The sequence below is a fragment of the Siphonobacter curvatus genome (assembly GCF_002943425.1).
Lineage (GTDB): Bacteria > Bacteroidota > Bacteroidia > Cytophagales > Spirosomataceae > Siphonobacter > Siphonobacter curvatus.
The window spans coordinates 3,517,962-3,575,632 of the sequence record NZ_PTRA01000001.1; the positions used below are offsets into that span (position 1 = coordinate 3,517,962).

At 49.5% G+C, this 57,671-nt stretch carries 44 protein-coding genes (2 of these 44 cut by a window edge); 22 read left to right on the forward strand and 22 right to left on the reverse strand.

Features of this window, described 5'->3' with window-relative positions:
- Positions 1-348, forward strand: partial view of a PorP/SprF family type IX secretion system membrane protein gene (locus C5O19_RS14560; RefSeq protein WP_104713423.1) — the final stretch only. Its footprint begins 771 nt before the window's first position; only the last 348 of its 1,119 coding nucleotides appear in the window; the start codon falls outside the window, past its left edge; the stop codon is at positions 346-348.
- Between the two features lie 60 nt (positions 349-408).
- Here the strand turns inward: C5O19_RS14560 and recR are convergent, their stop codons facing one another.
- Complete coding sequence (gene recR, locus C5O19_RS14565) at positions 409-1,017, reverse strand: recombination mediator RecR (RefSeq protein ID WP_104713425.1); 609 nt, start codon at positions 1,015-1,017, stop codon at positions 409-411.
- A gap of 81 nt (positions 1,018-1,098) precedes the next feature.
- Positions 1,099-1,386: an ATP-dependent Clp protease adaptor ClpS gene (locus C5O19_RS14570; RefSeq protein ID WP_104713427.1), complete on the reverse strand. Its 288-nt coding sequence runs from the start codon at positions 1,384-1,386 to the stop codon at positions 1,099-1,101.
- A 219-nt stretch (positions 1,387-1,605) separates the two neighbouring features.
- Here C5O19_RS14570 and C5O19_RS14575 point away from each other — a divergent pair, with 219 nt between their 5' ends.
- The 8 genes from C5O19_RS14575 (at position 1,606) to C5O19_RS14605 (ending at position 15,077) form a co-directional block, all read left to right on the forward strand.
- The gene (locus C5O19_RS14575; RefSeq protein ID WP_104713429.1) at positions 1,606-3,066 is read left to right on the forward strand and encodes a sodium:solute symporter; all 1,461 of its coding nucleotides are present in this window, start codon (positions 1,606-1,608) and stop codon (positions 3,064-3,066) included.
- 244 nt (positions 3,067-3,310) lie between these two features.
- Complete coding sequence (locus C5O19_RS14580) at positions 3,311-4,261, forward strand: hypothetical protein (RefSeq protein ID WP_104713431.1); 951 nt, start codon at positions 3,311-3,313, stop codon at positions 4,259-4,261.
- A 13-nt stretch (positions 4,262-4,274) separates the two neighbouring features.
- Positions 4,275-5,810, forward strand: coding sequence for a phosphatase PAP2 family protein (locus tag C5O19_RS14585; RefSeq protein WP_104713433.1), 1,536 nt, complete (start codon positions 4,275-4,277; stop codon positions 5,808-5,810).
- A gap of 59 nt (positions 5,811-5,869) precedes the next feature.
- Positions 5,870-7,009 (forward strand): DUF3179 domain-containing (seleno)protein, encoded by a 1,140-nt coding sequence (locus C5O19_RS14590; protein ID WP_104713435.1) that lies wholly within the window; start codon positions 5,870-5,872, stop codon positions 7,007-7,009.
- Between the two features lie 35 nt (positions 7,010-7,044).
- Complete coding sequence (locus C5O19_RS14595; protein WP_207766411.1) at positions 7,045-9,438, forward strand: TonB-dependent receptor; 2,394 nt, start codon at positions 7,045-7,047, stop codon at positions 9,436-9,438.
- A 115-nt stretch (positions 9,439-9,553) separates the two neighbouring features.
- Entirely contained in the window at positions 9,554-11,509 is a 1,956-nt protein-coding gene (locus tag C5O19_RS14600; protein WP_104713437.1) for a maltotransferase domain-containing protein, read from the forward strand.
- A 355-nt stretch (positions 11,510-11,864) separates the two neighbouring features.
- Entirely contained in the window at positions 11,865-12,032 is a 168-nt protein-coding gene (locus C5O19_RS26040; RefSeq protein ID WP_165796026.1) for a hypothetical protein, read from the forward strand.
- A 258-nt stretch (positions 12,033-12,290) separates the two neighbouring features.
- Positions 12,291-15,077, forward strand: a complete 2,787-nt coding sequence (locus tag C5O19_RS14605) for a CHAT domain-containing protein (RefSeq protein ID WP_165796027.1) — start codon at positions 12,291-12,293, stop codon at positions 15,075-15,077.
- 123 nt (positions 15,078-15,200) lie between these two features.
- Here the strand turns inward: C5O19_RS14605 and C5O19_RS14610 are convergent, their stop codons facing one another.
- The 4 genes from C5O19_RS14610 to C5O19_RS14625 all read right to left on the reverse strand — a co-directional run bounded on the left by C5O19_RS14610 (position 15,201) and on the right by C5O19_RS14625 (position 18,805).
- Positions 15,201-15,932 (reverse strand): hypothetical protein, encoded by a 732-nt coding sequence (locus C5O19_RS14610; protein ID WP_133163370.1) that lies wholly within the window; start codon positions 15,930-15,932, stop codon positions 15,201-15,203.
- Positions 15,922-16,524, reverse strand: a complete 603-nt coding sequence (locus C5O19_RS14615) for an RNA polymerase sigma factor (protein WP_104713443.1) — start codon at positions 16,522-16,524, stop codon at positions 15,922-15,924. Before C5O19_RS14615 ends, C5O19_RS14610 begins: the two co-directional genes overlap by 11 nt.
- Positions 16,525-16,742: 218 nt before the next feature.
- Entirely contained in the window at positions 16,743-17,555 is an 813-nt protein-coding gene (gene rlmB, locus C5O19_RS14620; RefSeq protein WP_104713445.1) for a 23S rRNA (guanosine(2251)-2'-O)-methyltransferase RlmB, read from the reverse strand.
- Positions 17,531-18,805, reverse strand: coding sequence for a GWxTD domain-containing protein (locus tag C5O19_RS14625; protein ID WP_104713447.1), 1,275 nt, complete (start codon positions 18,803-18,805; stop codon positions 17,531-17,533). Before C5O19_RS14625 ends, rlmB begins: the two co-directional genes overlap by 25 nt.
- Positions 18,806-19,036: 231 nt before the next feature.
- On the opposite strand from C5O19_RS14625, the gene C5O19_RS14630 reads away from it, so the two are divergent.
- The 3 genes from C5O19_RS14630 (at position 19,037) to mtgA (ending at position 21,912) form a co-directional block, all read left to right on the forward strand.
- On the forward strand, positions 19,037-19,807 hold the full coding sequence (locus tag C5O19_RS14630) for a class I SAM-dependent methyltransferase (RefSeq protein ID WP_094809834.1): 771 nt from the start codon (positions 19,037-19,039) through the stop codon (positions 19,805-19,807).
- A 129-nt stretch (positions 19,808-19,936) separates the two neighbouring features.
- Complete coding sequence (gene hemW, locus C5O19_RS14635; protein WP_104713449.1) at positions 19,937-21,076, forward strand: radical SAM family heme chaperone HemW; 1,140 nt, start codon at positions 19,937-19,939, stop codon at positions 21,074-21,076.
- A gap of 125 nt (positions 21,077-21,201) precedes the next feature.
- Positions 21,202-21,912: a monofunctional biosynthetic peptidoglycan transglycosylase gene (gene mtgA, locus C5O19_RS14640; RefSeq protein WP_104713451.1), complete on the forward strand. Its 711-nt coding sequence runs from the start codon at positions 21,202-21,204 to the stop codon at positions 21,910-21,912.
- Here the strand turns inward: mtgA and C5O19_RS14645 are convergent.
- The gene (locus tag C5O19_RS14645) at positions 21,909-22,496 is read right to left on the reverse strand and encodes a Maf family nucleotide pyrophosphatase (RefSeq protein WP_104713453.1); all 588 of its coding nucleotides are present in this window, start codon (positions 22,494-22,496) and stop codon (positions 21,909-21,911) included. The two genes, mtgA and C5O19_RS14645, sit on opposite strands and share 4 nt — an antisense overlap.
- Before the next feature lie 120 nt (positions 22,497-22,616).
- On the opposite strand from C5O19_RS14645, the gene C5O19_RS14650 reads away from it, so the two are divergent.
- Together C5O19_RS14650 and C5O19_RS14655 are read left to right on the forward strand one after the other, a co-directional pair.
- Positions 22,617-23,156: a GNAT family N-acetyltransferase gene (locus C5O19_RS14650; protein ID WP_133163371.1), complete on the forward strand. Its 540-nt coding sequence runs from the start codon at positions 22,617-22,619 to the stop codon at positions 23,154-23,156.
- Between the two features lie 3 nt (positions 23,157-23,159).
- Positions 23,160-25,067 (forward strand): BamA/TamA family outer membrane protein, encoded by a 1,908-nt coding sequence (locus tag C5O19_RS14655; protein WP_133163372.1) that lies wholly within the window; start codon positions 23,160-23,162, stop codon positions 25,065-25,067.
- Between the two features lie 9 nt (positions 25,068-25,076).
- Here the strand turns inward: C5O19_RS14655 and C5O19_RS14660 are convergent, their stop codons facing one another.
- From C5O19_RS14660 to C5O19_RS14680, 5 genes are all read right to left on the reverse strand, one after another.
- Positions 25,077-25,946, reverse strand: coding sequence for a TraB/GumN family protein (locus C5O19_RS14660; protein WP_104713460.1), 870 nt, complete (start codon positions 25,944-25,946; stop codon positions 25,077-25,079).
- An 88-nt stretch (positions 25,947-26,034) separates the two neighbouring features.
- On the reverse strand, positions 26,035-28,188 hold the full coding sequence (locus tag C5O19_RS14665) for a S9 family peptidase (RefSeq protein ID WP_104713462.1): 2,154 nt from the start codon (positions 28,186-28,188) through the stop codon (positions 26,035-26,037).
- A 146-nt stretch (positions 28,189-28,334) separates the two neighbouring features.
- Entirely contained in the window at positions 28,335-30,344 is a 2,010-nt protein-coding gene (locus C5O19_RS14670) for a plastocyanin/azurin family copper-binding protein (protein WP_104713464.1), read from the reverse strand.
- A 49-nt stretch (positions 30,345-30,393) separates the two neighbouring features.
- Positions 30,394-32,226, reverse strand: a complete 1,833-nt coding sequence (locus C5O19_RS14675; RefSeq protein ID WP_104713466.1) for a 3-keto-disaccharide hydrolase — start codon at positions 32,224-32,226, stop codon at positions 30,394-30,396.
- Positions 32,227-32,325: 99 nt separating this feature from the next.
- Positions 32,326-33,996, reverse strand: coding sequence for a sodium/sugar symporter (locus tag C5O19_RS14680; protein WP_104713468.1), 1,671 nt, complete (start codon positions 33,994-33,996; stop codon positions 32,326-32,328).
- Positions 33,997-34,218: 222 nt separating this feature from the next.
- Here C5O19_RS14680 and C5O19_RS14685 point away from each other — a divergent pair, with 222 nt between their 5' ends.
- Positions 34,219-34,833 (forward strand): DUF4230 domain-containing protein, encoded by a 615-nt coding sequence (locus C5O19_RS14685; protein WP_104713470.1) that lies wholly within the window; start codon positions 34,219-34,221, stop codon positions 34,831-34,833.
- A 205-nt stretch (positions 34,834-35,038) separates the two neighbouring features.
- Here the strand turns inward: C5O19_RS14685 and C5O19_RS14690 are convergent, their stop codons facing one another.
- Together C5O19_RS14690 and C5O19_RS14695 are read right to left on the reverse strand one after the other, a co-directional pair.
- On the reverse strand, positions 35,039-35,584 hold the full coding sequence (locus C5O19_RS14690; protein ID WP_104713473.1) for a hypothetical protein: 546 nt from the start codon (positions 35,582-35,584) through the stop codon (positions 35,039-35,041).
- Positions 35,581-37,044: a leucyl aminopeptidase family protein gene (locus C5O19_RS14695; protein WP_104714124.1), complete on the reverse strand. Its 1,464-nt coding sequence runs from the start codon at positions 37,042-37,044 to the stop codon at positions 35,581-35,583. Before C5O19_RS14695 ends, C5O19_RS14690 begins: the two co-directional genes overlap by 4 nt.
- 87 nt (positions 37,045-37,131) lie before the next feature.
- Between C5O19_RS14695 and C5O19_RS14700 the strand changes: the two genes are divergently transcribed.
- The 3 genes from C5O19_RS14700 to C5O19_RS14710 all read left to right on the forward strand — a co-directional run bounded on the left by C5O19_RS14700 (position 37,132) and on the right by C5O19_RS14710 (position 42,138).
- Positions 37,132-37,428, forward strand: coding sequence for a hypothetical protein (locus tag C5O19_RS14700; protein WP_104713475.1), 297 nt, complete (start codon positions 37,132-37,134; stop codon positions 37,426-37,428).
- A 135-nt stretch (positions 37,429-37,563) separates the two neighbouring features.
- Positions 37,564-40,542 carry an FAD-binding and (Fe-S)-binding domain-containing protein gene (locus C5O19_RS14705; RefSeq protein ID WP_104713478.1) on the forward strand — a complete coding sequence of 993 codons (2,979 nt, stop codon included), beginning with the start codon at positions 37,564-37,566 and terminating at the stop codon, positions 40,540-40,542.
- Between the two features lie 315 nt (positions 40,543-40,857).
- Positions 40,858-42,138, forward strand: coding sequence for a hemolysin family protein (locus C5O19_RS14710; RefSeq protein ID WP_104713480.1), 1,281 nt, complete (start codon positions 40,858-40,860; stop codon positions 42,136-42,138).
- A gap of 56 nt (positions 42,139-42,194) precedes the next feature.
- Here the strand turns inward: C5O19_RS14710 and C5O19_RS14715 are convergent, their stop codons facing one another.
- Together C5O19_RS14715 and C5O19_RS14720 are read right to left on the reverse strand one after the other, a co-directional pair.
- Complete coding sequence (locus C5O19_RS14715) at positions 42,195-42,446, reverse strand: hypothetical protein (RefSeq protein ID WP_104713482.1); 252 nt, start codon at positions 42,444-42,446, stop codon at positions 42,195-42,197.
- 203 nt (positions 42,447-42,649) lie between these two features.
- Positions 42,650-43,858, reverse strand: a complete 1,209-nt coding sequence (locus C5O19_RS14720; protein ID WP_104713485.1) for an ATP-grasp domain-containing protein — start codon at positions 43,856-43,858, stop codon at positions 42,650-42,652.
- A gap of 133 nt (positions 43,859-43,991) precedes the next feature.
- Here C5O19_RS14720 and C5O19_RS14725 point away from each other — a divergent pair, with 133 nt between their 5' ends.
- Both C5O19_RS14725 and C5O19_RS14730 read left to right on the forward strand, forming a co-directional pair.
- Positions 43,992-45,170, forward strand: a complete 1,179-nt coding sequence (locus C5O19_RS14725; protein ID WP_104713487.1) for an MFS transporter — start codon at positions 43,992-43,994, stop codon at positions 45,168-45,170.
- Positions 45,171-45,174: 4 nt separating this feature from the next.
- Positions 45,175-45,354: a hypothetical protein gene (locus tag C5O19_RS14730; RefSeq protein ID WP_102199617.1), complete on the forward strand. Its 180-nt coding sequence runs from the start codon at positions 45,175-45,177 to the stop codon at positions 45,352-45,354.
- Between the two features lie 3 nt (positions 45,355-45,357).
- On the opposite strand, the gene C5O19_RS14735 is transcribed toward C5O19_RS14730, so the two are convergent.
- Positions 45,358-46,158 (reverse strand): TerC family protein, encoded by an 801-nt coding sequence (locus tag C5O19_RS14735; protein WP_104713489.1) that lies wholly within the window; start codon positions 46,156-46,158, stop codon positions 45,358-45,360.
- Positions 46,159-46,302: 144 nt separating this feature from the next.
- Between C5O19_RS14735 and C5O19_RS14740 the strand changes: the two genes are divergently transcribed.
- A complete protein-coding gene (locus C5O19_RS14740) occupies positions 46,303-47,322 on the forward strand; it encodes an SDR family NAD(P)-dependent oxidoreductase (RefSeq protein WP_104713492.1) in 1,020 nt (339 codons plus the stop codon).
- Between the two features lie 74 nt (positions 47,323-47,396).
- Here the strand turns inward: C5O19_RS14740 and C5O19_RS14745 are convergent, their stop codons facing one another.
- From C5O19_RS14745 to C5O19_RS14755, 3 genes are all read right to left on the reverse strand, one after another.
- Positions 47,397-48,329 (reverse strand): homoserine kinase, encoded by a 933-nt coding sequence (locus C5O19_RS14745; RefSeq protein WP_094816684.1) that lies wholly within the window; start codon positions 48,327-48,329, stop codon positions 47,397-47,399.
- A gap of 222 nt (positions 48,330-48,551) precedes the next feature.
- Positions 48,552-49,415 (reverse strand): transglutaminase family protein, encoded by an 864-nt coding sequence (locus tag C5O19_RS14750; RefSeq protein ID WP_102199619.1) that lies wholly within the window; start codon positions 49,413-49,415, stop codon positions 48,552-48,554.
- Positions 49,405-51,963, reverse strand: a complete 2,559-nt coding sequence (locus tag C5O19_RS14755) for a circularly permuted type 2 ATP-grasp protein (protein WP_104713494.1) — start codon at positions 51,961-51,963, stop codon at positions 49,405-49,407. Before C5O19_RS14755 ends, C5O19_RS14750 begins: the two co-directional genes overlap by 11 nt.
- A 475-nt stretch (positions 51,964-52,438) precedes the next feature.
- Here C5O19_RS14755 and C5O19_RS14760 point away from each other — a divergent pair, with 475 nt between their 5' ends.
- Entirely contained in the window at positions 52,439-53,980 is a 1,542-nt protein-coding gene (locus C5O19_RS14760) for a SulP family inorganic anion transporter (protein WP_104713496.1), read from the forward strand.
- 118 nt (positions 53,981-54,098) lie between these two features.
- Here C5O19_RS14760 and thrA read toward each other — a convergent pair whose 3' ends face one another.
- Both thrA and C5O19_RS14770 read right to left on the reverse strand, forming a co-directional pair.
- A complete protein-coding gene (gene thrA, locus C5O19_RS14765) occupies positions 54,099-56,552 on the reverse strand; it encodes a bifunctional aspartate kinase/homoserine dehydrogenase I (protein WP_104713498.1) in 2,454 nt (817 codons plus the stop codon).
- Between the two features lie 341 nt (positions 56,553-56,893).
- Positions 56,894-57,671: the final stretch of an ABC transporter ATP-binding protein gene (locus tag C5O19_RS14770; RefSeq protein WP_104713501.1), read on the reverse strand. It continues 989 nt past the right edge of the window; 778 of the gene's 1,767 nt are visible here — the last part of the coding sequence; its start codon lies off the right edge, out of view; its stop codon occupies positions 56,894-56,896.

Consider the following 57,671-nt stretch of genomic DNA (forward strand, 5'->3'; position numbering starts at 1 on the left):
TACCGCGTGCGAACCCATACGTTAGCAGCTAATCTTCGGCAACAGGCGGGTCTGGCTCAACTGGATTTTGGGTACAACTGGCGGTACAGCCCCCTCATGCTGGGGGCATGGGTACGAGGGATTCCGTTAAACAAAGTCAGTAAAAACTTCCAGCAGAATGCTCTGGTGTTTTTAGTGGGTATCCAACCTACCGATTTTCCGTTTCAGCTCGAACTTAGCTATGATTTCCCCCTGTCTACCTTTCGAGGGTACAGCGGCGGAGCCTACGAACTTTCCCTTTGGATGGGTTTGGAAAAGCTGGGAATGTCAACCCAACGTTTTCGGCAGTTCAAGTTTCCTGCCTTATAAAAGTAAAGCGGCCTGTTCACTACAGGCCGCTTTACTTTTTTGGATCTATGTGACGACTACTTATTCGTAGGTGACGCGACCGATGATACTGCGGCCGAGGGTGATTTCATCGGCGTACTCCAGATCGCCCCCAATGGGTATACCCCGGGCAATCGTGGTAATCTTGATGGGATACTGCCGGAGTCGTTTCGTCAAATAAAACGAAGTGGTATCTCCCTGCATGGTGGGGCTTAAAGCCAGAATCACCTCCCGAATTTCGTTTTTCGGATCAGCCACCCGGTCAAGCAGCGATTCGACCTGTAAGTCAGCTGGTCCTACGCCTTCCAGTGGGTTGATCAGTCCTCCCAGCACGTGGTACATGCCGCGAAACTGAGCCGTATTTTCAACGGCAAGCACATCGCGGGTATCTTCCACCACGCAAATCAACTGGCTGTCCCGACGGGGATTGGCACAAATCTGGCACAGATCCTCATCAGCAATCGTATGGCATTGCCGACAATAGCGGGTTTGGGTACGCAAATTCACCAGGACCTCGGCCAATTGGGAGGTCTGTTGTTCTTCGCGTTTGAGCAAATGTAAAGCAAGACGAAGAGCCGTTTTTTTCCCAATTCCGGGGAGCTTACTGATCTCCTCAACGGCGTCTTCTATGAGTTTCGAAGGATAATTCAAGAGCGTTGTGTGGCTGGCGGCCTGTCCATGCTGATTTTTCTCGTCGCCAGCATCGACTAAGCCAAAAACAAAAAAACGGTTCTAGAGAACTTCAGCACTGATGCCTCGTTCGCAAATGGCATTTCGCATGGGAGCCAATTCTTCAAAAGCTCCTTTTTTCACGGCACATTTTCCCTTGTAATGAATCAGAATAGTACACTGTTCCGCTTGTTCGGGTGTATGACCGCATACTTCCATAAGCGTGTCGATTACCCAATCGAAGGTATTCACATCATCATTAAAAACGACCAGGTCATGTTCTTCTTGTTCTTCCGTTGCTTCCAGAACATCTACGTCTTCTTCTTCCCAGGGTTTCGGTAAGGTGCTCATTAACATGGCTATATCCAGTAAATCAGTGGCTTATTTAAGAACAAATGTACCCTTTATAACCCGCATACCCAACCGAAGGTTCAAGGAAGTTTATATTCTTGTATGAAGAAAAAAACAGTATTTTGTTGATCCCGTTGTAGGTTTGCAGAATGTTTGGCCGGACGGCTTTACGACCCATTGAAAGCTCCGCCCTCCCTCATCAGCACCCTTGTTTTATTCATGAACGCTTACCTGGCTCTTTTCATCCTGCTTGGCTACTTTCTGATGCTTGTGGCCGTTTCGTTTTACACCTCCCGTGGAGCGGATACCAATGCTTTTTTTACCGCAAATAAGCAGTCTCCTTGGTACCTAGTGGCCTTTGGCATGATTGGCACTTCACTTTCGGGAGTAACCTTCATTTCGGTACCCGGTAATGTCAGTACTTCCCAGTTCACCTATTTTCAGGTTATTCTGGGTTATCTGGTGGGGTACTTTGTGATTGCTACGGTACTCATGCCGCTGTACTACCGGCTGAATCTGATATCGATTTATTCGTATCTGGATAAACGTTTTGGTTTCTGGTCGTATAAAACCGGAGCAGGCTTTTTCCTGCTTTCGCGAACCGTAGGATCGGCGGGCCGAATGTTCATCGCCGTACAAGTACTACAGCTGGCGATTTTCGATCGTTTCGGCATTCCTTTTGAGGCGACGGTCCTTTTTGCGATTGTACTCATCTGGGTTTACACCTTCAAGGGCGGCGTTAAAACGATTATTATCACCGATACTCTTCAGACCTTTTTCCTGGTAACGGCGGTCTTTTTAACGGTATTTCTAATTGCCCGACAACTGAATCTGAATTTTGGTCAGCTTTGGAATACTGTACAGTCGACTTCGTATTCGAAGATTTTCGTCTGGGACTGGGCTCCCAAAAATAACTTCTTTAAGGATTTCATCTCCGGAGCTTTCATTGCCATTGTGATGACGGGGCTGGATCAGGATTTGATGCAGAAAAACCTGACGTGCAAGAACATCGGCGAAGCTCAAAAAAACATGCTCTGGTTCTGCGTGGTACTGGTGATCGTCAACTTTGCCTTCCTGAATTTGGGAGCTTTGCTACTGATTTATTCAGAACAGATGGGCATCACCATTCCTGCCAAATCCGACGATTTGTACCCGATGCTGGCCTTAGGTAATCATTTTGGTCTGATTGCGGCTGTCACCTTCCTGCTGGGCATTACGGCGGCTACCTACGCTAGTTCTGATTCGGCTTTAACGGCCCTGACGACTTCGTTCTGCATCGACTTTCTGAACATTGAAAAATACCCCGAGAAAGAACGTCAACGCATCAAAACCTGGGTACACTTGATGTTTTCAGCCTTGTTTTTAGTCGTCATTATTCTCTTCAAACAATTGAATAACCAGTCGATGATCCGTACCATTTTTGATCTGGCTGGTTATACGTACGGACCTCTCTTGGGACTCTATACCTTTGGTTTATACACGAAATGGTCGGTAAAAGACCGCTTTGTACCCTTGGTATGCGTAGTTTCTCCCGTACTCACGTACGTGTTGGTTAGCCACTCCCAGGAATGGTTCAATTACTCGTTTGGTTTCGAAAAACTGCTGTTAAATGGTTTTCTTACCTACGTAGGCTTAGTAGCTCTCAAAAAACCGAATTTATCCTACGGAACAAGTAATTAAAACTATAGATGATTTTTAATTATAAAAGTAAAAAATGTAACTTTGTACAGAATAACGTTATACCTCTAAATATTTCTACTGCTAAACGCTATTACTTTTTTCCTCTTGAAAACAGTAGTAGCGTTTTCAGTACTAGAGCCTGCAAGATTTTTATTTTCAGTTGTTTACAGATTTCGTATCTTAGCTGACATCCACAGCTAGTTTACCATCCAAGCGTATCCACATTCCCCCAAACTTATCATATATGAGTGTTTTTACTTTTCGACGGTCGCTTCGACTTACGTTCGTATGGGCTTTTTTGCTGTCCTTTCGCAGCATAGCTCAAACGCCTACGGACGGTATCATGATGGGTAAACATCTGATTTGCAACGTAGCTAGTTATTCCAACAGCCAGTGGAGTCAGTACTGGGAAGGAACGCGTAAACGCAGTAATGCGAATGTCGGCACCTTTACCAGCCAGAATGTGATGCTGATGAGTGCCTATGGGATCACTAAAAACCTGAACGTTATTGCGGGTTTGCCTTACATCTGGAACCGGTCCAATGGCGGGCACTTCTCCCGTCAGGAAGGTATTCAAGACCTTTCCGTATGGCTGAAATACCGGGCATTCCGGGCAGAAACTTCGGTGGGTACCTTCGCTTTATTCGCGACGGGAGGCGTTTCGGCTCCGGTGAACCAATACATCCCGGATATGTTACCGTATTCGATTGGTCTTCGCTCGAAAACGGCCTCGATCAAGGGGATAGCCCATTACAAATTCAAGGGCTTCTACCTGACTGGTCACGCGGGCTACATTCGTCGCAGTAACATCCACATTGACCGCGATGCATACCAGTACGATGGCGTCATGTACGACACGCATGAAGTAATGGTACCCGATGTAGTCGATGCTTCGGCCCGTCTGGGGTATCTTAACAAATACGTACAAGTGGAAGGCTTCATTGATAATATGACCAGCCAAAGCGGCGATGATATTCGCCGTCAGGATATGCCCTTCCCCACCAATAAAATGGATCAGACCCAGGTGGGCGGGATGGCTAAAGTGCATCTGCACCTGAAAAATGGTAGTTTCTTTACCCTGGTTGGCCAGTACAGTCAGGTAACCGCTGGCCGCAATGTGGGCCAGGCTCGGATGTATACGGTAGGCATCCAGCATACGTTTAATGTTACCGGCCGCTCTTCGGATCTCCCCTAATCCCCCAATACTTATGAATATGCTTCGTCGATTAGGCATTTTATCGCTGATCGTCTTACTCAACAGCTGTGACAAGAGTATTGATCAGCCTTCGCTCACCGTGTACGAACCAGCCGGACTGGATACCAAAGGCGGTCAATGGAAAACCTTCGTATTAGCTTCCACCGATGAGGTTACCGTGCCGGCTCCGCTCACGACGGAATCCAGTGCGTATAAAGCTGAATTACAGGAATTAAAAAGCCTCAACATTACGGCTGACCAACAAAAAACGATCGATTACTGGTCGGCAGGTGGCGTATACCGCTGGAATGAATTGGCCCGTACCCTGGCAGCCAATTACAACTTACCTCCGGTCTACGACGAAATTCAGAAAAAGTATCCCGTACCCGATGCGGCTAATCCCACGGCTGAACCGAAGTTTCCTTTTTGTAATCCCCCTTATGCCTCCCGCATGTTTGCGTACCTTGGCGTTGCTCAGTACGACGCTCTGGTAGCTGCCTGGAAATACAAATATCAGTACAATCGACTGTCTCCGGCGAAGGTAGATGCGGGCATTACTTCTAAACTACCCGTGACCGACCTGCCTTCGTATCCGTCAGAAGATGCCGTGGTAGCCGCGGCTTCGTTTGAAGTACTGAAAGTGATGTTCCCTGGCGAAGTGGCCAAACTGACGGCAACTTACGAAGCCCACCGCAACAGTCGGATCTGGGCGAAGGCTAACGTACGCAGTGACCTCGAAGCGGGTGAAGCACTGGGCAAAGCCGTAGCAGCAAAAGTCATTGCCCGGGCCAAAGCCGATGGTATGGGAGCGGCCAATAACCAAGCTGCCGTAGCCGCCATGATTGCCGATGCCAAAGCCCGAGGCTTGCGGAAGGAATGGACCAGTCTGGATGCTCCCGCTCGCCCTCCGATGTTACCGACTTTCGGAAACGTAAAAACCTGGAATTTTACGGAGGCCCAAAAAGTGACCATGCGTCCGAGCCCACCGCCAGCCTTGGGTTCGGCTGGTTTTGAGAAAGATCTACAGGAACTACGCGATATGGGCAAGAAGCTCACCCGCGATCAGCACCGTATTGCTTCGTACTGGTCGGATGGCGTAGGGAGTTACACGCCGCCCGGACACTGGAACCGGGAGGCGGCCAACCTAACCCGCAAGTACAAGGAGAATGAACTCCGGGCCGCCCGGACCATGGCTCTGGTAGGCACTTCGCTGATGGACGCCGGAATTGCCTGCTGGGATACTAAATTTTACTATTACACGCCCCGGCCGTTCCAGGTAGACCACGCGGTACGCTCGACCATTGGAACGCCCAACTTCCCCAGTTTCACGTCTGGCCATTCGACGTTCTCCGGGGCAGCGGCAACGGTACTGGCGTATTTGTTCCCTAATGACGCCGACGCCATGCAAGCCCTGGCTACTGAAGCATCGTTATCCCGCATTTACGGTTGTATTCATTACCGTTCGGATTCAGATGTAGGGCTGGTTCACGGTAAAGCTGTGGGCGAATACGCCATCAAACGAGCACAACTCGATGGAGCTGGTCGCTAACTAAATGATACCCAACGCCTGACTTCCCCTAAGTCAGGCGTTTTTACGCTCATCTTTCCATGAAAATCTTCTTTTATGCCGGACTAATCAGTCTGATTATTTTCGAGTTAGCCAGTATTTACTTCATCATGCCTCTGCCGGGCAGCCAGCGGATTCCTAGCCTGGAAGCCGCCTATTTTATTCATCGCTGGCGGGTTTCTTTCTGGGTAGGCTGTGGCTTACTGATTGCCTTGGGAATCATTCCCGCTTTTTCAGAATACGGAAAAAAGTGGGTACCGATTCTGGCCTCGCTGGTAACAATTGCCTTGGTTACCTGGATTCACTTGAAGATGAATGCCCAAGCACTTTTTCAGGAGCCGCAACAGGTTCAGTTGGCCCCTGGCTCGCAAAATAAAGTAAATCCCAAACGCCTCGTCGTAGGCGTTGTAATGGGTAAAGAAGCCCGTGCCTACCCCATTCAGTTTCTGGCTTATCACCATCAGGTACGCGATACCGTTGCGGGTACGCCAATTCTAGTTACCTACTGTTCCGTTTGCCGGACGGGTCGCGTTTACGGCTCGCTTGTCGATGGAGAGCCCGAGACCTTCCGGCTCGTCGGTATGGACCATTTTAATGCTTTGTTTGAAGATTCGCGTACCCATAGCTGGTGGCGGCAGGTCAACGGAGAGGCGGTCGTAGGTTCGCTGAAAGGTTCCTATTTACCCGATGTTCCCAGCCGTCAAACGACGCTCGAAGAATGGTTGAAGCTGTATCCCAACAGCCTGGTTTTCCAGGGCGATCCTGCGTTCACCGAGGAGTACAGCAAGGATATGGCTTACGAAAATGGTACCTCCGAAAGCGAATTAACGGGGACGGATAAGCATTCCTGGCACGAAAAATCCTGGATTGTAGGCATTGATGCGGGCCGGACTTCGAAAGCCTATGACTGGAACCGTCTGAAGCAACAACGCATCATCAACGATGTTGTGGGCGATGTACCCGTCCTGGTAGTACTGGCCAAAGACAACGCCAGTTTCTTTGCCTACCAGCGACCCGACGTTTCTACGATTTATGCGTTGAAAAATGATTCGCTCATTACCGTAGGCCATAGCTACGATCTGGCGGGTCGCTCCTCGGAAGGGCGACTACGCCCCATCAATGCTTCCCAGGAATTCTGGCATAGCTGGTCCACGTTTCATCCCAAAACGGAACGGTATTAGACCATTGTTCGCTCATTGCTAAATTTACATTCCCTTTGACTACTCAAAAGATTCTCTTTGTTATTCTAACTGTCTTTGGGCTTCATGCCCAAGCCCAGACACTAATTCAAGGAACAGTTCTGCAATCAAACGGTCAGCCGCTGACGGGTGCAACCCTACGCGTTGCTAACCGAACCCTGCAAAGTGATCCACAGGGAAAATTCCAGCTAACACTGGAACCAGGTCGGTATACCTTCCGCCTTTCTCACGTGGGTTTTCAATCCCAGCAACAGGCCATAGTTATTCAAACTGTGAGTCCGCAAACCCTATTGTTTACCTTAGCTGAATCGGTTGAAAATCTGGATGAAATTTCCATTCGTGAAGGAGCCGACCGTTCGCTTAAACCGCTGCCTAGCGTTCAGGGAACCTACCTGCTTTCCGGACGAAAATCCGAAACGATTCAGATGAGTCAGATGGATGGTAACGTTGCGGAAAAAACAGTTCGCCAAATTTTTGCCAAAATTCCCGGAGCCTTTGCCTACGACATGGATGGCAGCGGAAATCAGGTCAACGTAGCCACTCGAGGACTCGATCCACACCGGGGCTGGGAGTATAACATTCGTACCAACGGCGTACTTACCAACTCGGATCTGTATGGTTATCCGGCAAGCCACTTTTCAGTACCGATGGAAGCCGTAGAACGCATTGAACTCGTACGCGGTAATGCCTCTCTACAGTACGGAGCCCAGTTTGGCGGCCTGCTTAATTACGTACTGAAAGGACCGGATTCCAGTCGCCGATTTAGCTATGAAACGATGAATACGGCCGGAGCTTTCGGCCTGCAAAGTACCTTTCATCGCGTGAGTGGGAAACTGGGTAAATTCACCTACAATGCCTATTTCCACCGCCGTACCTCCGATGGGTATCGCAAAAACAGCCGCTCGGTAGCCGAAGGTGAATTCGTTAGTCTGGGGTACGCTTTTCGTTCGAATCTGACCCTGAAGGCAGAGTTGGGCCGTTCGTACTACCAGTACCAGATTCCCGGGCCCCTGACGGATGCTCAATTTGCTCAAAACCCGCGGCAGTCTACCCGTTCACGGAATTATTTTAGTCCGGATATTTATCTCCCCTCCCTGCGACTCGACTGGCAGATTTCGCCGCGTACCACCTTCCAGGCCACAGCTTCGGCCGTACTGGGCTGGCGAAATAGTGTTACGTTTGAAGGCTTCGCTAACCAGCTTGATACCATTAACCGGGCTACTGGACAGTACAAAAACCGGCAGGTGGATCGGGATAAATTTAAGAGCTATACGCTGGAAGCACGTCTCTTGCATCGGTACCAAATCGGATCAGTCAGTTCCATACTTACCGGAGGAATTCAGCTCATTAACAATGACTTGCACCGCCGGCAATTGGGCAAGGGGACGACGGGGACGGATTATGACCTGACGCTGGTGGGTGATTACGGTCGGGATATTCATTACAAAACGAAAAACGTAGCCTTCTTCGCCGAAAATCTCTTTCAGTTGACGCCCCGGTTGAGTCTTACGCCGGGCGTACGAGTAGAATGGGGCGAAACCCGATTATCTGGTCGCCTGGCTTATAGCGAAGCCGCGGCTCTTCCCCCTCGCCTGGATCACCGTTTCCCGCTTTTGAGTCTGAATGGGCAGTACAACCTGGGGAAGGATTTGGACCTGTATGCGGGCTGGTCGCAGGCGTATCGTCCGGCTATTTTTAAGGACATTATTCCGAATTCGATTTTGGAGCGGGCCAATCCGAATACGAAAGACGCCCACGGCTTTAACTCCGAACTGGGGATTCGCGGTACCCGGCTCCAGAGTCGACTGACCTTTGACGTTACGCTGTTTCAGTTGATGTACCGCAACCGCCTCGGTAGTCAGGTCATTACCGAAGGTTCACAAAGTTTTGTCTATAAAACCAACATTGGTGACAGCCGTACGCGGGGCGTGGAAGCCTACGCCGAATTCGCCTTCGTACAACGCTCCCGCAGCCGGGTTTCAGTCTTTACGGCGACTTCCTACATGGACGGTCAGTACATAGCAGGGCAAGTTTCGGATGGCGTAGAGAATCGCTCGATTCGGGGTAATGCGGTTGAATCCGTCCCTAAGTGGATCAGTCGCAATGGACTACAGGCCAGCTATCACGGACTTTCGACGACGTTACAATTCAGCTACGTAGACAAGAGCTTCGCCGACCCGCTTAACACCGTTACCCCAACGGCCAACGGAGCCCGGGGCGTAGTGCCGGCGTATGGTCTGTGGGATTGGTACGCCAGTTATCGCCTCGGTCGCGGCTTTACCCTTCGCGGGGGCGTCAGCAACCTCACCAACCGTAGCTATTTCACCAAACGTCCAACGATGTATCCGGGTCCTGGGGTCTGGTCATCGGATGGTCGTAGCTGGCAGCTTAGTGTAGGATTAAAAATTTAGATCTGGCTCCTTTGCGAGCGTATTTTTAGAAGCAATCCCCTTTCTTTTGTGCCACAGGTTCGCCAGAAAAGCGAATCTGTGGCTTTTTTAGTGCCCAATCCAACGTAGTACAGCCATGATTGAAAAAAGAATCGGTCAACAACGCGTTCATTTTTTACACGTCAGTCCAGAACTGGACGGGGGTCGGTACGCCGTCAAATCCATTGTAGGAGACACGTTAAGGGTAGAAGTAGACTTGCTACTAGACGGTTTTGATCTACCGACGGGTGAATTATTGTATCGCCATGAGAGCGAAGCGGATTGGACCCGCGTTCCCCTGTCTTCGCTGGGTAACGACCGATACGGAGCCGAATTGTTGACCCTCCAGCAGGGTGCCTATACCTATACTTTCGAAGCCTGGGTAAATCATCCGCTGACCTGGCAACGAACCATTACGCAGAAAGCCCGCGATTTTCAGCCCGTCGCTACAGACCTGCAAATTGGGGCGGGGTTTTTGCTAGAAATGGCTGCCACCGCTCCGGAGGCTGATCGCGCGTCGCTTGAACAAACGGCTCACTGGCTTCAACAACCCGAAGCCTATCATGAAGCCATTACGTTCGCTTTAAGTGGCCAAATGACCGACTGGATTCATCACTATCCGTTACCAAAAAACATCAGTCGGTACGAAAAAGAATTGCCCTTGTACGTAGATCGGGAGAAATCCGTTTTCTCAGCCTGGTACTCCCTATTTCCGCGTTCGACGTCTATGGATGCACCGCAGGCTGGCACCTTCCGTACTACCATGGAACGTCTGCCTCGATTGGCGGATTTAGGTTTTGACGTGTTGCATCTCCCGCCGGTGCATCCCATTGGGCATCACCATCGCAAGGGAAAGAATAACGCCCCAGTGGCCACCCCTGGCGATCCGGGTGTTCCCTACGCCGTTGGAAATGAAGCAGGCGGGCATTTGGCCATGGCTCCGGAGCTAGGCAGTCTCGCCGACTTTAAAGCTCTAATTACGGAAGCTCAGCGTTGGGGCTTAGAAGTAGCGATGGATCTAGTGGTACAGTGCTCGCCTGATCATCCCTGGGTACAGGAACATCCCCAATGGTTTAAACCGCTTCCCGATGGAAGTTTTCAATACGCCGAAAATCCGCCACACAAGTACCAGGATAGCTATGCTCTGAATTTTGAAACCGACGATTGGCCTGCCCTTTGGGAAGCCTTCCGGACAATCATCTGTACCTGGGCTGAATGGGGTGTTCGGATCATACGTGTGGATCAGCCCCATGGAAAGCCCTTTGCTTTCTGGGAATGGCTTATTCGGGAAACCAAGCAAACCTATCCAGATCTGATCTTTCTGGCCGAGGCTTTTACTGCTCCGAAACCACTCCAGTATCTTTCTAAACTAGGTTTTAGCCAAAGTTTTACCTATTTCATCTGGCGAACTACGAAGGCTGAACTAACGGATTACTTGACTGAACTTACCCAGAGCGACCAGCATTACTATTTACGACCTAATTTCTGGCCCAATACCCACGATGTCAATCCGTTCATTCTACAAACGGGACTAGAACCTTTGTACCTGATACGGTATTTTTTAGCGGCTACGCTGTCGTCAAACTACGGACTTTTCGGCCCCAGTTTTGAGTACATGGTACACGAGGCCTATCCGGGCAGAGAAGAGTACCTGCATTCCGAAAAATATGAAATCAAGCACTGGGACTGGTCGCGCGAGAATAAGTTGACCCTTTTCATGCGGATGCTCAATCGCATTCGACGGGAGAATTCGGCTTTACAACGTACCAACAACCTAACCTTTGTTCATCTGCCCAATGATGCTCTGCTTGGCTACCTGAAAACCCACGCCAATGGAAATCGAATTTTATGCGTGGTCAATCTTGATCCATACCAACGGCAAAGTTCGGGTATCCAACTGCCCCTTCATCTGATTGGTAAACCAGATCACCAGCCCTTTATCGTGCATGATCTACTGACCGACAATCGCTGGCAATGGCAGGGCGAGTGGAATTACGTAGAACTGGACCCAACAATTCTACCTATGCATTTGTTTCGAATTGAAGACGTCTAACTAAACGAGAGAAAATTTACACCTATCATTCCGTGAATTCAAGCTCCTTTCCCATCCCTCCTCGCTTTAGTGACCCTGAAAGCCCCGATCTCACCCTAGTCCTAGAAATGCCGTATTAACCCTAGGTCAAATCTTAGAAAAGTACAATTTATAAACAGCTAATAAAGTGCATTCTGAAACGTAGCAAAGAAAATTATTCAAAAAAAAATGAAAAAAATTTATTAACATAAAGCACTAATATTCAGTGATTTACAAAATTCAATAAAGAGAAATAAAAATTTTTTTCATTCGAGTAGGTTACATTTTGCCCTCCCGATTGATATAGGTGTGAATTCGGGACATAAATATTGAAAAAATGAAAAACTTTGCACGCCTTTCAGCTTACACTTTATTGCTTTCTGCAAGCCTTTTTTCTTTAACTTCTTGCAACAAAGAAGATGAAATCAAACCTCAGCAAACGAAAGTCGTGCAAGAATCCGAAAGAGATGCCAGCATCCCTCCGCTGCCATTGATTCGCCGCTAATGAATAATGATTATCGTAAAACATATACAGGTCTCACCTAACCTTTAAGACATAGTACTGCATTAGTATTTAAGTATCCGCTCTAGCAGTACTGCATTCGCCAAATTTAACTACCTTCGGAAAGCACCGCCAGGCTTCCGAAGGTTTTGGCATTTTTAGGGGTTTATTGTTATTTTGCTAGTGTAACACGCGGGTAGTCTTATGTTTGGCTTTTTCAAGAGCAAAATAGTTGATTGGATAGGAGTTTGGCTGCTAATATTGGCATCCCTGGATATTTCAGCTCAGCATAAGTCAGCCTCTGCCGAAACTGCCATTCGACGTTTACAAACTCAGGGGGAAGTGGCCTTTCAGGACGGGAAACACGCGGAGGCCATGATGTACTTTAAAAAAGCCATTGCTCTCTGTATTCGTCATAATAATCTTCCTCGTTACGCTGATCTTTTAATTGAATCCAGTTCTATTCCTTACGGCCAGGGAAACTTATCCGAAGCGATCCAACAGTGCGAAAAGGCTCTTCAGCTTTTGCAAAAATCCCCCGTCGATTCGATACGCTTTAAAGCTTATTCCAACTTAAGTTTTTATCACAGCCTCGTGTTCCAAACGGAACAGATGCAATCGTATCTGGAGAAAGCGGAGCAGATGCTGGAACGCCAGCCCTACTTAGCGAGTCAGACACCGGGATTTGTCGCCGCTTATTACAACCAAAAAGGCGTGTATTACAATGCAGCCGGGGATTTTATCCAAGCCACTACCAATCTTGAAAAAGCACTTGCCGTAGCCAAAAAATATCAGTTATCGGGCTACCTCTCTACTTTTACGAATAACTTAAGTACCCAATACGAGAATTTAGGCAATACGCAGAAGGCGATTATGCTGGCCAAACAGGCTTTGTCCCTGGAGCGAACGCCCTATCAACAAATCGTCTATACGTTGAATTTAGGCCGTTATTACCTCAGTCTTAATAAGCCTAAGGAAGCATTTAAGTACCTCACGCAATCCCAACAAATTGACGATACCTACGGTCGGCTCAATCCAGATTACTTTACGGAATCAAGAATCACGCTGTACCAAAACTGGGGCTCGTACTACGCCGCCACCCAACAGGTAACGAAAGCCATTCGTTCGTATGACCAAGCCATTACACTCGCTCAGACGTACTGGGGTACTAAACATCCTTTACTTTCGGTTGCCTACCGCGTCAAGGCTCAATTATTAGAAAATCAAGGCGACTTAAACGGGGCTCTGGTCAACTACCGACACGCCATTAATGCCGTATGCTTGGGTACCCCCGTGAAGGAATTGCACGATTTACCGGTAATTCAGGAAGGTGTTTTGTCTGAACGCGAGCTCATGTATGCCTTAGTGGGACAAGCCTCCGTCATGGGAAAATTTTCAAATCGAGACCCTTTCCTGCAGCCTGCTTTCGAGACTTACAAATTAGCTTTACACTTGGCCGAACGTATTCGCCTGAATTACGACGTATCGGACGCTAAACTCCTTTTCGGCCAACAGATTTCGCTGGTGAATGAGCAAGCCCTTCGTATTGCCTACGCTCTTTACCAAAAAACGCACCAGTATCAATACCTGAAAACCGCATTTACGCTGACTGAAAGCACGCGGGCTTCTACCCTCTCGGATGCCCGCCGGGAGCAAACGTTGAAGAAAACCTGGGTTCCTAAGGAATTACTTTCCAAGGAAGAGCAGCTCAAAAAAGAGTTAACCAGTACCAAGTTACAATTGCAGCAGCCGAATTCGCGAAAGGAACAGGATAGCCTCAAGCTGGTTCTGGTAGAGCAGGAACTGGTATTGGACAAATTCCGCCAGCAACTGTTACAACGCATTCCTTCACGTCACCGTCAGTCGGTAGAAAGTATGTCGGTGGATACCGTTCGTGAGAAATTACTGGATCAGCAGACGGCCCTGCTTTCGTACGTAATGACCGAGCAAGATTTATTTGTCTTTGTCATTACCCAGCTCCGGGTAAAATGGGTTCGTATTCCTTTCGGTCAAGCTCAGAAAGCTACGCTGGCTGCTTTACAGCAATCGCTTTATGACAATCCAGGACTCTCGCCGTACAAGGGCCATGCGGCGGCCCAACAGGGGTATCAGCAATTATTTCGTCCCCTCAAGCCTTACCTTCAGGACGTTCAGCGGCTTATTATCATCCGTGATAAAGAACTCAATTATTTACCTTTTGAAATTCTGGAATCTACGGCATCAGGACGGGATTTTCTCCTGCGTTCCTATTCGATTCGCTATGCGTATGGAGCTTCCCTAACTCAGGTCAACGCTTCAACTCCCTGGACGGGTGGCCCCAATGGCATACTCGCCATGGCTCCTTTTTCAGAAACGTCTTCGCAGAAAAATTCCTTCCGGGATACTTCTTTGTTAGCCTTACCCGCTTCTCGCGAAGAAATACGATCCGTGGGAGGATTGCAATACGCGAACCGACAGGCGACCAAACAGGAATTCCTGGATCACTACGCTTCTTCACAAATCATTCACTTGGCCACCCATGCCCGAACGGATGATAAAGAGGCCGAGCGTTCTTTTATTGCTTTCTACCCGGATTCAGCGGATTACAAACTCTATACGGACGAACTCTATAACCTCTCGTTTAACCATACGCAAATGGTTGTATTAAGTGCTTGCGAAACGGGCCGGGGCAGGTTGCACCGGGGCGAAGGACTTATGAGCCTTGCCCGTGGTTTTCTGTACGGGGGTTGTCCAAGCGTAGTCACGACGCTCTGGAACGCTCATGATCAAACCGCGGCTTACCTTTCCGAACGCATGTACGCCCATTTACGCAAGGGTGTACCGATTGATCAGGCTTTACAACTGGCTAAACTCGACTTCTTTTCCTCGGATATGGCTGCTCTTTATGATCACCCTTATTACTGGGCAAACTTAGTACTGATCGGTGATGCTTCGGTATTATACGAATCGAAATGGGCGACGATCAACCGTATTTCAGCGGGCTTTTTCTTACTAAGCAGTATCTTTTTAGGACTTTTTTTAGCCCGTTACTGGCAACAGCACCGCTAACTCACCCTCCTGTATATACTACACAAATAAAAGCCCTTCCTCGGGACAGGGGAAGGGCTCTCTGGGTTGGATGTAGAGTACTTTAAATGCGAGAAATCGTATGGCTGACTTTTACGGTTAAGACTACGCTTCGTCTTTGCCGAACCACTTGGCGATACGAATCTGCCAGCTGATTTTTTGTTTATCGAGCCAGGTGATGTCGTAACTAAAATCCGGATTCTCCGTGATTTCCTGATAAATGGTTTCAGCTTCTTTGGGCTGATTGGCCTGTAAGTACGCCACTGTCAGATACCATTTAGAAGCATCTTTAAAGTAGGGACGGACCTCACAGTCAATCACTTGCTGCAGCCTTGGAATGGCTTGCGAGGGTTGTTGCGTCATGACAAACGAACGACCCGCATAGAAATTCTCAAAACAAATCCGGCTGGGCTGTTCCGAGATGCTCGCATCGCCACCCCGTAAGGTCTGGCTAAGCGTATCCTGTACTTGAATGGGACTCAACGTGATGTACGAAGTGAACGCAATCGTCACCGCAGCCGCGGTTCCTGCCGACCACTTCCACCAGGGAACCTGCTGAGGTTCACGGTGTAAGGGAATAACAGGCGTTTCCTTGGCGGGCTCTGCTTCTGCATCCTTCCACTCTTGTACTTTTTCCGCATGAATTTCTCCGACCATCTCGGCCAGCAGAAAATCATCGATAACTGAATCGGCCTGTTGCATAAATTCAACTTCGCGGGCAAATTCAGGATTACTAATCATCTCCTTTTCGAACGCTGCTCGTTCGGTCGAAGATAGAGCATCATGGAGATATGCATCGATCCATTCCATTTGCTCCTGGCCTGATTTAGGTCTCATAGCGAAAGAGGGCTTTGAGTTTTTGTAAACACTTGTACTTTTCATTAATAGCGACTCGCTCGTTATCAAATCCCATTTTTTGAGCGATTTCTTTCATAGATAGCCCGTCCCGGCGATAGGCCGTCAGGATAGTCTGACACCTTTCACCCAGTAGATTGAATAACTGTATGTAGCGTTCCTGTTCTTCCCGTTCTTCCATGATTCGCTGAGCTGAAGCTTCCCACGAATCGTACCCTCCTCCCGTAGCTTCCATCTCTTGGACGTAATCACGCATGAATCCTCGCTGCTTGAGCGTATTCCGCCACCGGTTTTTAGCCAGTACGAATAAAAACGCCTCGATCGTTGTTCCCTCCTGCAACTGAAAGCTGCCATTACGTACAGCCTGAACAAAGTTGAGAACGGTAGTCTGAACCAAATCGTCAGCATCGTGGGCGTCTCCCCCATTTTGCAAAACGAAGTAGCGAACCGGACTAATGTGATGATCATATACGTCCCGAATGGCTTCATTCAATTCGCGACGATCTTTCGAACGGAGCCGAGCAATCAACTTTTCCTGGCTCTGAGTTCCTATCAATACCTTGAAATTTTGCATATATCAATCGAGAGGCCGAAATGTAACCTTAGCTTTCAAAAAAAAAATTTGTCAAGCCCATAAAACATTGATTATCAGATTATTATAAACTATGATTTTTTTGAGATTTTTCATCAGCTTTCCCTAAATTTTATTAGTTTCCTGGCTGCTGTTTTTACAGTAATCATAAAAAAAGGCCATTCCCCAAGGAACGGCCTCCGAAAAAATTATTAGTTGCCTTATCCCAAACGCTGCCGAATAGCTTCGTAAAGCAGGATCCCGTTAGCGACAGAGACGTTAAGTGAAGCAACCCGACCACTCATCGGAATGCTTACCAGTTCGTCGGCAATACGTAACAAAATCTCGGAAATACCGTCTTCTTCCGAGCCCATAATCACAGCCGTAGGAACCGTCAGATCGACCTCATATAGAGTCTTTGAAACTTTTTCGGTACACGCTACTACCTGTATACCCGAGTTCTGTAGAAAACGGACCGTTTCGACCAGATCATTTTCCCGGCATACGGGCAAAAAGTTCAAGGCTCCCGACGACGTCTTCATCGCGTCTGAATTAATCTGAGCACCGCCTTTAGCAGGAATGACAATGGCTTGTACACCCGCACATTCAGCCGTCCGGGCAATCGCTCCGAAGTTACGAACGTCGGTTACCCGGTCCAGAATTAGAATCAAAGGCGTCTGGCCTTGCTCGAATACGTTCGCTACGACGTTCTCTAGTTTGGCGTAGTTAATCGCTGATACGAAGGCAATGACCCCTTGGTGATTTTTCCGCGTAATCTGATCCAGCTTTTGTTTGGGGACTTTCTGCGTAGGAATATTACGCAACCGGGCAAACTCGAGCACCTCAATATTTCCCAGCTCCCGCTGAATGAGTAATTTATCAATTTCTTTTCCGGCCCGTATGGCTTCCAGTACGGGTTGTATACCAAACACAAACTCCGACTTCGACTCCGGGCGTGGCTGCCTGGGTCTGCTATAAAATGGCTTTTTTTCGCCGGGCTCACTGCCCTCTACTCGATTTCCCCGTTTCTCCATGCTTCGACAGCGGGATACCAGATGGGTTGAAACTCTACGAATCGTGATAACTCGTAGTGATCATCCACAAACTGATTATTCCGTTTATTGAACGTAAAATTTATTTCTGAAAATTGTGAATTACGTTTGGTATAGACCCATACTTCGCGGTCCTTGCTACGATTGACGCGGGTGGGCGGTCCCATAATGATGTACACCATACCCCGGTCGGTTTTCCAGCCTTCTTTATAACTGGTAAAGAGATCATTCGCCCGTTCTACGCGTCGGTAGAACGAGGAAATGGTTCGTTTGGCCGTTTGCTGATTTCCGTTAGACATCGACAACCAGTAGCGATCGAGTGAACGCTTAGGTTCACCGCCGTTTCGTAAGTCGTTAATTTCCTGATTGGTACTCATATAAACCAGTGGACGGGCCAGTTGCTGCGGGTACGTATAGCGGGGAAAACGATCCGCTACACCCATGAGGCCAATGCCAAAGGATTCCGTCGTATCCCGAACAAAATAATGCAATCCTTCGTGGTGAATGGTAAAAGGACGGTGCGTGGTTATCTGAGACGTGGAATCCACGTAGAGTTGCTTGGGCTGAGGCCGCAGGGTAGCCATTGGCGGTAAGGCCGCATCAAATTCGAACCCATAATGAAAAAAGCGGAACGTAGTATCGGGCCGTTGCAGAGCCATCAACTGAACGGTATCGCCTTGATGAGCGAAGTTTTCGAGCAGCGGAATTTTGCCGGTACCATCAAAAACGGCATAATAGTCGCCAACCTTTCCGGACTGAAAACGAACGAAGGTATCGTGGGTGGTCATCCCGCCTTTAGCGTCCGTAATTTCTGACATGACCACGCCCGTATAGACTTGCTTATCAGGCTTGGGAACATCAAACCAAACGGTAAAGACCGTACCGCCAGGCGTTACCTTGCGAATGAAGTTTTCGCCTTCACTCAATTTTAAAAGCTGGGTAGATAGCAACTGCTGACGACTACCATAATCCGGCAACATCCAGTACCGAATGCGAAACTCCTGAGCAAAATCGGCCGAGGACAGGTTTCGGTCGGGTTGTAGCCGAACATAGGTCCGGATTTGCGAACCATTATCCAGAAAACGGCTCCGTACCGAAAACAAGAATGCATCGGTCGAACGATTAGTCGGGCTTGTAGCAGGAGTTGCCGTACGATTGGCTGTATTGACTTTAGACGAGGTACAACCCGCTAACAGACCTAGGGAAACTCCTAAATAAATCAGGTATTTCATGGATTCATGGACGAATGATACAAAGATGCGTTTTTTTCTTCGGAACAACCGGCAAAACGCCAAGTGCGTCGGTCACGAATAACGAAAAAGATAGCGATTCTCACCTGTGTACACCCATAAATTTTCTGGTTTTGCCGGGAAGGTGGTATTTTTGCTCCTTCGATACTCGTTACCATCGAAACAGGAGCCACGGATTCGTCCGCATTCCTCCACCCCGTTTTTCATACGATCATGTACAAAACCACCGAAATAGCCTCTTCCGAACTGGTTTCTGATAACCCGGTTCACCAACGCCTGTTGTTTCCCTACATGGAAGCAGCCCGAATCGTGCACGGGAATGTGCTGGAAATCGGTTGCGGTACCGGACGGGGCGTGGGCGTACTGGCTCCTTCAGTCACACACTATACGGGCGTTGATAAAAACGAACCATTGATGACCAAACTGAGTCAGGAATACCCTGATTTCAAGTTCATTGACATGTTCTTACCGCCCCTCAAAGATCTGCCAGACAATCATTTTGACTTCATTGTCACGTTTCAGGTCATTGAGCACATTGAAAACGATGACTTTTTTATTCGGGAAGCCCACCGCGTTTTGAAGCCCGGCGGAAAGCTGCTGCTGACGACCGTCAACAGGAAATATTCCCTGACCCGGAACCCCTGGCACGTGCGGGAATACCTGGCCTCGGAACTCAAAAACCTGATCTTAAAATACTTTCCGACGATCGATACGCAGGGTGTACACGGCAACCAGAAAGTGTGGGAGTACTACGAGCAGAATAAAAAATCGGTGGAGAAGATTACGCGGTTTGATATTTTCAATCTCCAGTACCGTCTCCCCCGCCGTTTGCTGCAAGTACCTTACGACGTAGCCAACCGCCTGAGCCGTAACCTGATTCAGAAGTCAGCCACCGGCCTGGTTTCCGACATTACGTACAAGGATTATTTCCTCACCAACGACGCCGAGAATTGTTTCGACTTTTTTTACGTTGCAACGAAGTGAGTTTTCAGTTGGCGGTTTTCTGTTTATCTCTTCAACGTTAGGCAGTCTGGGGCACAGAAACATGCTGTGTTCACGGACATGCGTTGGCTTCCTAGCTGAAAACTGACAACAGAAAACTGCAAACGTTCCATGCACTTATACATCCACGTTCCTTTTTGCCGGCAGGCGTGTTATTACTGCGACTTCCATTTCAGCACTTCCCTGCAAGGGCGTACGGAGATGGTAGAAGCTATTTGCCTGGAAATCGAACTACGGAAAACCTATCTGCCGGATTCGTCGCTGGATACCATTTATTTCGGTGGAGGTACGCCTTCGCTGTTGGAAGAAGCGGACTTCCAGCACATTTTCCAGACCATTCATCAGCATTTTCGGGTACATCCAGAAGCAGAAATTACGCTGGAAGCGAATCCGGACGATCTTTCGCGGGAGAAATTAGCGTTGTTTCACCGCATGGGAATCAATCGGCTCAGTATTGGCATTCAGTCTTTCCATACGCCCCATTTACAACACCTGCACCGAATTCATTCAGCGGAGGACGCCCGTACTTGCGTGCGGATGGCCCAGGAAGTGGGCTTTGAAAATATTACGATTGATCTCATTTACGCCATTCCTTCTTCTGAGACCGATCCGCATGCTATTTGGCGAAAGGATCTGGCGGAAGCGATGGCCCTAGGGGTACCGCACATTTCAGCCTACTGTCTGACCATCGAGCCCCAAACGGTTTTCGGTAAATGGCTGAAAAATAAACGGATTGCTCCCATTGATGATGAATTTGCTGCCGAGCAGTTCCAAATCTTGCGAGATACCTTACGGGAACATGGGTACGAGCAATACGAAATCTCCAACTTTGCCCAGCCCGGACGGCATAGTCAGCACAACAGCAGCTACTGGCTTCAACATCCGTACCTGGGCGTGGGGCCTTCCGCTCACAGTTACGACGGACTTCGCACGCGTCAGTACAATCGCTCAAACAATCCGCAGTATGTAGCGTCCCTTCAGCAAGGCCTGATTCCGGCTGAAATCGAGAACCTGACCGAACAGGATCTGGTGAATGAATACGTTTTAACCAGCCTGCGTACGCACTGGGGAACGGACGTCGAACGTATTCGCAAGCTTTCGGAAACTGGCCTGCACGTGATTGAAGAAGTCCTTCCCGCACTCCAGCAGAACGGCTGGATTCGCCGGGAAGGCTCAATGCTATTTTTGACGGAAACGGGCAAATTATTCGCGGATCGCGTGGCCGAAGAGCTTTTCTGGGTAGAGGCTTAGAGGGCTTTTTTACGACGCATTACTCGAAAAACGTCACTCCACTACTATTTTTGTTTCAATCCGTTGGTTGCTTTCCAAGAGAAATACCAGTACAACCCCGGGTTTGATCCACTAGCTATTGACGTATGCCCGCCTCGAAAAGCCCTGACACCTATCGTTCCTGGCCCCAACAAGTCCTTCGATTTTTCGGCAAAATACTGTTCTATTTTATCGTCCTTTCGATCGGCGGTACGCTGGTCTTTCGCTTCGTTCCCATTCCCATTACCTGGACTATGATTGACCGGAAGATTACCAACGGAGGAAAATTATACTACGACTGGACTTCTTACGACGAGATTTCTCCGGAAATGGCCCTGGCCGTCGTCGCTTCAGAGGATCAGCGATTCCCACAACATTTTGGCTTCGATTTTGAAATGATGGGCAGTGCGTTCAAGAATAACCTGAAAGGCCGCCGCATCAAAGGAGCCAGTACCATCAGCCAGCAGGTGGCGAAAAACGTGTTTTTGTGGCAGGGCCGCAGTTATTTCCGAAAAATGCTCGAAGCCTGGTTTACCCTGCTTATTGAAGTGATCTGGGGTAAACAGCGAATTCTGGAAGTGTACCTCAACGTAGCCGAAACCGGCCCCATGACCTTTGGGGTTGAAGCCGCCGCCCAGCGATACTACGGTAAATCGGCGGCCCAACTCACGCGGACCGAAGCGGCCCGCATTGCCGCCGTATTACCCAGCCCCAATCGCTTTCTCATTGCCCGGCCGTCGAGTTATGTGCAGCGACGTACTAACAGTATTTCCCGGCAAATGCGGGCACTGGGCGGTAAATCTTACCTGATCTTTTAAAGCGTTTGCAGAAAGCCTGCTTGCACCAATTGGGTGTATACTCGGTGAATGGGCAGGCCCATTACGGTGAAATACGATCCCTCAATGCGATCAATGCCCACCATACCGATGAAATCCTGTACGCCATAGGCCCCGGCTTTGTCGAAAGGACGGCAGGCTTCCAGGTAGTAGTCGATCTCCCATTCGGTCAGTTCGCGAAAGTGAACGCGGGCCGTATCGGCAAAGCTCCAGGCTTGCTCGGCACTCATCAGGCATACTCCCGTGGTTACTTCGTGCGTCTGGCCGGAAAGCAGGCGTAACATTCGCCGGGCATCGGCTGCATCTATAGGTTTATTTAATATTTTTTCGTTGATTCGGACTACGGTATCCGCCGTCAACACCAGATTATTCTCCAGAAGGGAACGAAAGGCTTCTGCCTTTTTGAGAGCCAGAAAAACGGGTACGTCCTGGCTGGGCATATCCTCCGGAAAATCTTCTTCAGTGGGCAACACCTGTACCTGAAATGAAAACCCCGCATCCCGTAAGATTTGCTGACGACGCGGTGAATTAGACCCTAAAATCAATGGTTTGGAAAGAGAAAGCATACTTCGTGTTTTCTTGAGCTGTGTCATACCCAGGGATTGCTCGCTATGCATTTGCTGGTCGCACGCTAAACAACTTATTGGATAGAACCGTTGTACTACGGTTCAGAACTAAGCTTGGTTATGATTGATATTGCAAAAGTACCGGTTCAGCTCCGACTGGGCACGAAAGAAGATACAAAGGTTTTAACAAAACTCGCCAGTGAGACCATGCGGGAAGCCTTTGGTGAACAGAACGAGTCTAAACACATTGACGCCTACATCAGTCAGGCCTTTCACAAACTCAGCGTACAGGCCGAACTGGCTGATACCAAGCACAACACCTTCTGGCTGGCGTTTCAGAACGAAGAACTGGTGGGTTACTGTAAACTCAACCGTAAATCAGAAAAGCCCCGGAATCTAAAAGGATACAAGGCCGTAGAATTACAGCGAATCTACGTGTATGATCAGTACAAAGGACAGGGTATCGGGAAGCAGCTACTCGAGGCCTGTCTGGAACAAGCTCGTCAGGAAAAATACCAAGCCGTGTTTTTAGGCGTTTGGGAAAAGAATGAGTCGGCCATTCATTTCTACGAACATATGGGTTTTGAAAAGATGGGATGGCACTACTTTCTGTTTGGCTTTGACCGCCAGCGAGACTATTGGATGGTAAAACGTTTATAAACCTTGATCACTACATTACGCATCGGATTGCTGACTCTGTTTCTGCTCGGAACTGTGGCAATTCCCTTTGCGTGTAGGGCTCAGAAACCCATTCCGTCCGTAGTCGATTCCACGAAGATCCTAACACCCACCCAGCGGGACAGCATTCGGTTTACCAAACTTCGGTATTCCATGAAAAAGCGAAACTGGACGGGGAGTATTTATGACTTTCTTTTTAAGTACCCGTATAATACCAACGCTCAAAGTCAGGCAGTTTCGAAGATTGAGGACAATCCCTTCAAACCCTACGACGGGAAACGGATTCGTAAAATCGATATCAAGCAACTGGAAGTTTTCGGCCCTACCGTTTACGATACCGCACGCATAGCCACCAACTGGGTGGAACGTTTGGGTAACCGCCTCCACCACGATACCCGGACCAATATCATTCAAAAATCCTTACTGTTCTTTAAAGTCGGCGATGAAGTCAATCCGAACGTACTGCGGGATAACGAACGGATTCTACGCCAAACACCCATTTTTCACGACGCCCGAATTTTTGTTATTCCCGTCAAAGGCGAACCCAATGTAGTGGATGTACTCGTCATTACGCAGGACGTCTGGTCATTGGTACCCGACGGCGGGGTTGGCGGGCCAACGAATTTCAACCTAGCCGTGGAACAGAAAAACGTACAGGGTCGGGCACATGCCTGGAAGACCGGCATTGCTTACAACGGCGAAGCTCCGTACCAATCCTTCGAATTCTTTACCCGCTATACTCTGCCCTACATTGGTAGGTCACTCACGACTACGCAGTTTTACGCCGACTATTTTCGCGACCGCAAGCAGTTTGGGGGCCGTATTCAAAAAGATTTCATTCGTCCGGAAATCAAGTACGCGGGGGCCTTTGAAGTATCGTATTACATTGAAAACAAATTCGTATTCATCGACCCCAATTCCGATACAACGGTTAAGGCTCACGTCAAGTACGGCTATCAGGATGCCTGGTTCGGTCGAGCGTTTCGGTTGGGTTTTAAAGACCAAAAACTGGATCAGCGGTCACGGCTGATTGTGGCGCTGCGAACCAGTGGATACGGCTACACCAATCGGGCTAATCTACCCGACGGTGCTAAGAATTTGTTTCCCGGTTCGCGGCAATACCTGGGTAGTATTGGTTATTCCAACCGAAATTATCAGCGGGATGTATTGATCTACGCCTTTGGCCGGACGGAAGACGTCCCGATTGGTTTTCTGGCCTCGCTCACATGGGGTAAGGAAAAATCCGATCTAGGCATCCGTACGTATTCAGCCCTGCGAATGGCTCATGGTACGTATCTTCAAAACAAAAAGGCGGGATACATCTATCTGCTGGGTTCCTTGGGAGGCTACCTCGAAGATGGGCAAATTCAGCAGGGAACGGTCAATGTAGAGGGCAATTACTTTAGTCCGCTCATGACGGTGAAGCGATCGTATTTTCGCCATTTTATCACCGTACGGTACACGGGCGGAATCAATCGATTTCAGTACGAATACCTGACGCTCAATAATCAGGAAGGGTTACGGGGCATTCGCAGTAATTTCTTGCGGGGTGATAAACGATTGGTCATCAATTTGGAAAGCGTCTTCTTTTCACCTTTTCAGGTATTCGGCTTTCGTACCGCCATGTTCCTTCAGGCGGATCTAGGCTTTCTTTCCTTTTCCAACAAGGATTTGTTTGCCGATATGTACCAAGGCTATGGCATCGGCTTTCGCTTCCGAAACGAAAACCTGAACTTTAATACTTTTCAGATTCGGATGGGTTATTATCCGAATATTCCCGGCAATCGCTCGCCCCTGCGAATTGAAGGTAGCGGGGAGTCGATTCTACGCATGCCTGATTTCCGGATTGAAGCACCGGATCGTACGGATTTGTTCCGTACGTCCCGGCAATAATTTCCTTACTTAGTTGGCACGGGTATTCACGCTTTTTACCGTGTAGCCCTGCTCTTTAAGCAAAGCCAGTACGCCTTTCGGTCCACCCAGGTGAGCCGCACCTACGGCAATGAAACTGGGCTTTTCGTGAATGGACTTCGTAATCACGGGAATCCAGTTACTGTTTCGCTGCCAGAGTAGATCCTGTAGCTGATCTTTAAAATCGGGGTCTTTTTCGCTGGCTTCGTACAAAGCTTCAATGTCTTGCTTACGATATAACTCCAGCATGGTATTGAATTCTTCCTGCGAGTGACCGTACTCCCGAACGTATTTAACCAGTTGCTCTGCACCTTTTTTTGGCCCAGGTTTGTCAATAACCGCAAATTGATCGGCTGCTTTTTCCAGACCCAAAACTGGTTTTTTATCCGTCGTCGCTTTCTGCATGAAGACCATCTCCGGCGATCCGGGCGTACAGCCTAGCATTTTCGGATAGATCATACTCATCAGCATAAAGGGTTTCATCTGCTTCACCATTTCCAGATTGGTCTTCAGTGAATCTTTGAAAAACTGATTGAGGTAGTCGTAGTCCGCTTCCGAAACAAGGTCTTTCAGCGTCTGGCCTTTCAGGTACATACTACTCATCATCGATGAGAGTTCCTTCGGATCATCCATGTCGATTTCGAGGTACAGCTGTTCGGTCCCCTTGAGTTTTTCCAAGGCTACTGGACTGATCTGTAAATCTTTCTGACAGAGTAAGTGAAAGGTCCCGTAGAGGTACGAGGGTTTCGTCAGGCCCTTCCCGGATACCTCATACAGTAATGAAGGCGTGTTTTTTTGACTGAAAGCGTGGGAAGAAAGCAGCAGGAGCAGGCCCGCTCCGAGTTGTTTGAAATACTTCATGGTGGGATGTTTAGGCGGTACTAGTTCGAGCAGTTTAGCAGGAAAGATACGTCAGAAACGTTGCTCTCCTGCTAAATTCAAGATCATATTATTGCAAAGGCCAGCCGATCCGATCCAGGATAAAAGCGTACTGAAAAGCCACTTCCTTGAGGTAATCAAATCGTCCGGTAGCCCCGCCGTGACCGGAACCCATATTGATTTTCAGTAGCGTCAGGTTCTGGTCCGTTTTGAGGGTACGCAGCTTGGCGACCCATTTGGCGGGTTCGTGGAAACCTACCTGCGAATCGTTCAATCCGCCCGTAGCCAAAATATTCGGATAGGCCTGAGCTTTCAGGTTATCGTAAGGCGAATACTGCCGGATGTAATCATAATCCGCCTTGACGGTTGGGTTGCCCCACTGCTCGTATTCCTGGGTTGTCAGCGGCAGACTGGTATCCAGCATGGTATTGATGACATCCACAAACGGCACTTCGGCAATAACTACGCGGAATAGCTCGGGCCGCAGGTTCACGACGGCACCCATCAGCAGTCCTCCGGCACTACCGCCTTGAATGGCGAAACGATCGGAAGCCGTATATTTTTCCCGAATCAGGTACTCGGCACAGGCGATGAAATCCGTGAAGGAGTTCATCTTTTTCTGCAGTTTGCCGTCCTCGTACCACTGTTCGCCCAGGTCACTGCCCCCACGAATCTGAGCAATGGCGTACACGAATCCCCGATCAACCAGACTGAATACATCGGAATCGAAATACGCATCCGAAGAATACCCGTACGAGCCATAGCCGGTCATCAATACCGGATTTTTGCCGTCTAGCTCCAATCCTTTTTTGTGGACAACGGCCATCGGCACCTTCACGCCATCGGGAGCCGTGGCCCAGAGACGTTTCACTTCGTAGGCCTCCGCATCGAAACCACCGGGTACTTCTTTTTGCTTGAGTTTCGTCGTAGCTCCAGTAGTCATGTCGTACTCAAACGTACTCATGGGCCGGTTGAGCGAAGTATACCCGTAGCGGATTTTAGTTGATTTGAAGTCGGGTAAACCCATCGAAAAGGCCGAATACACGGGCTCCGGAAACTGAATGGATTTCGTTGTACCAGTAGTTAACTCCCGGATTCGCATTTCCAGCAAGCCTTCGTTGCGTACTTCAATCACCAGATAATTTTCGTACACATCCGTATCCTCAATTTTCACCTTCGGATCGTGCGGTACGATTTCCTTCCAGTTTTTCCGATCCGTATAGTCCTTGCGGGGCAATTCGTAAATTTTCTGGTTGAGATTCTGCTTGTCTTTGTACGTCAGATAAAAGTGTTGCGGATGGACATCGACTCCGTACATTACGTCTTTCTGACGCGGTAGGAATACTTCAAACTTACCTTCGGGCTGACTGGTCGGCAACAGTTGTACCTCCGAAGTCGTATAGCTGCCCGAGGAAAGGATGATAAACTCTTTCGACTTTGAACGACCGACACCCAGTGTAAAAAGAGCATCTTTTTCTTCGTACAACAGCACATCCTTGGTTTTAGAACCCAGCGTATGCCGGTACAGCCGGTAGGGCCGCAGTGCTTCGTCGTACCTAAGATAATAGATGGTTTTGTTATCCGTACCCCACACAAAACCACTGATATCATCGATTTCATCCGGCAGGATCTGGCCCGTGCGGAGGTCTTTGATTTTGAGCGTAAACTCGGCGTAGGAACCCGTGGTATTACTTTGGAAAGCCAGTAGGTTTTGGTCTTCGCTCATCTGAATTCCCGCCAGAATGAAGGCTTCATGTCCTTCCGCTAGTTCATTTCCGTCGAGCGTCACTTCCTCAGGAGCCGACAAACTACCTTTCTTCCGGCAATTGATGGCGTACTGTTTGCCCGTTTCGGTGCGGGAGTAGTAATAGCATCCGTTAATGAATACGGGAACTGACTGATCATCTTCCTTGATCCGGCTCCGCATTTCTTTGTATAATTTTTCCTGAAAAGGCTTAGTGGGTGCCATCACCGTATCGGCGTAGGCGTTTTCGGCTTTCAGGTACTGAATCACTTCTGGATTTTTCTTGTCCTTTAGCCAGAAAAAATCATCGACCCGCTCATACCCGTGTTCGGTAAACGTTTGGGGTTTCTTGGGGGCGATGGGTGGTTTAGGATAAGCGTCTTGATTGGCCACGGGATTTAATTCTTTGGTGGATGAAGAGGTACAGGAAAAAACAGCTGCACCCCAACTTAAAGACAGAGCAACGTAGAAAAGTTTCATGGGGCTAAGGTTTGACAAGGAGCCATACGAATCAGTACGTTGAAAAGGTACGTAGATTTTCCACTTCTGCTGATAACTTCCCCTATTTATACAAAAAGGAGCCCTTTTACCGGGCTCCTTTTTATTGGTATCATTCTAGTCAGATGCTACTTCACGACCACTAGTTTTCCTTGCATCAACGTGTGGTGACCGGGATACGTACACACGTAAGTATACGTACCCGGCTGCGTGGGAGCCGTAAAGTACAGGCTTTCGGAGCTTTCTGGTTGTAACAGATTCGTGTGAAAAAGCACTTTGGGCGAGTTGGGTACGTACTGCATATCGGGACCTTTCAGACCTAAACCGATGGCCTTCTGCCCTACTTCATCTACCGAACCCGGAGCAACAATGACGCAGTTGTGCGTCATGTCATCATTGTTGTTGAAGACGAGTTTCACCTTTGCTCCCGCTTTTACCTGCAATTCCGTCACGTCAAATTTCAGTCCAGGTTTCGTACCGATCGTCAGTACCTGATCGGGTGCGGCCCAGTCAGCGGGCATTTCCGTTACGCGTTTTTTCGAAGTTACTTTTCCAGTCGAAGTCGTTTTGCCCGTACTGGCCTGCATGGCCCCGTGCTCGTGGTTCATCGGAGCAGCCGTAGCTTTAAAAGGCGTAAACTGCGAGGCAGCCACCTGATCGCCCGGAGCAACGGCATTCAGCGTATAATACCCCACCGGGTGCAGTACCGATTCCTGATCAGCCGATTTTACGCCTTCGGGCTTGATTTCGTAAATGTAGTGCTTGCGGAAACTACCGTCCAGTACCAACCGAGCCTTGCGACCGTCCGCCGATACGACAATGCCTTTGATACTACTTTCTTCGGTATTAATGATCGGACTGCCGTACTGATGGTGGTACTTGTAGGTAAAGCTGGCTACCTTGTAGTTGGCCGGATTAGCGGCCGTTTCCTTATCTACGGGTTTCGTAAATACAATCTCGAACCCATCGGGTTTGGAGTGAATCTCCTGCATTTCGAAGGGCGTTTTACCCGACCATACCAGTCGCTGAATGGCGTACGGAGCCTTTCCGGTGGAAGACCAGCCGCGGCTTGTCATTCCGCCTACTAGCGAACCATCCAGTCCCCATTCCAGTCGCAGCAGACCCGAAGCCCAGCCTTCCCGGAAGGGGAAACAGGCTCCCTGATACTCACCATTCACTTTTTCGAGTTGCATCCGCATCACTTTCGAGTGCCCCTGGTCACCCACGAAATACTGACCTTTGAAATGCGGCCCCAGATATCCGTTCACATCTTCGACCATACCTGCGGTCGAAATTCCCATCAATACGTGTGGAAACCAGCAGGCCGGATACTGATAATGCGGAATTTTCTCACCCGCCGTTGCTACTGGCTCGCCCGTATCGGGAAGCTGGTCTTTGGTGAGTTTGAGCGGAGAGGCCGGATCAGAGGTCCATTTCAAACTTTCCCCGTGACCGTTGAAACTGCCTTTTTTCAATTGCGAAACTTTTCCCGAAGCGACCCAGTCTCCCTGGTTTTCTGAGTAAAACAGATCGCCGGAAGAGTTGATCAGGTAACTCGAAGGTGAGCGAAGACCCGCCGAAATCGGCTCGATTTTACCCTCGGGTGAAATCTTGACCAGCCAACCCCGCCACTTGGTCAGGCTGGCTCCGTAGCCCACCCAGCCCACGTTCAGCGTCACGAGCATATTACCGTCCGCATCAAACACGGGACCGTAGCTATACTCGTGGTAATTTCCCACAATAGGCAATGACGTTACGGCTTCGTAAACGTCGGCCCGGCCATCGCCGTCTTCATCCGTAATTTTCGTGAGTTCGCCGCGGTTTGAGGTATAGAAGGAACCATTGCGATACGTTAGTCCCAGGGGTTCGTGCAGCCCCTGAGCAAAGCGTTTGTAATAGGGTTGCGTTCCGTCTTTCTGGTACGGGTTTTCGATCATCCAGATTTCACCCCGCCGGGTGGCTACGGCCATGCGGCCGTCGGGCAGGATGGTCATCCCCCCCACTTCCAGAATGGCATCCTCGGGCAGGGGCAACGTACGCAACTGGTAGAAATCGTTCTCAGTTAAGGGTTTCTGGGCAAACGAAGCGTTTACCGCAAGTAACGAAGCTATGGCTAGGGAGCAGAATATCTTTTTCATAGGAATGCGTAAGCGATTACTAATGATCCTTTTGTCGGGGTCCGATGTCTTACCAAATCAATTCGTATTGCACGGACGGACTGCCCGATACGCGTAATTCCTGCCCGCCGTTGTTTGTCACTACCTGAGCTTTCGCTCCCGTTTGAACGTAGTAGTCACCATCAATCAGGTACAGGCCTTTGCTGAGGGCGGTAATCGTTTTTCCCTTCGCCAGTCGGTAAGCCAAATTCGATCCATCTTTGAGCGAAACGGTGCGGCTCAGGCCCCGTCCATTTTCATAGGGACGAATGAAATCCGTAAATTCTCCACCCGCCAGCTGGTACCGGAAGGTTGGATGGCCCACTTCGTCGAGGCGATAGCCTTTGTAAACCAGTCCTGCCGTTGAATCGGGCGTGGTACTGCCCGCCATTCCCAGCGGACTTGTTCCCCACAGAGCCAATACGGGTGATCCCAGCGGACTAGCCGTCTGGGCTTCGCCGCGTTCGTGCCAAGCGTCGCTCATGTTGATAAACGCACCCCGCCAGCTCATCAGTACCGTGGCCTGATCGAGATCATAGCTGTAGTGTACGCCCGAGGGATCCCCTAAATGCAACACGCGAAGTTTCTTGTGACCGTCGCCTTCGTTGTAACCCGGCATGTACACAAACGAACGCACCTGCTCGACCTGGTCGCGGGGATGTACCGTAATGACGGGTACGGGGTCCGTATCGGGTACGGAGCCAAAGCCGTGTAATTCCTGCAAATGAGACCCTTTCCGTTGCACATACAGCCCCAGTACTTTGGGCAGCCAGGATTTATTTTTGGCGTGGAGTAAGGTAAACTTATGTTCCCCGGCGGTTAGCGGTACATCGATAGTACGGGGCTTGTCGAAGGACAGTTCGCCATCGAACACCGTCCGGCCATCGATGATGAGTTGTCCCAGTTCCATCCATTGCAAAATAAACTGGTAATTATCCGCTTCGGGAGCCTGGATCGTTCCGTTGAATACAATGAGGAAATCAGACCTTCCGTCGGCCAGTACGCTGCTGAGTTTTTCGGCGGTACCCGTCCGTACGGGTTTCGCCTTCATCGTATCCAGCTTGGGAATGGTATTAAATTTACCCGTATAAAATGTATACTGAACTGGACCCACCGTGACGGGGGCCTTGTCGAGTAACTCCATCGAAATATTTCGCAATGCTACCGGACCATGATCGCCCTGGAAGGCCAACGGTCCACGAGCTTTTTCATCCGTAAACAAAGCGGCCCGCGTGGGTCCGAATACTTCCAGATTCTGGTGAACAATCGTACCATTCAGTACTACTTTCACAAACCGGGCATTCGCGATTTTCTTGCCGGAACCATCAAACTTCGGAGCCTCGAACTCCACTTCCAGGTGTTGCCACAGGCCGGGAGCTTTGGCGGCATTCATGCGGGGCGGGTGGCCTTCGTAACCGTTGGGCTTCCGGTTTTCGTCCCAGCGTTCGTAGATACCCCCGCAGTCAGAAGCTTTCGGGTGTTGCACACCCCAACTATCGTACAACTGCACTTCGTAACGGCCCATCAGGTACACGCCTGAGTTGGCCCCCTGCGGTAACATGAAATCCAGACTCAGTTTCAGATCGCCGTGTTCGGTATTCGTCACCAGATAATCGGTCTGACTGCTTCCTTTGCCCGGTGTTGCCAGCAGTACGCCGGTTCCCTTTTGTCCTTTTAGAGCCGCGTCTTTGGGAGAACCCGTTACGCCTCCGACAATACTCCAGGTTTTGGTGGGATTTTTAAAAGCGGATACGTCCGTCAGCGGTAAAGGCGTCTGAGCAGAGAGGGCTGTCCAGCAACCCATACTTAAGCCCAACATCCACCGCCACTTGGTTTCATTTTTCGGTAACAAGTTGATTTTCATTGTAACTAGGTTTTGAAAAAACGTATCTTACTGCATTTTACGCACGAACACCCCAGATCATCCGGGGTGTTCGTAACGTTCGATAAACGAATCGATTCTTTACCAGAAAATCGCGTACAGAATAACAACCAACAGCATAATAATGGTAGCTCCAACGGCAAAGGTCGAATTCACTTTGAACATCTTGGAGTCAATTTCCAGGCCTTTGTTGCTTGGTTTTTGCAGGCCTAGCAGAATCATTACCGCCACGCAAATCAGAAACACAAAGCCCATCGTATCCAGGAACGGAATCGTATACACGCCGTCGGCCCCTTTCACGGCGAAGCCCAGCGGAGCCAGGAACTCCAGGTTTACCAGATTCGGCAGCGAGTACTTAAAGAACAGCGAAAGCAGGAACCCGCCCACGATGGCGAATAACGCCCCGGCTGAGTTCGTTTTCTTCCAGAAAAAGCCCAGAATGAAGGCGGCAAAAACGCCCGGAGACACCAGACCCGTCATTTCCTGAATAAACTGGAAGCCCCCCTTTTTATCAATACCCATGTAGGGCGAAACTAAGATGGCAATAACCATAGCGACCCAGATCGTTACGCGACCGATGCCTACCAGTTGCTTTTCACTAGCCTCAGGAGCAATGTATTTTTTGTAAATATCCAGCGTAAAGATCGTTGAAATCGAGTTGGCTTTACCGGCCAGCGAGGCTACTACTGCCGCCGTCAGAGCCGCAAAGGAAAGACCTTTCAAACCCGTAGGTAAGAGATTCAATAATACGGGATACGCGTGATCTTTATTGACCTCACCCGTGGCATCGAGCATTTCCTGCTGGAATAATCCCTTCTGGTACAGCGTATACGCCGCAATACCGGGCAGTACTACAATAATCGGCATCAGTAACTTCAGGAACGCGGCAAACAGAATACCTTCGCGAGCCGTCTTCAGATCGGCTCCCAAAGCCCGTTGCGTAATATATTGATTGCAACCCCAGTAGTTCAGGTTAACAATCCACATCCCACCGATCAGTACCGTTAAACCGGGTAGTGAAGCGTAATGCGGGTGATCTTTCGGGAAGATCATGTGGAAGTGATCCGCCGATTGCGTCAGCATCAGATCGAAACCTTGTAATAGACCTTCCGTACCGTTTTCCGTCGATACCAGGTTGATGGCCAGGTACGTGGTGGCCAAACCACCCATGATGAGGAAGAACACCTGAATTACGTCGGTAAAGCCGATTACTTTCATCCCACCGATAGTGATGATGACGGCGAAAACGGCCAGCCCAATCATACAGGCTGTGAAATTCAGACCCGAGATCGTAGATACGGCCAGAGCACCCAGGAATAAGATCGACGTCAGGTTTACTAGCACGTACAAGAACAGCCAGAAAATGGCCATAATCATGGATACCGTGTTGTTATACCGCTGCGTCAGAAACTGCGGCATCGTGAAAATCCGGTTCTTCAAATAAATCGGCATGAAGAAGACGGCGACAACAATCAGCGTAGCGGCCGCCATCCACTCGTAGGTGGCGATGGCCAGACCCATGGCAAATCCGTCTCCGGATGCTCCGATGAATTGTTCGGCTGAGATGTTGGAGGCGATGAGTGAAGAACCGATGGCCCACCAGGTGAGTGACCCCTCGGCCAGGAAGAAATCAGTAGTAGAAATGTTGGCGGATTGCTTCTTTTTGTAGATGTAATAACCATATCCGGCCACAATCAAAAAGTACACCAGAAATACTATATAATCGAGGGCTTCCAGCTGTTTGTTGGGCATTAGTAAAGAGCATTAAGAAGTACAGTAGCATAAAAAATCCTCGAAAATTACTCTTTTCTTGCTGTTTCGCTTAATAGTAATAGGGATTTCGCGGAATAAGTCAATTATCACCGCTATATAACTGTATTTCCCTGCGTTTTGTACTATCATTTTTTTTGTGAACCTTGTACGGAGTTAAGGGAACATTATCATTTTTCAAGTCATTTTGTCCAACCCTATCCCATGGAATTTATATCCATTGCCTTCATTGGTCTGCTCGGAGCTGCCGCTGGTTTTGGCGGAGCTGCCCTACTCGGCCGCTTTCGGAATGTTCGGGAAAAAGAAATCCGCTCGGAATCGACGGTACTGCTCGAACGAATTGAGAAGGTATTCAAAGTCGTGCTCGCCGAAGGTCATTTCTCCGAAATTCACGACTATACGGATCGGAAAGACCTGTTTATGGGCCTGAAAGCCGGTTCGAAAAAAGCCCTGATTGTTACCAAAGCCAAGGTACTGGTCGGGTACGATTTCAGCAAAGTGCTTATTCGTTGGGAAGATGGCGAACGCCGAATGGTCATTGAATCACTACCCGAACCGGAGATTCTCAGTATCGACTCCGATTACAATATCTACGACATTGACCAGGGCATGTTTAATCGCTTTAACAAAGAAGAATATACGAAGCTCCTTTCGGATGCCAAGCAGGTGATTCATAATAAAGCCGTCGCTTCGGAATTGCCGCAGGTAGCCCAGCGACAAATTCGGATTTTACTCAATCAACTGGCTGATACCTCGGGTTGGAAAATCGATTACCAGTTGCACGAAGCTCCGACTTTATTAACACAAAAGCCGCTCTGAAACAGAACGGCTTTTGTCTTCCCACTTGTTACGCGGAAAGCACTGCTCCAAACTTCCGGTACAGAGACCAGCACACCGGGAATCTATTGCTTCATAACGTAGCCAATGTTACGAGTGAGCACTGCTTTCGCTGCAAAAGTCTCACTGAATCCCTGACTTTCTCATGAGATCACTCGTAACACGGACTGACTTTTATCATTGAAAGCTATTCGATGGTATTGGCTCGCTGCACGTACTGGCGGAGGGTTTCCCGCTGGGCCTGATAGGTTTCAACGCTTTTGTTGAGTACTATTTTTTTAGAACTGCTTCCGAGGATCGCCCCAATGATGGCCCCGGGAATGATGCATACCGTTCCCAGAACTGTCGATTTTGTATCAGCCGTCAGGCTAAGCAGTCCTCCTTTTCTATCATCTCCCAACGCCTGGCCCCAAATGGCTCCAGTGGCTATTCCTCCTAACATTCCCAATAGAATTCCTCGGCCTATTTTACCCTTTCGACGAATGCGTACGAATTCAAGCTGCTCGACGGGCATTCGAATCAGTACCTCAGACGACCTGCGTCTTTTTAAATTCAACGTCGAATCGCCCAGGCTTTGAAAAATGTAGGGAGCGTAGGGTCTGACGTCTGGTGATACCCTGGCATAAAACTGAACGATATACGGAATACGGCTCTTCGCCAGTGAATCGGTTTGCACCTGAGCCCAGGCCGTACTTCCTAAAAAAAATAATACTCCTGTAATGATCCCTCTCATACGGTAGCTGACGCCTCCTCGCTAACCAGTTGCTCCAAAAATTCAACCAGTAGTCGTACGCCATAGGCCGTACCTGCCCGCTGTGGAGCAAAGTCCGTATCACCATAAGCGGTACCGGCAATATCGAGGTGAACCCAGGCGGGATGCTCATTCGTGAATACTTCCAGGAATTTGGCAGCAGCAATGGCCTGCGAATGCGGCAGTCCCGAGAAATTACGGATGTCCGCTACATCGGATTTCAGGTGATCGGCGTACGCTTCCCACATCGGTAACCGCCAGAGCCGCTCGCCCGTATGCTCGCCCGCCCGCTTGAGCTGTTTGCCCAGCGAGTTATTTTCGGTAAACATACCCGCGGCGTGATACCCCAGCGTACGAATAATACTGCCCGTTAGCGTAGCCAAATCAATGACTACGTCCGGATTAAAGTTTTTGATGGCATAGGCCAGACCGTCCGCCAAAATCAGTCGCCCCTCGGCGTCGGTATCGGTTACTTCGATGGTCTTTCCGGCGTAGGAGGTAATCACGTCGCCGGGTTTCATGCTCTCGCCATCCACGCTGTTTTCGGTGGTGGGCACTATACCGATCAGTCGCACGGGTAGTTTCAGACGGGCAACGGCTTCCATCGTGCCCAACACGGCGGCCGCTCCGCCCATGTCCGATTTCATCAGGTGCATGTTTTCGGAGGGCTTGATGGAAATTCCGCCTGTATCGAAGGTAACGCCTTTCCCTACCAGAGCGACGGTTTGACTGGCTCCCGTCCCTTCATACTCCATGACAATGAATTCCGGCTCATTCCGACTCCCCTGCCCTACGGCCAGCAGTGCCATCAAGCCCAGCGACTGACATTCACCCGCATCATAGACCCGCACTTTAAAACCGTGAGCATCGCCCGAGTGCATGGCCCAACTCGCCAGGGTTTGGGGCGTTTTAAAGTTCGCCGGGGCATTGAGCAAGGGAAATACCCGTAGCTGCGTTTTTGCCAGGATTTCTCCTTTCTGGATAAAATCCGAAAGGTCTTCCGAATGCCGTAATTCAAGCGTTCCCGAGAATAGCGGCGACGGTTTCACCTCATCTGTTTTATACAGCCCAAAGTTGTAGCTGGCCAGCCAGATGCCATTCACGACAAACTCCGCCCAGGCAGCGGGAAGCGTACTCAAATCCACGCCCAAAGTCTCGGGCAATTTGTCTTTGTTTTTAAATACCAGTGAGCGAAAAGCTTTAATGATCTCCCCTGAACCTGGATTCGTGCCCAGACCCAATACGTAAATGCGAAGGCCAGTAGTCGTAAAGAAAGTCTGGATCTCTCCCTTTTTGCCCGTTACTTCGGCTTGCAGAAGGGCCAATGGTACGGCGGTTTGCTCGGTTAGAACGGCGAGCGTAGGTTCCAGCGTTTCGAGCTGTACGGGAATAATCAGAGCCTGAATAGTCGCTGAAAAGTCAGAAACGGTCTGTATCTTCATAAATCGTTTATTGTCGTACAAAAAATCTGTATTTGCGTAGGTTTGCATCAAACTTGTTGCCATACGCCGACAAATCTAAGATACTTTATGACATTCGAGGAATTTCAACGTTCACTGAAGGACGATACACCGCCTGCTTCCCTAAACCCTATTCTGGAAGGCCTCTGGTACGACGGGAAAGAGGATTGGGAAGCCGCCCACAACATTGCTCAGTCGGCCGAAGGTACGCCCGCCTATGACCGCCTCCACGCCTATCTGCACCGCAAGGAAGGCGACACCTGGAATGCCAATTATTGGTACCGACGGGCGGGAGCGGCTACGTACACCGGCAGTTTGTTGAGCGAATGGGAAACGCTGGTTCGGCAGTATCTTGAGCGGAGCTAAACGAGCCGTTTGACTTTTTTAAATTTTGCAAAGTCCCTTCGTATCCCAAGGCGTAACTTTGTCTAAAACGGATGAATTTTATCAGCCACTTACGCCGAGAGCGATTCGATCGGCGTGGAGTTAAGTGAAGTAACCATGTCTGAGACGATTGAAGCCTCCAGCTTCGGGGCGTTGCAACAAGCTTTTGAAGGGGAATTATATTATACCAAGTCAACGGTACACGAAGCCCAGCGAATCCTGTATTCCACTGACGCCTCGGTATACCGGGAAAAACCGCTGGCCGTCGCCATTCCCAAATCCGTTACAGATTTAAAAAATCTGCTGACGTTCGCCCGCAACCATCGAACGACGCTGATTCCACGTACGGCGGGTACTTCGCTGGCGGGGCAGGTCGTGGGTTCGGGGATTGTGGTGGATTTATCGAAATACTTTACGGAAATTCTGGAAATCAATACCGAAGAACGCTGGGCCCGCGTACAGCCCGGGGTCATTCGGGATGACCTGAATAAAGCACTGGCTCCGTACGGTCTGATGTTCGGACCGGAAACGTCTACGGCCAACCGGGCGATGATTGGAGGCATGGTGGGAAATAATTCCTGTGGCTTACATAGTATCGTCTGGGGCAACACCCGTGATCACTTGCTGGCGGCCAAAGTACTACTATCGGATGGATCGGAAACGGAATTCAAAGCCTTAACGCCCTGGCGGTATGATCTGAAACGGGAGGCTACCGAAACTTCGCTGGAATCGGATATTTACCGGGGTATTCACGACCTCTTATCCAATCCCCAGCATCAGCAAAACATTGCCGAGCGTTTTCCTAAACGTTCGCTCAGCCGTCGCAATACGGGTTACGCCCTGGATGCTTTGCTGAATCAAGAGCCGTTTACAAGTGGGGCTTCCGACTTTAACCTCTGTGCATTGCTGGCGGGCTCGGAAGGGACGCTGGCATTGGCGACGGAACTGAAGATCAATCTCCTTCCTCTACCTCCCTCGGAAGTAGCGGTGGCCTGCGTGCATTGTACGTCCATTCAGGAATCCCTTCAGGCGAACCTGGTAGCCCTCCAGCACCGACCCATGGCGTCGGAACTGGTGGATCAATACATTCTGGATTTTACCAAAGACAATCCCGAACAGAGTAAAAATCGCTTTTTCATCGAAGGCGATCCCGCTGCCATTCTGATGGTGGAGTTCATGGCCAAAACGCCGGAATCGCTTCAGCAGCAGGTCGACCAGTTTGTAAGCGATTTGCAAAACCGGGGACTAGGCTACGCAGTACCTGTCATCTACGGTGAAAAAACCAAGCAGGTCTGGGACGTTCGCAAAGGGGGTCTGGGACTAATCCGGAATTTACCCGGGGATACTCAACCCGTGAATTTGATTGAAGACTGTGCCGTAGCTCCCGAGGAACTCCCCCAGTACATCGCCGAACTTGAAGCCATGCTACGGCGGCATAACATTCACGCCAGCTACTACGCCCACGCCGGAGCGGGGGAGCTGCACGTGGAGCCCATGATCAACCTGAAAACGTCAGAGGGACAGGCCTTATTCCGGCAAGTACTGGCCGAAACAGTCGAGCTGGTGAAGAAATACCGGGGTTCGCTTTCGGGAGAACACGGGGATGGACGCTTACGCGGCGAGTTTATTCCGCAGATGATGGGCGAAGAAGTATACGATCTTTTCCGCCAGATCAAACGCCTCTTCGATCCGCTGGGGGTATTGAACGCGGGGAAAATCGTCGATACGCCGCCCATGAATCAGTTTCTGCGGTACGAAGCTGATAAGCCCGTTCGCAAAATCAATACGTACTTCGATTTCAGTGCTCAGGAAAATATTCTACGGCTGACGGAAAAGTGTTCAGGTTCGGGCGACTGCCGGAAAACGGAGCTATCAGGTGGGACGATGTGTCCCAGCTTTATGGCTACCCGCAGCGAACGCGATACGACCCGGGGTCGGGCCAACGTCTTACGGGAATTCCTGACTAATTCAACCAAGAAAAATCCCTTCGATCATCCGGAAATTAAGGATGTGATGGACTTGTGTCTGAGCTGTAAGGGCTGTAAATCCGAATGCCCGAGTAGTGTGGACGTTTCCAAGTTGAAAGCCGAATTTCTGCAGCATTATTACGATGCCCACGGTGTACCCTTTCGCTCAAAGATGGTGGGGAACTTTACGGCCCTGTCCCGCATGGGCAGTCGAATGCCACGCCTGTATAACTGGGCCATGCAAAGCAAATTACCCTCGCTGGCGATCAAGAAAGTGATGGGATTCGCCCCGGATCGTTCCATGCCGACCATCGCGGCTCAGACGCTGCGGCAATGGTTTGCCGAACACGAATTCCGACTCAATACGACGGGCCGCGTGAAGTTCAAGCGTATTCTGTTCTTCTGCGACGAGTTTACCAACTACAATGATGTAGAGGTGGGCAAGAAAGCAATTCTGCTCCTGAGCGGATTAGGTTATAAAATCGAGATTCCGTACCACGTGGAATCCGGACGGACGTACCTCTCGAAAGGGATGGTAAAAGAAGCCCGTAAAATCGCGATTAAAAACGTAACGCTACTGGCTGAAGTCATCAAGGACGGAGCACCCATCGTAGGATTGGAACCCTCGGCGATTCTTACCTTGCGAGATGAGTACCTGGAGCTGGTCCCTGCCGAATTGAAAGCTCAAGCCGAGGAGGTAGCCAGTCGGGCGTTTATTTTCGATGAATTTTTATCGCAGGAACTAGATAAGAAAAATATCAAGTCCGATCAGTTTACGTACGAAAAACGACTCATCAAGCTGCACGGGCACTGCCACCAGAAAGCCTTGTCGAGCCTGACGCATACCAAGAAAATCCTTTCCTTACCCAGTCAGTACGAAGTTCACCTGATTCCTTCTGGTTGCTGCGGCATGGCGGGCAGCTTTGGCTACGAAGCCAAACATTACGAGGTTTCGATGCAAATTGGAGAGCTGGTACTCTTCCCAACCGTTCGAAATCAACCCGAAGAAGTAACCATTGCTGCTCCCGGAACCAGCTGTCGCCACCAGATTAAGGATGGAACGGGCCGTATCGCCCTTCACCCCGCGGAGATTCTTTGGGAAGCCTTTGTACGCAATGAAATTCAATAAAAGATTCAGACCCTGAACCTACAAGCCGGACTGAATTCCGAAGCTCTGACTAGCCCCCTAAAAAACTCCTCACTTTGGGAATTTTTAGGGGGCTAACTGCCTTCATTCAACGCCTAACAAGCTTGATTAGAGGGTCTTTTACTTCGGATGAGCTAGCCGGTTTTGAATAGGACCTCAACCTTTCGTAGTCACTGAAACATTAGACCATTCAAACTGCCCAGGCTTCCAACCTTAAACTTTTTCAACCATTCCACCCTAAACTACATCTGGCAATGTTTTTTAGCGGATATTTGGCCTGAACTTTCCGGCTCATCCATGACCGAACTACTTATTTTATTTCTCCTGATTTTACTTAATGGTGTTTTTTCAATGGCAGAAATTGCTCTGGTTTCTGCCCGTAAAATACGCCTGAAAAACGACGCCGAACGCGGTGATAAACAAGCCCGGCATGCCCTTCAGCTCGCCGAAGCACCTGACACTTTTCTCTCTACCGTACAGATCGGCATTACGCTGATTGGTATCCTGACGGGTATCTATTCCGGCGAAAAGCTGGAAGGCGATCTATCGCTATGGCTTCAGCAGTTCGCGTTTGTGGCCCCGTACGCTAGTACCGTCGCCCGGGCGTTGTTGCTGCTGATGATCACGTACTTTACTTTAGTCATCGGAGAGTTAGTACCCAAACGGATTGGACTCACCCGAGCGGAAAGCATTTCTAAGACGCTGGCTTTACCGATGTCCGTCCTCTCCCGTATAACCTATCCGTTCATTTGGTTACTGTCTACGTCTACCAATCTGATCGTCAAAGTACTGGGCATTCGCCGGGGTGATGACAGTATGGTAACTGAAGAAGAAATCAAGGCCATTGTGAATGAAGGGCTGGAGCAGGGTACCATCGATGAAATTGAACAGGAAATTGTGGAGAACGTGTTTAATGTCAGCGACCGGCATATTGTATCACTGATGACCCACCGCAGCGATCTGGCCTGGATTGATCTGAACGACAACGTCGAGCAGTTGCGAAAGAAAATTGAACTGGAACGGCACTCCGTCTACCCCGTTGGGGACAAATCGCTGGACCGGATGGTCGGCGTTATTACAGTCAAAGATTTGTATCTGGCTACACCCGATACTCCGCTGAAAACGCTCATTCATAAACCCTTGTTCTTACCCGAAAATATTTCGGCGTATCAGGTACTGGATGAATTCCGTAAGTCTAAAGTACACCACGGCTTCATTGTGGATGAGTACGGCGTTCTCCAGGGGATGGTAACGGTGAATGATATATTCGAAGCCATCGTTGGTCACATGCCCGATGCCGAAGTGGTTGATTTCACTTTTGTGGAGCGGGAAGATGGTTCGTTTCTGGTAGAAGCACAGATGCCTTTTATTGACTTTCTCAGTCGCTTAGGCCGCCGGGATATTCGTGATTTTCTGGAAGAAGATTTCTCAACGGTCGCTGGTTTTATGCTTCATCACCTCCGCCGCATTCCCGTGGAGGGCGATCACATCAAATGGGATAACCTGACCTTCGAAGTAGTAGATATGGACGGTCAACGGATTGATAAGATCTTGGTTACAGAAGAAGATTCAGAGTAAAAAAACGAAAGGGGCTGAAATCTACGTTTCAGCCCCTAGGAAGTCTCTATGGTTGTTTAACGGGCGTCGGTAGCATTCAAAAAAGCCTCCAGCGACATCCCTTCTCCCTTAAATCCGAAACAGGGATAGGCCGTAATGCCTCCTCCCGAATACAGACGGGCCTGTAGGTATTTTTTAGTGGGATAATACGTTTCCAGTTCAGCTAATCGTTCCTGCGAATCCACTATACCGAACCATAGATTTCCATCAAAAAAGAAAGCATTCGCAGGAATGTCACTTCCTGGTGAAGTAAGTAAAGCAGAACTCATTTCTTTAAGTGGTTGGATGTAAAAATAGGCTTCTCTAAAAAAGATACGTACGCTTAAGGAGTATACTTTTTCTAGCTAAAGGTGTGTAGGTCAATTCTAATACGAATAACCATAAACGTCTCATCTTCAGCCGAGCCTTTTCTATTAACAACCTCTTTTACCCGTTATTCGGTAGAAATGTCTGCCTTTTTGGTTACGCACCTTTAGTGACTGGGCGTATCCCGAACCGGAGCTGAAGCGTGTACTTCCGCGTAGATTTTGGTAGTATACTCATCCAGCAATTCCAGGACCCGATCGTGGTTTTCGCTCTGCACGATCAGACCTATATGGTATTCTTCCTGCATTCGCCACCAGATTTCGGGAGCTAGGTAACCATTCATATCCGGCCATTGCTCCCGGGCTAATGAAATAATAATCCCGGAATAGGTAGGCTTCAATTCAGGTAATTCGTACGTGGTACCCGCAGCCGTAGCCGTTTCAATGCGGGCCCATTCCCGCCACAGGTTAATGCCACTGGCGGCTTCCACCATTTCGGCCAGATGGGCACCTCCCACTCTGGACGCCGTTTCGAGAAAGTAAAATTCCCCGTCTTCGTGGCATTGAATGAATTCGGAATGACTGGCCGAGTATTCCAGGCCAAACGCCGTTAGTAGCTTTTCGTTGAAGGCTCGCAGGGCTTTCTCTTCGGCAGAACCAAAGGGGGTTGTAACGGAGCGGAAGACCCCTCCCCCGTGAGCGACTTCCATCGGCGTACTCAGGTACTGGCTGACCCAGTTGAACTGTACTTTCCCCTTATACGTCAATGCATCGACGTGGTAGACGTGACCGGGCTTGAACTCTTCAACGAGAAACTCGTGTCGCCGGTCGCCCAAGCTATGAATGACCTGCCAGAGTTCATCCTTGTTCCAGACCTTTCGAATGCCCGCGGTGGAGGCTTCTCCCCGGGGTTTTATTACGACGGGAAAGGTGACGGAATCGGCAAAGGCATTGACTTCCGCATCGTTGAATAAGGCTGAAAACGCCGGTACCCGCAAGCCTGCTTCGGCGGCTTTCATTCGCATGGCCAGCTTATCCCGAAAGTACCGGGCGACGGTTTGCCCCATACCCGGCAGACGAAAAGTTTCCCGGAAAAAAGCTCCTTTTTCGACATCGAAATCATCGAGAGCTACGATCCGGTCAATCTTGCGACTTCGAAGGGCATACGCCAGCCCCTTCGCCGTATCGTTCAGATCCAATACCCCATGATCGGGTGTTTCGACAAAAAATAGTTCGTCGATGTGCGAGCGAAGCCAGGGTTTGTGTTCGAGTTTTTTCTCCGTCAGCAGATAGACCGTATTTCCGGCCTCCTTGCAGGACTTTAAAAATTCGTTTCCTTTAAAATACGTAGCAATACACAGAAAGGAGAAAGGCATACGGAATAAGGGATTGAGGTTTTGCTGAAACGCGGCTCCTTGAAGATACTGACTTTAGGTAAAAACCGTATCGATTCCCTAAAAAACCCAAGCCCGGCTTCTCGGCCCTTGGGATTTCAGTTACCTTTGCAGTATGGATTCCAGCCCCGGTCAATCGAGTATCTATAGCTTCCAATTTTGGCTTCTGTGTGCCAGTAACTTCCTTTTCACCGCCAGCTTCAACATGATGATTCCCGAGCTGCCGGGTTACCTTTCTGCCTTAGGCGGCCGTGAATACGTAGGCCTGGTTATCAGTTTGTTTACGCTGACGGCCGGTATTTCAAGACCTTTTTCGGGAAAACTAACCGATACCGTAGGCCGCGTACCCATTATGGCCTTTGGGTCGCTGGTGTGCTTTGTCTGTGGGTTACTGTATCCCTTCATGAGTAGTGTATATGCCTTCTTGCTACTGCGGCTCTTTCACGGGTTTTCGACGGGTTTTAAGCCTACGGCTACTTCGGCTTACGTGGCGGATGTCATGCCCGAGGACCGGCGGGGTGAAGCCCTGAGTATGCTCGGTATTTCGGCCAGTATCGGCATGTCGGCGGGACCACCGCTGGGGAGCTGGCTAACGGCGGCGTTTTCGATTGATACCATGTTTTACGTTTCGTCGCTGTTTGCCTTTCTGTCGATTGGTATTCTGACGAATTTGAAAGAAACCCTCGAACGGCGGCAACGCTTTTCACCGCGACTGCTACTCATCAAGAAAAACGAAATCTTTGAACCCCGCGTACTGGCTCCCGCGGTGGTGATGTTGCTCAGTAGTTACGCGATTGGCTTAATTCTCACCATCGGTCCGGATCTATCGCTTTCGGTGGGCATTTACAATAAAGGTCTGTTTTTCATGACCTACACCATTTCGTCACTGCTGATTCGGCTGGTGGCGGGGAAAGCCTCCGACCGCTTCGGTCGCGTCAAAGTATTACGAATGTCGATTCTGGTGCAGGTTATCGCCATGTTAGGCCTAGCTTTTGCGGATAATTTGTACATGGTACTGGCTATGGCCTTTCTCTTTGGCGTTCCCTGGGGACTCAATACACCGGCTCTACAGGCTTGGACCGTCGATTTGGCGAATCCCTTGTACCGAGGCCGGGCCGTAGCCACCACGTATATCGCTCTGGAAGTAGGGATCGGAATCGGAGCTTTAACCTCGGGCTGGCTACACAATCATTTACGAAACAGTTATCAGATCAATTTCCTGATTTGCAGCGTGATTACCTCGGGAGCATTATTGTATCTTTCCCTCCGCAAATCACCCGCCCTGACGATGTAACCTTATGACCTTTACGGAATATCTTACCCAGAAAAAAATAAACGCCCAGGCATTTCAGCAAGCTGAACCTGAGCGTTTTAAAGAGTGGGAGCAACTATTTGGACAAGTTCATCCCGATAGTTTTACGGCCCAAAAGAAATTCCTCATCAATCCGATCCGCCGCAAGTACGGCCTTTCGGCTTAGGGCTTACTCTTTCTCACCCGTATCGGCATAATCCGGCATTTCCTGATCATTCAGCCGGACCATCTCCGTATTCTTCCGTAGTCGCATGTTAATCAGCTCGACGGTCAGGGAGAAGGCCATTGCTACGTACAGATACGCTTTGTTGACTTCCTGGTGAAAGGCTTCGGCCACGAGCATGATTCCAATGGCAATGAGAAAGGACAAAGCCAGAATCTGCAAGGTCGGATTTCGGTTGATGAAATCAGCAATGATGCCCGAAAAGGCCAGCATGATGCCCATTGAAATCACTACGGCGATGATCATAATCCAGACATTCTCCACTAGGCCTACGGCCGTCAGGATACTGTCAATCGAAAATACGGCATCGACTAGTACGATCTGAATGATCGTCGCCATCAGACTGGAATACTTGGCAGCTCCTAAAGAAGACTCGGCCGACGCTTGTAACTTATGGTGAATTTCGAGCGTACTTTTCCCCACCAGAAATAATCCTCCACCCAGCAAAATCAAGTCTTTCCAGCTGATTCCCACGGGTTCGGTCGTGCCATGTTCAAGAATGAACGGTACTTCAAACAGTGGCGTCGTGAGTCGTAGTAGAGAAGTAATTCCAAAGAGGAGAATAATCCGAAATACCATCGCCAGTAACAGACCGATCGTCCGGGCCTGCTTTTGCTGAGCCCGTTGGAGTTTGTCGACAATGATGGAGATAAAGATGATATTATCTACCCCAAGTACGATTTCCAAAAACGATAAGGTCAGAAGACTAATCAATACGGCCGGTTCGGCCAGGTTCGGAAATTCCATGATTCAGATGAATGTAATAGTATGATTGGGGACGAAGTTTCATTAAAAGCTTTATTCCAGCAGCAAGATATGGTACTGTCGGTACAATTTAGGTTTGGAATGGATTTTTCATTTAGGGAATGGACATCAACCTTGAATTTATACATGGCACGCAAATCTCGTTTCTTCTCTCTGGCCCTGGGCGTGGGTCTTGTATGGGCAGCCCGCCAGTTGGTACGCTATAGTCGACGTTTCGACGTTCGTAATAAAGTAGTACTCATTACGGGAGGGTCGCGGGGCCTCGGCTTGGTACTGGCACGTCAATTAGCCACCCAGCAGGCCAAATTAATTCTGGTCGCTCGTGATGCGGATGAACTTCAACAAGCCGAAGAATCGATTGCCGAACTGGGAGCAGAAGTCATCTCCATTGCCTGTGATATGACGAACCCTGCCGAAGTGGAGGATATGATTGAAGAAAGTCTCAATTACTACGGTCGCATCGATGTACTCATCAACAACGCGGGTATTATTCAGATTGGCCCCGTAGACAATATGACGCTTCAGGAGTATGACGAAGCCATGGAAACCCATTTCTTCGGTCCACTCCATGCGATTCGAGCCGTATTGCCACACATGAAGGCTCGTCAGGAAGGGCGTATCGTTAATATATCTTCCATTGCTGGAAAAGTAGCTGTACCGCACCTGCTCCCCTACTCAGCCAGTAAGTTTGCTTTGAGTGGACTCTCCAAAGGATTGCGTACGGAACTTCTGCATCAGGGCATTCACGTCACGACCGTATATCCGGGATTGATGCGTACGGGTAGCCCACGGCACGCCATCGTGAAAGGAGAACATCAGAAAGAGTATGCCTGGTTTAAAATTGCGGATTCCCTCCCCTTACTGACGGTCAGTGCGGAACATGCCGCCCAACAGATTATTGAAGCCTTAAAGCAAGGAAGAGCGGAACTAACGGTGAGTGTACCCGCAAAACTGCTGGCTGCGTTGGATCATCTGTTCCCGGAGTTGGCAGCCGACATCTTTGGCATTACCAACCGATTTTTGCCTCAGCCCGTACCCGAAGCGGCCAATCCCCGCAAGCACGGGTACGAAGTGGAGTCAAAGATTACACACAATGGCATAACCCAGCCTAGCGATGAAGCTGCTGTGGAAAATAACGAGTTTTAGAAACGAGTTTTCAGTTATACAAAAAAGGAGAAACAGGTCTGCCGTTTCTCCTTTTTTGTATAACTATAAATTCGTTAACCAATTACAACCGGGCCATTCTGATTGATGCTGGAAACGTAGATTTCACTTTCAATTTGTACGCTGGCAAAGGCCCGTTGCATCGCCTCTCCCACTTTTTTAGCCGTATCCCGATCTTTGCTCAGGGCAAACATGGATGGACCTGCTCCCGAGATACTACAACCCAGCGCCCCCGCTTCAATCGCCGCGTGTTTGACCTCGTCAAAACCTGGAATCAAGATGGAACGTACGGGTTCGATAATCACATCAACCAAACTGCGGGAAATCAGTCCGTAATCACCCTTCATAAGGCCGGCTACCAGTCCAGCTACGTTACCCATTTGGGTAATGGTATTTTTCAGCGACGTTTCTTTCCGGAGGATATTGCGGGCGTCTCTGGTATTTACCTCAATTTGTGGGTGGACGATGGTCGCAAACAGCTCGGCGGGGGTATCAATCTTCACCACGTCGAGTTTGGGTTCGTAGCTGCGAATGGCAATAAAACCACCCAGCAAACTCGGAGCCACGTTATCGGCGTGGGGCGTACCGCTGGCAAATCGCTCGCCTTCCATGGCGAAAGGCAATAAATCAATTTGATCCATGGGTCGACCCATGAGTTCATTCAGAGCGAATACACCCGCTACGGAACTCGCAGCCGAAGAGCCGAGACCGCTACCCAGGGGCATTTTTTTCCGTAACTCGATACTAATCCCCTGGTTGGCATTGAGATGCTTGAGGTACGCCAGCATCGAAATACAGGCCGTATTTTTTTCCGGATCGAGTGACAATCGTCCCTGATCGCCTTCAATTTTTACGATTTCCAGGCCGGGCGTAACCTTTTTGCGGAGAATAATCTCATCGCCGGGATTATCGACGGCAAAACCGAAAATGTCAAATCCGCAGGCCACGTTGGCTACGGTCGCCGGAGCGAAGACTTTGATGGATTCCATGAAGTAATTGAGCAAAACGGCCTTTTCAACGCGAGCCGTCCCAAAGATAGAGGGTGAGAAACTTCAAACAAAGGTACAAGGAAGGTTTGGGGGAGTTTGATAGGGTTTGAGGGAGTTTAAGGTTTAAATCGATTTATCGTAGTACTAGCCTCAACCTTTAGACCTTTTTAAACCTATTCAAACTACTTTAAATCTCAAACTCTTTTCAAACTTTAAACGGTATCAAACCGGAATCACATCCACTCCTACTTTAAACGTCTGTTTTCCCGTACTGAAAACGATTCCCCTGAGCGGGGAGACGTCCCCGAAATCGCGACCCCAGGCGGTGGTGATGTGTTTTTCCTGGGGTACCAAATCGTTGGTAGGATCAAAATCACACCAGCCTACACCCGGAGCGTATACCGAAACCCAGGCATGCGTAGCATCTGAACCCTGTAGTTTGGTCTTACCCGGCGGGGGCTGCGTTTCCAGATAACCGCTAATGTACCGGGCCGCAAAACCCAGACTGCGGAAACAGGCAATGGCCAAATGGGAAAAATCCTGACAAACCCCTTTCCGCTCTTTTAGCACGGTTTTGAGCGGCGTATGGATCGTCGTAAAGCCAGAGACGTATTTGAACTCCGTGTAAATTTTGTGGCAGAGCTGCCGGGCACTCTGGTAAAAGGACTGATTTTCAGAAAAACAATCGGCCCCAAAGTTGCGAATTTCTTCATCCCACTGCACAAACGAACTCGGAATCATGTATTCCAGCAACTGCGTTTTCAGGGCATGATTCGTGCGTAACTGCTCCTTCACTTCCCGATTGGTCATGAATAAATCGGTAATGATCGACGAGCGGGTTTCAATCATACTCGTCGCCAGCACGGTCAGCTGCGTATGCGGCTGATGGATGGAAAAATGATGCAGGGTATTACCAAAGTAATCCGTCCGCTGACTGATCTCATCGGGCATCGGCGTAATCTGTAAAGCGAAATTTGTACAATTCTGACGCGGTGAAATCTTTGGCATCAGGCAGGCAATGCCGTGATAGTTATTCACATTACCCGTATACGTATACTGCGTTTGATGAACCAGTTTATAATTCATTTTCAAGGTCCATTATCGTTTCCGTAATCGAATGCTGCGTAGCCGTATGGTTAAAGTACAGATTGGCCGTAAAATCCGATACCGACAAAATCAATCCGTATACTTCCGCTAGCAGTTGATCCAGTTTTTCGTAGGGCATGGCATCGCCACTTACGGTACTCAGCTCGGCTACATCGATGAGTTGAATCTGCGTGGAAGCTCGCAATACAGCTTTCTGAGCATCATTCAACCGCTCGGAAGCGTGGGGCAACTGAGCAATGGTCTGTTCGAGTGCCTGTAATAAGTACGCCAGTGAGGAAGGTACCTGTTTATCCAGCAGAACCATATCCAGCATGTATTCCATCTCGTAATTAGACTTGTAGGCCGAACGATAATTCACCAAAGCAAAGTGGTTCATCAACGTAGCTTCGATGAGTTCGTGCTCAATGAACCGTTCGGTTCGGGCACTGAAGATGGAACGCATGATCACAATCTTGGACAAAATGCGTTCAATCAGTTTGCCCGTTTCAAACAGTAAAAACCCGTTGTTACGCGGTAACGATTCACTCACAATTCCATAGAATGTAAACAGGCTGTATTGCAGCGTATTCAGTATATTCTGAATGTCGTTCGGATTTTGTTTAGGCTGAATCTGCTTAAGCTTCTGGGCAATATTTTCGATCACGTCGATGGTACGCCAGGTTACCTGATTCCAGCGTTCGCGTACGACAATCATGGCCTTCAGGAACGAGTCAATCGTGGAAGCGATCGTACCGCGTTTAGCGTCATTGGCGATGCTGTCGGTAATAATCGCAAACGGATGCTTGTATGATTCCGGGGTTTCATTCGAGAAACCGGGCTCAATTCGAATCAGGCGGGATACGGTCTTGAGCAGGATTTCAATGTGCTCAGTCTTGGTGGTCGTACCGAAATTCCGCTGCAGATTCAGGGAATTAAGCGTAATGATCAGAAACGTAGTTGCCGCCATGGTTCGCTCCCCGTAGCGAGCCGCCCAAAACAGGTTTTCGGCGCTACGACTGGGCAGGGACGTCTGGGATTTCTGGAATAACTGCCGGGGCAGCCTAATACGATCGGGTATGATTTCGGTTTCATCCGACACAATCCAGGTATCCTTGGCGATTCCACCGTACTGATTGGAAAAGGTGAATTTGTCTTTCACGGGTGAACTTCGCGTCAACCCACCCTGCATGACCTGATACCCCGCCGGAGTGGCCGTCAGAAAGGCACGGATGGCGGCGTACCGGGGTTCAATTCGGTCATTGACGAAAGCAGGTGTCGTTGAAAAACTGATCTCTTCCTGAGCTACGTATTCGCTCGGGTGTTGGAGGATCTGAGTCCGTAACTCCTGTAACTGATCGAATGTAAGCTGTCGACCGTACACGGAACGGAATACCTGTTTGCGATTGGCTTTTTTAATGATGAGTCGGTGTAGATTCTCCAGCACATACTGCCGCTCTTTGGCTTGCCCACACCACCAGGTTGCTACGGATGGTAACAGCAGCTCTTCCTTCAAGAAGTACCGACTGACCGAAGGTAAAAAGGAGTTGAGAGCCGTATTCTCGAGAATACTACTCCCCGGCGGGTTAATCACCATCACATTGCCATTCCGGATGACCTGAAGTAAACCGGCTACGCCCAGTTTAGAGCCGCCACGTAGTTCCAAAGGGTCGCACCATTCATCGTCTACCCGGCGAATGATGATGTCCACCCGCTGCAAGCCTTCAATGGATTTCACCCAGACGTAGCCATTCTTGACGGTAAGGTCATTGCCTTGGACCAACGTAAAACCCAGGTACGAAGCCAGATACGCCTGCTCGAAGTACGTCTCGTTATTAGGGCCCGCCGTGAGATACACCACATTGAGCTGATCCGTTTTTTCCCGGAACACCCGAAAGATGGCCTGCTGAATCTGCGTAAAAAAGGGTGAAAGTCGACTAACGTACTGTTTTTCGGCCAGCTCCGGCATGACCTTGCTAATGATCTGCCGGTTTTCCAGAGCGTAGCCCGAGCCTGAGGGAGCCTGCGTGCGATTATCGAGTACCCACATCCGACCGTCCGGGCCACGAGCCATATCAGCCGCGTACATCACCAGTTGGTGTTCCGTGGGCAGTTTTACATCCTGACAGGGACGGAAGAAACCCGTATTTTCAAACACCAGCTCGGCGGGTAAAATCCCATCTTTCACCAGCTTGCGTTCGCCGTACATATCCCGGAAAATCAAATCCAGCAGGATCGCCCGTTGCTGCAATCCCTTCGAAATGGATTCCCATTCGGACTTCTGGATCAAAAAAGGAATGGGGTCGAGTTTCCAGGGACTGTTCATTCCTTTAGGGTCTTCGTATACATTATACGTTACCCCATTTTCCCGAATTTTATTCTTGATCTCCTGTAAGCGATTCTTCAGTTCCAGGTTCCCAATTTTTTCCAACGACTGAAATAATTTCTCCCAGTGCGGCTTAATGCTACCGTCGGCGTTCAATATTTCATCGTAAGAACTCAGCTGCGTTCGGTATGAATCCAGCAAGGAGTGAATCGTATCTGCTACCATAATGTACACGGGCTTCTGGCCTTACTAACTGTCGATTCTAGCCCTCACCTCTGCCTTATGCCCGGCCAAAGGTACGAGTTTCCAACTACATGGTTCTGTTTCGAAACCTAGTAGGAGGCTAGGTGTCAAAATTTTATTCTACAACCATACCATTTATTGATATATAATTTTGATTTACAAGAATATACGGGCATTTACCACTAAATCACTAGTTTGATCTGTACGTATCTACCCTTCATTCATCAATAGAATTATACCAGGGATTACGTAAATACTTGGGCTGAACGGACCACCTAAGCCGGATCGGTTTCAATTTTGCTTACCTTTGCCGCGAATGAAATCGCACCTATTCTCTGCTTCCCCCATCATAGCCCTTACTCCACCCTGAGGTAAGACCACTTCCCGTTCGTAATCTTTCCGGATCATCTATGCCGTCGAAGCTGCTTTGCTTCGTCCGGTTTACTATTCATTTCCCATGACTACCCGATTAAACCTGTTCGACTTATCGCAAAAGGTCGACTACAAAACGGAATTGCTTTCGGGCCTTACCGTAGCCCTGGCCCTGATTCCCGAAGCCATTGCCTTTGCCCTCATTGCGGGCCTTTCACCCCTGACGGGCCTGTACGCGGCCTTTACCATGGGTTTGGTTACGTCGATTTTTGGGGGCCGCCCCGGTATGATCTCAGGAGCCACCGGAGCCGTGGCCGTGGTAATCGTCAGTCTGGCGAAATCGCACGGGGTTGAATACATTTTTGCTACCGTCGTGCTGGCTGGATTCATTCAGCTGGCGGCGGGGCTATTACGGCTGGGCAAGTTCATTCGGCTGGTACCGCACCCGGTCATGTTCGGGTTTGTGAACGGGCTGGCGATTGTGATTTTTCTCGCTCAGCTCGATCAGTTCAAAGTAAACGATGCCAGCGGCACCCTACGCTGGATGAAGGGCCCGGCCTTGTGGCTCATGTTGGGACTGGTAGTACTGACCATGCTCATCATCTGGGGACTACCCAAACTGACGAAAGCGATTCCCGCCTCACTCACGGCAATCGTAGTCGTGTCGGCGGCCGTCATTGGCTTACAGATCGATACCAAAACCGTGGGCGATATTGCTTCGGTACAGGGAAGTTTGCCGCCCTTTCACCTTCCAGCAGTACCTTTTTCGCTGGAAACCCTGCAACTTATTCTCCCCTACTCGTTCATTGTGGCGGGCGTAGGACTCATCGAAAGCCTGCTAACGCTTAACCTGATTGATGAAATTACCGAAACCAAAGGTCGCAGCAATAAGGAATGTATGGCTCAGGGACTAGCCAATATTGTCACCGGATTATTCTCGGGCATGGGCGGCTGTGCGATGATCGGTCAAAGTCTGATTAATATTTCTTCGGGAGCACGGGCCCGACTGTCGGGAATTGTTGCGTCCGTGATGCTGCTTTTATTCATCATGTTCGGAGCCAGTCTGATTGAGCAGCTACCGATGGCGGCCTTAACCGGTGTACTGATCATGGTTTGTATCGGAACCTTTGAATGGGCCAGTTTCAAAACCATCGGCAAAATGCCCACTTCCGACGTATTCGTTATCGTAGTGGTAACGCTGGTGACGGTTTTCCTGCACAACCTGGCGTTGGCCGTCGGCGTAGGCGTCGTGATTTCGGCCCTGGTGTTTGCCTGGGAAAACGCCAAACGCATTCGGGCCCGGAAGTACGTGGACGAGCAGGGAACGAAGCATTACGAGATTTTCGGTCCGCTGTTTTTTGGTTCGATTCACGCCTTCAATGAAAAATTCGACGTCAGCTCCGATCCGCAGGAAGTGGTGATTGATTTTGCGGAGAGTCGGGTGGCGGATATGTCAGCCATTGAAGCCCTGAATGCTCTGACGCGTCGCTACCGGGTGGCGGGTAAAATGGTACATCTACGCCATCTAAGTCCCGATTGTCGAAAGCTTTTACAAAATGCGGAATCGATGATTGAAGTGAATATTCTGGAAGATCCGACGTATCGGGTGGCTTCGGATTTAGAGTAAAGTTGATGGTTGTTCGTAGGTTTCTGCTTTCGTGCTAGCCAATGAAAAGGACTAAGTATACTCCATAAAAAAAGCGGGCTGATTTCTGATCAGCCCGCTTTTTATGATTCACTTTTTCTTACGAAAGGTAACTGCCGATGGAAACGATGTCGGCGAATACGCCTGTGGCGGTTACTTCCGCACCGGCTCCGGGGCCTTTGATGACCAGCGGTCGATCGTGGTAACGCTTGGTCGTGAAAGAGATGATGTTATCGGCCCCTTCCAGCGAATACAGCGGATGCTGTGGCCCGACGGATTTAAGTCCAAGTTTGATTTTTCCGCCTTCCAATGTCGCGATAAACCGGAGCTTCTCGCCTTTGGCATCGGCGTCATCGACCCATTTTTCGAAAACCGGATTGCAGTTTTCCAGTTCAGCGAAGAAGTCGTCCACGGAGGGAGCCAGTCGGCAGCTTTCGGGCAACAGCGGCGTAATTTCAATGTCTTCGAAATCCGCTTGCATCCCGATTTCCCGGGCCAGAATCAGAATTTTCCGGGCGACGTCCTGACCGCTCAAATCATCGCGGGGATCGGGTTCAGTATAGCCTTTGGCTTTCGCTTCGCGAACCACTTCGGCAAAGCGTAAACCCGGACGGAAATTATTAAAGATATAACTCAGCGTACCCGAGAATACGCCTTCGATTTTCAGGAATCGGTCGCCCGAAGCAATGAGTCCCTGTAAGGTGTTGATGACGGGCAAGCCCGCTCCCACGTTGGTTTCATACAGGAATTTCACGCCTTTCTTCAGGGCCATGCGGTGACGACGGGCGTACTCCTCGTACGGAGCGGCATTGGCCGTTTTGTTCGGCGTAACGATGGATACTGATGCTTCCAGCAGCCCTTCGTAATAATCGACAATGGCTTTATTGGCCGTACAATCCACGAAGATACTGTTGGGCAGGTTCAACGCTTTTATCCGTTCGATGAATGCCGACATATCCGCCTTTTCACCGTCGATGTCCAAACGTTCTTCCCAGTGTTCCTTTGAAATCCCCCCTTCGTCAATAACCATTACCCGGCTGTTCGTTACGGCAATGAGGCGAAGTTTCAGATTCCGGTATTTTCGCAGGTAACTTTCCTGCTGCGAAAGCTGATGCAGGAGGGTTTTACCAATCAGTCCCGTACCCATCAGGAAAAGGTTCAGGGTCTTGACCTGATCGGCGAAGAAGCTTTCGTGAATGACATTCAGAGCTTTCGATAGATCTTTCCGCTCGATTACTACGGAAATATTCAACTCCGAACTGCCCTGAGCCGTTGCCACAATGTTAATCCCGTTCTTTCCGAGTACCGAGAACAAGCGGCCCGACACGCCCGTATGCTGTCGCATGCCTTCACCTACTACGGCAATGACGGAAAGGTCTTCCTGAATGTCGATTCCTTCCACGTCACCAATACGGAGTTCACTGGCGAATTCCGTTTCCATGATTTCCCGTACTTTACTGGTGAACTTGGGGTCGATGGCAAAGCAGATTGAGTGTTCGGAAGAGGCCTGCGAAATCAGAATCACCGAAATTTCGTGGCGGGCCAGTACCGTAAACAGCTTGGCCGATACCCCGGCTACGCCAATCATACCCGAGCCCTGCAGGTTGACCAGAGCCAGATTGTCGATGGAGCTGATTCCCGTGATGGTGTACTCGTGCGGGGGAGCCTGCCGGGTTACGATGGTTCCCGGATGAGACGGATCAAAGGTGTTGAGAACCTTGATGGGAATATTGGCTTTGAACGCGGGCGTCAGGCTGGGCGGATAAATCACCTTGGCACCAAAGTGCGTCAGCTCCATCGCCTCAGCGTAACTGACCACCGGAATAGTAAAGGCATTGCGTACCTTCCGGGGATCGGAGGTCATCATACCCGGTACGTCCGTCCAGATTTCAATGACACTGGCGTTGAGAGCTGAACCGAAAATACTACCCGTATAATCGGAGCCTCCGCGACCAAGCGTCGTCGTCACGCCATCTTCGGTTGATCCAATAAAGCCCGTAATGAGCTGGAGGTTTTTATTCTTGGTAAAATGATGCTGAATCAGATGATTCGTCAACTCGAAGTTTACCTCAGCCTGCTGAAACGAAGCGTTCGTTTTAATCAGCTTGCGGGCATCGAGAAAATCGCAGTCGACCCCCTGATCTTTTAGCACTTCAGTCACCAGCGTCGTCGACAGACGTTCACCGAAACTCACGAGCAGATCGGACGTACGCGGTGAAATTTCCCGAATCAAGGTAATTCCCCGCAATAAGTCTTCGAGTTCATTGAATAAACCCATGACATCGGCAATGACCCGACTCCGAAAACGCGGTCCGATGAAATGGTTAATGATTTCGAGGTGACGATCGGACGCCTTTTTCAAAACGTCCCGGTATTCTTCATTACGGGCGGCCCGGTTGCCCATTTCCAGCAACTGGTTGGTAAACCCACCCATGGCCGAGAAAACCACGGCTATTTTTTCACCGCGTTGAAGATTATCATGAATAATGCCCAAAACCGATTCTATGGCTTTGATGCTTCCTACGGAGGTGCCGCCGAACTTTAGAACTTTCATACGCTAATCAACGACTTTACAGCCGTGCCGGATAAGTAGAGGAGCCCTTGGGGGAGACTCATAAAATAAGAGAATCGCAAAGATAACCGAGACGATTGGTTCGCAGCTGAAGAATTCTAAAAACTACGCGTTTGCCGGTACTAAACGTAGGAGAATGCGGGAGTAAAGCAAATTTCTTAGGATAAGCCTAGTCTACGAATGGAAACATCTATAACAAATCCTACGGATAAGTCGGGAAGTCGGAGCGTTTTAAGGTAAGGTTATGGCTGCGATTATAAAAAAACAAAAACTTCCCGGAAGCCATTACTCCCGGGAAGTCCATACTCCTTATGAAACGGGGCTTACGCCACTTTCTCCATTTTTTCTTCCTGATGCCACCATAGTTCCATAAAGCGGGGACCATTGTAGCGTAACCAGTCAAACGAACCCTCTTCAATGATTCGGCCCTTGTCCATGACGTAGACGTAATCGAAGTCGCGTAAGAGGTGCAGGCGGTGCAGCGAGGAGACGATCGCCTTGTCGGGGAAGGCCTCGAACATCCGTTGGTATATCAACGCTTCCGTTTTTGGATCGACGCTGGACGTCGGTTCGTCGAGCAATACTACGTGACTGTGCTGAGCGGCCAGAATTCCCCGGGCCAAGGCCAGCCGCTGTTTTTGTCCACCCGACAGGTTGACTCCTTTTTCCTGAATCTGCGAGTCGAATCCCTGCGGCAATTGCTTCACGATTTCGTGAAAATGAGCAATTTCACAGACTTCCCGTAGTTTCTCTTCCTCGAACGGCAGGCCCAGCGTAATGTTATAGGCAATCGTATTTTCGAAAATTTCCGGCTCCTGCGGGAAAAGCGTTACAGAGTCGTACAAGGCTCCCAAATCCGGATAAAGCTGGCCATCAATGGTCATTTCACAGCCGGGCTTGGGCTGGTACAACCCCCGTAACAGGGCGAGTAAGGTACTTTTCCCACTGCCACTTTCTCCGATCAGGGCAATGCGTTGTCCCCGCTGAATTCGCAGGTTGAGGCCTTTCAGGCCCGTCACGCGTTCGTCAGACTGATGGGAGAAGTGAATATTTTTCAATTCAATCGCCTGCCACTCCTTCGGCATGGTTTCAATGGCTTCC

Bases quoted from the DNA above. Each gene is read 5' to 3' on its own strand.
- C5O19_RS14570 (WP_104713427.1), bottom strand. From the start codon at position 1,386: ATGAGCACCTTACCGAAACCCTGGGAAGAAGAAGACGTAGATGTTCTG.
- C5O19_RS14575 (WP_104713429.1), top strand. From the start codon at position 1,606: ATGAACGCTTACCTGGCTCTTTTCATCCTGCTTGGCTACTTTCTGATG.
- C5O19_RS14580 (WP_104713431.1), top strand. From the start codon at position 3,311: ATGAGTGTTTTTACTTTTCGACGGTCGCTTCGACTTACGTTCGTATGG.
- C5O19_RS14585 (WP_104713433.1), top strand. From the start codon at position 4,275: ATGAATATGCTTCGTCGATTAGGCATTTTATCGCTGATCGTCTTACTC.
- C5O19_RS14590 (WP_104713435.1), top strand. From the start codon at position 5,870: ATGAAAATCTTCTTTTATGCCGGACTAATCAGTCTGATTATTTTCGAG.
- C5O19_RS14600 (WP_104713437.1), top strand. From the start codon at position 9,554: ATGATTGAAAAAAGAATCGGTCAACAACGCGTTCATTTTTTACACGTC.
- C5O19_RS26040 (WP_165796026.1), top strand. From the start codon at position 11,865: ATGAAAAACTTTGCACGCCTTTCAGCTTACACTTTATTGCTTTCTGCA.
- C5O19_RS14610 (WP_133163370.1), bottom strand. From the start codon at position 15,932: ATGAGACCTAAATCAGGCCAGGAGCAAATGGAATGGATCGATGCATAT.
- C5O19_RS14615 (WP_104713443.1), bottom strand. From the start codon at position 16,524: ATGCAAAATTTCAAGGTATTGATAGGAACTCAGAGCCAGGAAAAGTTG.
- rlmB (WP_104713445.1), bottom strand. From the start codon at position 17,555: ATGGAGAAACGGGGAAATCGAGTAGAGGGCAGTGAGCCCGGCGAAAAA.
- C5O19_RS14625 (WP_104713447.1), bottom strand. From the start codon at position 18,805: ATGAAATACCTGATTTATTTAGGAGTTTCCCTAGGTCTGTTAGCGGGT.
- C5O19_RS14630 (WP_094809834.1), top strand. From the start codon at position 19,037: ATGTACAAAACCACCGAAATAGCCTCTTCCGAACTGGTTTCTGATAAC.
- hemW (WP_104713449.1), top strand. From the start codon at position 19,937: ATGCACTTATACATCCACGTTCCTTTTTGCCGGCAGGCGTGTTATTAC.
- mtgA (WP_104713451.1), top strand. From the start codon at position 21,202: ATGCCCGCCTCGAAAAGCCCTGACACCTATCGTTCCTGGCCCCAACAA.
- C5O19_RS14645 (WP_104713453.1), bottom strand. From the start codon at position 22,496: ATGCTTTCTCTTTCCAAACCATTGATTTTAGGGTCTAATTCACCGCGT.
- C5O19_RS14650 (WP_133163371.1), top strand. From the start codon at position 22,617: ATGATTGATATTGCAAAAGTACCGGTTCAGCTCCGACTGGGCACGAAA.
- C5O19_RS14660 (WP_104713460.1), bottom strand. From the start codon at position 25,946: ATGAAGTATTTCAAACAACTCGGAGCGGGCCTGCTCCTGCTGCTTTCT.
- C5O19_RS14665 (WP_104713462.1), bottom strand. From the start codon at position 28,188: ATGAAACTTTTCTACGTTGCTCTGTCTTTAAGTTGGGGTGCAGCTGTT.
- C5O19_RS14670 (WP_104713464.1), bottom strand. From the start codon at position 30,344: ATGAAAAAGATATTCTGCTCCCTAGCCATAGCTTCGTTACTTGCGGTA.
- C5O19_RS14675 (WP_104713466.1), bottom strand. From the start codon at position 32,226: ATGAAAATCAACTTGTTACCGAAAAATGAAACCAAGTGGCGGTGGATG.
- C5O19_RS14680 (WP_104713468.1), bottom strand. From the start codon at position 33,996: ATGCCCAACAAACAGCTGGAAGCCCTCGATTATATAGTATTTCTGGTG.
- C5O19_RS14685 (WP_104713470.1), top strand. From the start codon at position 34,219: ATGGAATTTATATCCATTGCCTTCATTGGTCTGCTCGGAGCTGCCGCT.
- C5O19_RS14690 (WP_104713473.1), bottom strand. From the start codon at position 35,584: ATGAGAGGGATCATTACAGGAGTATTATTTTTTTTAGGAAGTACGGCC.
- C5O19_RS14695 (WP_104714124.1), bottom strand. From the start codon at position 37,044: ATGAAGATACAGACCGTTTCTGACTTTTCAGCGACTATTCAGGCTCTG.
- C5O19_RS14700 (WP_104713475.1), top strand. From the start codon at position 37,132: ATGACATTCGAGGAATTTCAACGTTCACTGAAGGACGATACACCGCCT.
- C5O19_RS14705 (WP_104713478.1), top strand. From the start codon at position 37,564: ATGTCTGAGACGATTGAAGCCTCCAGCTTCGGGGCGTTGCAACAAGCT.
- C5O19_RS14710 (WP_104713480.1), top strand. From the start codon at position 40,858: ATGACCGAACTACTTATTTTATTTCTCCTGATTTTACTTAATGGTGTT.
- C5O19_RS14715 (WP_104713482.1), bottom strand. From the start codon at position 42,446: ATGAGTTCTGCTTTACTTACTTCACCAGGAAGTGACATTCCTGCGAAT.
- C5O19_RS14720 (WP_104713485.1), bottom strand. From the start codon at position 43,858: ATGCCTTTCTCCTTTCTGTGTATTGCTACGTATTTTAAAGGAAACGAA.
- C5O19_RS14725 (WP_104713487.1), top strand. From the start codon at position 43,992: ATGGATTCCAGCCCCGGTCAATCGAGTATCTATAGCTTCCAATTTTGG.
- C5O19_RS14730 (WP_102199617.1), top strand. From the start codon at position 45,175: ATGACCTTTACGGAATATCTTACCCAGAAAAAAATAAACGCCCAGGCA.
- C5O19_RS14735 (WP_104713489.1), bottom strand. From the start codon at position 46,158: ATGGAATTTCCGAACCTGGCCGAACCGGCCGTATTGATTAGTCTTCTG.
- C5O19_RS14740 (WP_104713492.1), top strand. From the start codon at position 46,303: ATGGCACGCAAATCTCGTTTCTTCTCTCTGGCCCTGGGCGTGGGTCTT.
- C5O19_RS14745 (WP_094816684.1), bottom strand. From the start codon at position 48,329: ATGGAATCCATCAAAGTCTTCGCTCCGGCGACCGTAGCCAACGTGGCC.
- C5O19_RS14750 (WP_102199619.1), bottom strand. From the start codon at position 49,415: ATGAATTATAAACTGGTTCATCAAACGCAGTATACGTATACGGGTAAT.
- C5O19_RS14755 (WP_104713494.1), bottom strand. From the start codon at position 51,963: ATGGTAGCAGATACGATTCACTCCTTGCTGGATTCATACCGAACGCAG.
- C5O19_RS14760 (WP_104713496.1), top strand. From the start codon at position 52,439: ATGACTACCCGATTAAACCTGTTCGACTTATCGCAAAAGGTCGACTAC.
- thrA (WP_104713498.1), bottom strand. From the start codon at position 56,552: ATGAAAGTTCTAAAGTTCGGCGGCACCTCCGTAGGAAGCATCAAAGCC.